The organism is Enterococcus sp. AAFC-DPL-6103, assembly GCF_058216595.1.
Map to the genome: position 1 here is coordinate 114,425 of NZ_CM177102.1, position 57,671 is coordinate 172,095.

The following is a 57,671-nucleotide window of genomic DNA, read 5'->3' on the forward strand; positions in this document are numbered from 1 at the left end:
GTAACAGAAATTTTGTCACTTGCAAAAAAATATTATCAAAAATCAGAAAGAGAGTATCAATATGTAGCAATCGAGCTGATTCAACTTCATGTGAAACGTCTGGCATTTTCTGACTTGGTAATGTTGTTATCACTTGTACAAGAAAAAGAGTGGTGGGACAGTATTGATTCTTGGCGTAAAGTATACACGACGTGGTGTATGGCACATCCAGATCAGTTGGAGCAAGTGTTTAACCTATTCATTCAGCAAGAAGATTTTTGGTTACGGAGGATCGCAATTACTTTACAGTTAGGATTAAAAGAAAAGGTAAACCAGTCACTATTGAAAAAAGCGATCCTACAAGATATAAAAACAAACGAATTTTTTATTCAAAAAGGGATTGGCTGGGCCTTGCGCGATTACAGCAAAACGAATCCCGGCTGGGTAAAAGATTTATTAGAACACGAAACATTCAGTAAGTTGGCAGTAAGAGAAGCAAGCAAATATCTATAAGAAAGCGAGACGATCAGACATGGAACGAAGCTTATTTGCCTTTGATATTGACGGAACGTTATTGGACACAAACAAACAAGCATTAGATAGCACAAGAGAAGCATTGCAACAATTGCGACGAGCAGGACATTTAGTGACAATCGCAACAGGGCGTAGTCGTTTTCATGCGCAAGAAATTATTCGTGAATTAGAATTTGAAAATTATATTTTGTGTAATGGCGCAGCTGGATTCTTGGATCATGAACAAGTTTACAAAAATTTGTTGGATCGTGACCAGCTAGACACGTTTGTTGAAGAAGCTCAGACAAAAGAAATTGATACAGCGTTTGTTAGTTTGGATAATATGAAGCGATCTTCTTCTAATGATGTTCAAATCATGGAAGAAGCGATGCATTCCTTTGGCGCGGTGTTGCCTGAATTGGATCAATTTTTTGTTGAAGATCAAGACATTTATCAAGCTTTAGCATTCTTCAATAAAAGTTATGACACACAGTTTCAAAAATACGACAAACTTCGTTTTGTTCGTTGGCATGAAAACAGTGTAGATGTTGTGCCTCATGATGGTTCAAAAGCTGCAACGATCCTTCATTTGGCAGACCAAGTCGGAATTCCACGCGAATCCATCATCAGTTTTGGCGATGGATTGAATGATCGAGAAATGTTACGTGAATCGGGTATTGGTGTGGCAATGGGAAATGCGTCAGCAGAAGTTCAAGCTACAGCCGATTTGGTGACTGATACGAATGATCAAGATGGTATTTGGAAAGCACTCAAAAAATTAGCTGTAATTTAAATACAATTAGTCAATGAGTAATCAAACATTGATGACTGGCCCTTGATAAGAAGTCCGAGACGAAAGAAAGTCTCGGGCTTTTTTGTTCCACAGTTTGTCTTATGACTCATGGTTACAACCTTCTCAGAGAGCTTTTCTTTCTTAAAAAAAACTACTATAATAATAGAATGATGTTAAAAGAGAAGAGGAATCAATGTGCGGGTATTGTTTATTGGTGATGTAGTGGGATCTATGGGAAGAGAAATGATTACGGAATATGTCCCTCGTTTGAAGAAAAAATATCGTCCACAAGTAACTATCGTGAATGGTGAAAATGCTGCTTCTGGAAGAGGTATCACGGAAAAAATTTATAAAAAACTTTTACAAGATGGTGTTGACGTTGTGACTATGGGAAATCATACATGGGACAATCGCGGTATTTTTGAATTTATTGATGACGCGAAAAAAATGGTTCGTCCAGCGAACTTTCCAGAAGGAACACCAGGTCAAGGAATGGTATTTGTCAAAGTCAATCAAGTGCAACTTGCCGTTATCAATATGCAAGCTCGTTCATTTATGACTGATTTGGATGACCCATTTCGTAAAATGCAAGCACTAGTTGCTGAAGCACGAAAAAGAACGCCAATCATTTTTGTTGATTTTCATGGAGAAACGACTAGTGAAAAACAAGCAATGGGCTGGTTTTTAGATGGTGAAGTGTCAGCCGTTGTGGGAACACATACACATGTTCAGACAAATGATGCACGTATTCTACCAAATGGAACAGCTTACTTAACGGATGTCGGTATGACAGGTCCATACGATGGTATTTTAGGAATGCGTCGTGACGTGGTTATCGAAAAATTTTTAACAGCAATGCCAAAGCGCTTTGAAGTTGTGGAAGAAGGTCGTGCTATTTTATGTGGTTGCTTGCTGGAGATTGACGATACAACTGGAAAAGCAAAAGACATTCAATTGATCCAAATCAATGACGACCGACCATTTATGGAGTGAGGTAGATCAATGGCTTTTTTAGAAAATGAACCAGAAATACAAGAAACAGTTGACCAACTGACGAAACTTCTAGGTAAAAACGAAATTATTGTTCGCTATAAGGAATTAGAAGAAAAAGTAAATCAAAATAACTATTTAAAAGAATTGACCGAGGAGATCAAAGTGGCGCAAAAAGAGGCAGTCCAATTTGGTCATTATGGTAAAGTGATTGCTGAGCAAGCAGCAATTGCTCGTGCGAATCAATTGACAAAAACATTTGAACAACATCCTTTAGTGATTGCATATCGTCGCCAATTACTAGAGGCAAATGATCTTTTGCACTATTTGACTGGGTTGATTCAAGATGAAATCAATGAATTATTAGAGGAGGAAAACAATGCCTCAAAAAACAAAGAACACACCAATGATGGAACAATATCTAAGCATTAAGGCACAATACCAAGATGCTTTTTTGTTTTATCGTCTTGGTGATTTTTACGAACTATTTTATGAAGATGCAATCCAAGTTTCACAGCTACTAGAGCTAACATTAACGAGCCGAAATCGCAATGCGGATGATCCAATCCCAATGTGCGGCGTGCCACATCACGCTGCACAAGGGTATATCGATAGTTTGGTTGAAAAAGGCTATAAAGTGGCCATTTGTGAACAAGTTGAAGATCCAAAAACAACGAAAGGCATGGTTAAACGTGAAGTTGTTCAGTTAGTGACACCAGGAACAGTTATGGACAGTAAAGGTCTTTCTGCAAAAGATAATAATTACTTGACTGCTGTTGTACAAGAAGGTGATGAGTTTGGTTTTGCCTATGTTGATTTGAGCACTGGCGAGTTAAAAACAGCACATCTTTTTGATGAAGAAGGCGTTTTAAATGAAACTTCTGCATTGCAGACAAAAGAATTAGTATTGGGCACAGAGATTTCTGTTAGCTTACGTGAACAATTAAGTATTCGTTTGGGTTTAGTTTTTTCTTCTCAAGAGACATTGGAGGAAAATGCCGAATTTAATTTTTTGACGCGTGAAATAACAGATGGACTTGAAAAAGAAGTGACAGGAAAGCTATTGACTTACTTAGCGGTGACGCAAAAGAGAAGTTTAGCCCATATTCAAAACGCAGTGGAATATCAACCAGATCACTATTTAAAAATGGACTATTATTCCAAATTCAATTTGGAATTAAGTCAGTCGATCCGAACAGGTAAAAAACATGGGACTTTATTGTGGTTATTAGATGAAACCAAAACAGCAATGGGTGGTCGCATGCTCAAACAATGGCTTGATCGACCATTGATTCAATCACATGCAATCAATACCCGCCAAGAGATGGTTGCTTCTTTAGTTGATAGTTATTTTGAACGAATTGATCTGCAAAGTGCGTTGACTAAAGTTTATGACTTAGAGCGCTTAGCCGGCCGAGTGGCATTTGGAAATGTGAATGGTCGCGATTTGATTCAATTGAAGACGTCACTTGAACAAGTGCCAATGATTCGTCAACTGATTGAAGGAATCGACCAAGGACAATGGCAAGCACTATTAGAAAAAATGCAACCAATGGAAGGTCTTGTTCAGCTAATCAACCAAGCAATCAATGAAGATCCTCCATTACAAATCACAGAAGGTAACGTGATTCGCGATGGATTCAATGAACAATTAGACGCCTATCGTTCAGCCATGAAAAACGGGAAACAATGGCTAGCTGAACTAGAAGCTCGGGAACGAAAAGAAACTGGGATCAAAAACTTAAAAGTTGGGTTTAATCGTGTGTTTGGGTATTATATCGAAATTACAAAATCAAACTTAGCGAGCTTAGAAGAAGGCAAGTATGAGCGGAAACAAACATTAGCAAATGCAGAACGCTTTATTACGCCGGAGTTAAAAGAACTAGAAACTCAAATCCTTGAAGCCGAAGAAAAGTCTGTCGATTTAGAATACCAACTGTTTTTAGCTGTTCGTGAAGAAGTGAAAAAAGCTATTCAACCTTTACAAACATTGGCAAAATCAATCAGTACAGTTGATGTTTTACAAAGCTTTGCGACAATCAGTGAACGTTACCAATATGTTCGTCCAGTCTTAACGAATAATAGTCAACAATTATGTATTCAAGAAGGTAGGCATCCAGTAGTTGAAAAAGTACTAGGCCACCAAGAATACATTCCAAATAGTGTCGAGATGGACGAACAAGAGATGATTCTGTTAATCACAGGGCCGAATATGTCAGGGAAAAGCACATATATGCGCCAACTTGCATTAACTGTCATCATGGCACAAATGGGGTGTTTTGTTCCGGCACAGAAAGCTGTTTTACCGATTTTTGATCAAATCTTTACTCGAATTGGAGCGAGCGATGACTTGATTGCTGGTCAAAGTACTTTCATGGTTGAAATGATGGAAGCCAATCAAGCACTGCGCAATGCTACACCAAATAGCTTGATTTTATTTGATGAGCTGGGTCGTGGAACGGCGACATACGATGGGATGGCACTAGCACAAGCGATCATTGAATATATTCATCAAAATGTTCAGGCAAAAACACTTTTCTCGACGCATTATCATGAACTAACAGTCTTAGACGAAGAACTTTCTCAATTGAAGAATGTTCATGTCGGAGCAGTTGAAAAAGACGGGGAAGTTGTCTTTCTTCATAAAATGATGGAAGGTCCAGCTGATAAAAGTTATGGAATCCATGTGGCGAAAATTGCAGGATTACCAACAGACTTGTTGAAACGAGCATCAACGATTTTAGCAACACTTGAATCTGGGGAAGAAAAGCATCACCAAATCCCTGTTGAACCAGTTAAATCTGTTGTGGAGATGCAGGAACGGCCTGCACAAATCTCGGAAGCACAAGTAAATGAGGAAACACAACAACTTTCTCTATTTGCTGAATTGTCAGATGGAGAACAAGAAGTTGTGACATCATTGAAGAAACTTAATTTATTAGAAATGACGCCAATGGATGCACTGAATAAATTATATGAATTACAAAAACAACTTTAGAAAGAAGGCGTAGACCCATGGCGAAAATCCAAGAACTATCAGAACGTTTAGCCAATCAAATCGCAGCCGGTGAGGTTGTCGAACGCCCAGCCTCTGTTGTGAAAGAATTGGTCGAAAATGCGATTGATGCAGGAAGCAGCCAAATCGATATCTTAGTGGAAGAAGCTGGTCTGCGAACAATTCAAGTGATAGACAATGGTGAGGGAATTTTGACTGATGATGTTGAAAGTGCATTTAAGCGTCATGCAACAAGTAAAATCCATAATCGAGATGACTTATTTCGGATTCGTACACTTGGTTTTCGTGGCGAAGCACTTCCAAGTATTGCTTCTGTTTCAGAATTAACGATTGAAACAGCTAATCAAGAAGAAAATCAAGGAACGTTCGTAGCACTAAAAGGCGGGGAGGTTACGGAACATCGCCCAGCACCATTACGTCAAGGAACGAAGATTACTGTAAGCAATCTTTTTTTCAACACACCTGCTCGCCTTAAATATGTCAAAACGTTGCATACAGAACTCGCAAATATTGGGGACATTGTGAATCGCTTGGCGTTAAGCCATCCAAATATTGCTTTTCGTCTCATTCATGATGGCAATAAGATGTTAGCTACTGCGGGAAATGGTGATCTCAAGCAGACTATTGCTGGTATTTATGGCTTAACTACTGCCAAAAAAATGTTGAAAATCGAAGCAAAAGATTTAGACTTCGAACTGGTGGGCTATGTCTCGCTTCCAGAGGTAACTCGTGCGAGCCGGAATTATTTATCAACGATCATTAACGGACGCTATATCAGAAACTTTGCTTTGAATAAAGCAATTGTAGCTGGTTATGGCTCAAAATTGATGGTTGGTCGATATCCAATTGCTGTTTTAGAAATCAAAATGGACCCACTATTAGTGGATGTAAATGTTCATCCAACAAAACAAGAAGTCCGCTTATCCAAAGAAAAAGAATTGACTGACTTGATAGCAAATGCAATCCAAGAAGCGCTTAGTCAAGAAAATCTGATTCCTAGTGCTGCAGACAATTTAAGATTTAAAAAGAAAGTCACAGACCAGCCAAAAGTCGAACAAACAGAAATTGATTTATCTTATGCATTTGAAGATGAAAAACCAAAGAAACCACAAAGTCTAAATTTTGATCGAGAAACAAGTAGTTTTTATGTGGAAGAAACAAAACAACCTAATTTTGGAAAAACTGTTGATAACTCTGTGGAAAATGTTGAAAACTTTGTTCCATTTTCTGAAGAAATGACGAATTATCCAGAAAACGGTGGGAAAATGGTGGATAAACAAGAAAATACTGTGGAAAACTTTGTAGAAAAGTCTGTGGATAAAATCACAGAAGAAACATTATCCACTGTGGATAATGTCGAATTTCAAGAAGAACAACCCCAAACAGTAGAAAGAAATGCCTCAGAACAAGTTTACGAAGACGAACTTGCCTTGCATCCGGAATTTGGCCAAGGAAATAGCCGGGCATTGGATCAAGCCATTCAAAAGTTGGAAACAGAAAAAGTAACTGAACGCTTTCCACAACTGGAATATTTTGGACAAATGCATGGCACTTATCTATTTGCACAAAGTAGTACGGGCTTATATATTATCGATCAACATGCGGCACAGGAACGTATCAAGTACGAATATTTCCGTGAAAAAATCGGCGAAGTGTCGAATGACTTACAGGAATTGTTGGTACCTTTTGTTTTGGACTATCCTAACAATTACGCATTGAAACTAAAAGAAAAGAAACATTTGCTTGAAGAATCCGGGATTTATTTGGAAGAATTTGGGCAGAATAGTTTCATTGTTCGCGCACATCCAACTTGGTATCCAAGTGGCGAAGAAGAGTCGATCATCAGAGAAATGATTGATATGCTGCTGACAACAGGTAGTGTTAGTGTGAAAAAATTTCGTGAAGCAACGGCAATCATGATGAGCTGTAAACGTTCAATCAAAGCAAATCATTATTTGAATGAAGCACAAGCCCGCGTATTACTAAAGGACTTAGCACAATGTGAAAATCCATTCAATTGCCCACATGGTCGACCGGTATTGATCCATTTTACTAACTCGGATATGGAGCGGATGTTTAAACGTATCCAAGATCCACATTAAAAAATAGGAAAGAGGCAGAAAATGAAAATAATCTTAGCTTCTCAATCTCCTCGAAGAAAGGAATTGTTGAGTCGTTTAGTTTCTGAGTTTGCAATTCAACCAGCTGACATTGATGAGACACCGATCGACGGTGAAGACCCTGTCGCGTACGTTCAACGAATGGCGTATGAAAAAGCACAAGCAGTCGTGGAGCAGCAAACGGAACAAACATTAGTGATTGCTAGTGACACTACGGTTATTCATCATCAAAAAATTTTAGGGAAACCAGTGGATTTAGCCGATGCAAAAGCAACGCTTCGCTCATTAAGTGGGGAAACACATCAAGTGTATACTGCTGTTGTCTTAAAATCGAAAGAACGAGAAGAAAGAATTTTAGCGCAAGCTGAAGTAACTTTTTATCCACTAACTGAAAAAGAAATCGATACGTATTTGGCAACAGGTGATTATCAGGATAAAGCTGGTTCTTATGGCATACAAAGTTTTGCTGGTGCATTTGTTAAAGAAATAAGTGGCGATTATTACAGCATTGTTGGCTTTCCAATTGGTGCAGTGAACCAAGCACTTAAAGAATTTTTACTTTAAAAAAAAACAAAAAATAAGAGTCACGACAATTGTCGTGACTCTTATTTTTTGTTTATGAATCAAAGAGCAAAAGACCTAGCGAACTTCAGCTTGACCAACTTGTTCTTCTGGGCGAACAAGTCCAGTTTCATCAAGTGAGAAGCTGTCAATTTTTTCGGTATTTGTTAAGACAACAAGAATGTCTGTTTTCTTCCCTGCTTGTTCTACTTGTTCAACAGCCATTTCTGCAATCAGTGAACTTGGGGTTACTAACTCACCTTCTTGAACGTGAACGGTGAATGGAGTTCCTTTTAGTTCAACTGTATCTAAGCCCATGTGTACTAAAACTTCAATGCCTTCTTTAGAAAGAATACCAATGGCGTGTTTGGTTTCAAAAATGTTAGTGATTGTTCCAGTAACTGGGGAGAAAACTTTGTTGTTCGTTGGTACGACAGCATAGCCGTCACCCATCATTTTTTGTGAGAAAACAGGATCATCTACTTGAGTGATTTCTTTTAGTTCACCTGCAGCTACTGCAAATAATTTTTCTGTTTTAAGTGTGGAAGTAGTAGCTTCGAATTGTTTTTGTTCTGGAACAGCTGTTGTACCGTTTGCTGTTTCAAATTGTGCACCGATAGCTTCAGCAGCTGGAGAAACAGGATCGATTTTATTTAAGATTCCTTGACGTCTGAAAATAACTGTTAAGCCGAACGGGATAAAGATGGCAATAATCATTGAGATGATGAAAGGTACCCAAGACTCTGCCTGAATCGCTAAAATCCCTGGTAAGCCACCAACACCAATTGCATTTGCGCGAACGCTCATCAATGTGGCGAACATGCCAGCTAAACCAGAACCAATCATTGCCGCAACAAATGGATAAACATATTTTAGATTGATCCCGAACATCGCAGGCTCAGTTACTCCTAAGTAACAAGAAATCATAGCCGGAATCGAAATTTGTTCTTCTTTTTCATTTCCACGATGTAAGAAAATAATTGCTAAGACGGCTGAACCTTGAGCAATGTTAGATAGTGCAATCATTGGCCAAAGGTTTGTAGAACCAAAGTCTGCAATTAACTGCATATCGATCGCGTTTGTCATGTGGTGGAGTCCTGTGATTACGAGTGGAGCATACAAGAAACCAAAGACAGCGCTGAATAACCAACTAATGGAAGAAGTCAACCCAGCATTAACGACAGTAGAGATCCAACTTCCGATTGTCCAACCAATTGGTCCTAAAATGACATGCGCGGCTAAAACAGTTGGAACTAATGAGAAAAGTGGAACGAAAATCATTGAAATGGATTGTGGAATAATTTTTCGGAAAAAGATTTCTAGATACGCAAGCATAAACCCAGCTAACATCGCAGGGATAACTTGTGCCTGGTAACCAATCATATCAACTTGAGCGAAGCCAAAATCCCAAAATGGAATATCCGCAGCGGCGGTAGATGCAACGCTATACGCATTTAATAATTGCGGAGAAACTAAGGTAATACCTAAAACAATTCCTAATATTTGCGTAGTACCCATCTTTTTCGCGATGCTCCAAGTAATACCAACTGGTAGGAAATGGAAAATTGCTTCACCAGGTAACCATAAGAACGCATTCACACCGCTCCAAAATTGTGAGTGTTCAACGATTGTGCCACCTAGACTATCAAATTGGATTCCTTCCAATACATTTCGAAATCCTAAAATCAGTCCACCAACAATAATTGCGGGAATCAATGGGGTAAAAATTTCAGCTAAAACAGCGACTGCTCGTTGAATAGGATTAAGATTTTGTTTTGCATACGCTTTACTTTGTTCTTTTGAGACACCTTCTACACCAGATACAGAAACAAAATCGTTGTAGAAAGTTGCTACATCGTTACCAATAATAACTTGGAACTGTCCAGCATTAGTGAACATTCCTTTTACACTTGGAATATCTTCTATTGCTTCCTCATTCGCTATTGCTGGATCATTTAAAACAAAACGCATCCGAGTGGCACAATGGCTGACTGCAGCAATATTTTCTTTTCCACCGATTTCTTTTAACAATTTCTCGGCATCTGCTTGGTACTTTGTCATAAGAAAAACTCCTTTCACTTAACTTGTCTATGCAAGTTTCTTTAGTTAACTATACTGGAATCAAAAACGAAATGCAAGCGTTTTATTTCAAGTGCTGTTATTTGTCCTCGTAATCGATTTATTCTCTGGTGATACGCGACTTTCCTCATCTTTTTTGAACATTGAAATGAAAACAATGCTATAGTATAGTGGAGCAATAATCGAAAAAATAATTGGGTGGAGGAATCAAAACAATGAATAAATTTAATGAAATTTTTTTGGATCTGGAGAAAAAAATTTTAGCAAAGCAATATCCTCCGCACACACTTTTACCAAGTGAAAATCAATTAATTAAAATATACGGCGTCTCTCGAGAAACGATCCGAAAAGCACTGCAGCTATTGACAACAGAAGGTTATATTCAGAAAAAACAAGGAAAAGGATCGATTGTCTTAGAAAGAAGTCGTTTTGATTTTCCAATTTCAGGACTGACGAGCTACAAAGAATTGCAAGAAACTCAAAATATTCCAAGCAAAACGATTGTTCAAGAGTTAGTTGAAACAAAAGTCGATAAAGAATTAAGCGAAATTACCGGATGGACAGTTGGGACGCCAGTTTGGCATTTAGTTCGACAGCGAAAAATCGCAGGTGAGGTTGTGATTTTAGATCGTGATTACTTATTGAAAGAAGTTGTACCGACTTTGTCAACTGAACAAGCAGAAGCATCTATCTATGATTATTTTGAAAATAACTTGGGATTGACGATTGCTTATGCGCAAAAAGAAATTACGGTAGAACCTGTGACACCAGAGATCTACGATGCAATGACCTTAAATGATGATCCCTACGTGGTGATTGTTCGAGGATTAGTTCACCTAGAAGATACGCGTTGCTTTGAGTATACAGAATCCATTCATCGATTAGATAAGTTTCGCTTTGTTGAATTTGCGCGTCGTCGTAAAGTTTGATTCTTAGCAAGAAGTGAGCAGATTAGTTGCCTCTTTTGGTTGTTGGTCAGTAAGATTAACAGAAAAGGAGATGACGTCAATGGCAAAAGAAAAAAATCCAGTAACTGATGAAGAATTGAAACAAAAATTATCGCCAATCGCATACGCAGTGACGCAAGAAAATGCAACTGAACGTCCATTTAGTGGAAAATATGATGACTTTTATGAAAAAGGAATTTATGTTGACATCGTGAGTGGAAAACCTTTATTTAGTTCAACGGAAAAATACGATGCAGGCTGTGGCTGGCCATCTTTCAGTAAGCCGATTAGTGACGATGAAATTGCTGAAAAAAACGATCGCTCACATGGCATGCACAGAGTAGAAGTTAGAAGTCAAAGTGCCGATTCACATCTTGGTCATGTTTTTAATGATGGTCCAGCAGATAAAGGTGGATTACGTTACTGTATCAATTCAGCTGCGTTAAAATTCATTCCATATGATGAAATGGCTGAGCAAGGTTATGAAAAATATAAATCACTTGTTGAATGATCCACCTAACGAAAGGAAGAGAAACCTCGAAATAGGCAAGCCGAAGCGAGGTTTCTTTTTTATTCGCTTTTTTTAGTTTTTTGTTTGAATTTGCTTAAAAGGAAGCTACTTTTTTCAGTCGTTGAAATGTGCTACAATAAAGCGAACGTATGTGTGTGAAAGAAAGAGGAAAATTGAATGTATGAATATCTAAAAGGGATGGTTACATTTATCAGCCCTTATTATATTGTGGTAGAAAATCAAGGAATTGGTTACCAAATCGCCTTAGGAAATCCTTATCGTTATAGTGGTAAGATGAACAAAGAAATAACTATCTATTTACACCAGGTCATTCGTGAAGACGGTCATCTACTTTATGGTTTTTCTAGCTTAGAAGAGAAGCAATTGTTCTTAAGACTCGTTAGTGTTTCAGGAATTGGCCCAAAAAGCGCGTTAGCAATCATGGCGAGTGATGATCACTCGGGTTTGATTCATGCAATCGAGTCTGGCGATGTTACTTATTTAACAAAATTCCCAGGTGTTGGTAAAAAGACCGCACAACAAATGATTTTGGATCTAAAAGGAAAATTAGGTGAAATCAGTATCGAAGCACCAATCAATTTATTTGATGAAGCCAATACACAAGATACGACGGCATTAGCTGAAGCAATGGAAGCTTTAACTGCGTTGGGATATAGTGCAAAAGAAGTGAAACGTGTAGAAAAACAATTACAAGCACAAGAAAATTTGACTACCGATGAATATCTACGCCAGGCGCTAAAATTGATGATGAAAAAGTAGGAGGGAAGCACGATGACAGACGAACATATTCTATCACCAGAAACTGGCGAGAATGAACTTAGTTTGGAAAAATCTCTCCGACCACATTTATTGTCACAATACATTGGACAAAATAAGGTGAAACAGGAACTTCAAATTTATATCGAAGCCGCTCGTAATCGTGAAGAACCACTTGATCATGTACTATTGTATGGTCCGCCAGGGTTAGGGAAAACGACGATGGCAATGGTAATCGCAAATGAGATGTCTGTAAATATCCGTACCACGAGCGGGCCAGCGATTGAACGACCTGGCGATCTTGTTGCAATTTTGAATGAATTGGAAGCAGGCGATGTATTGTTCATTGATGAAATCCATCGCTTACCACGAGTGGCGGAAGAAACATTGTATTCTGCAATGGAAGACTTTTACGTAGATATCATGGTAGGGCAAGGTCCCACAGCACACCCCGTTCATTTCCCTTTACCTCCATTTACATTGATTGGAGCGACGACGCGTGCTGGGATGCTTTCAGCACCATTGCGTGACCGCTTTGGGATCATTTCACACATGGAATACTACGATGAGGGAGATTTACGAGAAATCGTTCAGCGTTCTGCTTCTATTTTTCAAACAGATATCGTAGAAGACGGGGCAATTGAAATTGCACGTCGTTCTAGAGGAACCCCACGGATTGCGAACCGTTTGTTAAAAAGAGTGCGTGACTTTGCACAAGTTCAAGCAGATGGAAAAATCGACCGAAACATCGCGGACCAAGCGCTGACTCTTTTACAAGTCGATCATGCGGGACTAGACTACGTTGACCAAAAGCTATTGCGAACGATGATTGAATTATATGGTGGTGGACCAGTCGGTTTAAGCACGTTGTCTGTAAATATTGGTGAAGAACGTGAAACTGTTGAAGATATGTACGAACCATTCTTGATTCAAAAAGGTTTTTTAAAACGAACACCTCGTGGGAGAATTGCTACTGCATATGCTTATGAGCACTTTGGTTATCCCTATAATGAATAGTTATTGAAGTAGAAATTTACTGAGATGGGAGGAAAAAAAATGGGAGATTCCATTCATACGAAACAAATAATCAAACATTCACTGATTCGCTTGTGTCAACAAAAGACATTTCGCAAAATAACTGTTCAAGAAATTGCGTACGAGGCGAATATCAACCGTCAAACATTTTATTATCATTTTACAGACAAGTATGACTTGCTTCGTTGGGTGTACTTTGAGGATGCCTTTCACTTTTTAGATGCTCATAATTTATCATTAGATAATTGGGAAGAACAAGCCTTAAAAATGCTGAAGGCTATTGCTGATAACAAGGAATTTTATAGCAATACAGTTGCATCAGACCAAGAAGTCTTGCAACAAGAATTTTCGACAATCATCCAACAATCTTTTATTAGTATTTTTAATCAAATGGATCAAGAAAGGCAATTGTCGCAACAAGACAAACTTTTTTATGCTCGCTTTTTCTCTTATGGCTGTAGCGGTGTTTTGGTAAATTGGATAACGCATGACTATCAGGAAACACCAATGGAAATCGCGATGCAATTATTTCGATTGGCAAAAGATACGGAGCTTTATTCTTACCGATTATATGCTCAGGAAGAATCAGAGACAGATGAGTAAGGAAATGAAGAATGTTTTATAAAATGGAGGGAAAAAAATGACCAAAGTTTTATTTGTTTGTTTAGGCAATATTTGTCGCTCACCAATGGCAGAAGGATTGCTACAAAAAAGAGTTCAAGAAGCAAAGCGGGATGCTGACTTTTTGATTGACTCTGCTGCTACAAGTTCTTATGAAATCGGTTCTTCACCACATCCCGGAACGCAAAGAATTCTTGACCAAGAAGACATTGATACAGGCAACATGATTGCTCGCCAAATTACCTCAAAAGATTTCGAGACCTTTGATTGGATTATCGGCATGGATCAAGAAAATGTACGAGAATTACAGCGAGTCGCGCCTAAAAATACTCAAGCTAAAATCAAATTGTTTATGAGTGTTGTTCCTGGGAAAGAAACGACAGATGTTCCTGATCCCTATTTTACAAATAACTTTGAGGAAACATTTCAGTTAATCAATGAAGGATTGGATCATTGGAATTTTACGTAAAAAAGAGAATATAAAATAACATTTTTTATATTGGGGATAAAAGAGCGAGTTTTAGTTAGAAAGCTTATTTTCTTGTTTTTTTCATTAAATTTAGGTAAAATAAAATTACTTAATTCATTACTTTCTTAGCAAAAGGAGGAGTACATTCGATGGACGAGGAAACAGTATCACCAATGAAGAAACTTACCAAGTTAGTGACGCACACGTCGTATCAGTTTTTTGATTCTTTTGTCAATGACACAGAAGAAAAAGCCAAGAATGTACGCAAGCAAGGAGAGTTTGTTCTTGAGCTTCAAAAAGCTGCGGCAAAAGATAGTTTAGTTGTTTTGCAAGTGAGAGAAAATCGTTTAAGTAATAAGCATGAAACTGTATCTGGATGGGTAGCGACAAAAACCGTTGAAAAAGAGCGTGTCATGATTCGTTTACGAAATGATGAGCAACAAATTCGAATGATTCCCATTGAGCAAATTGAGAAAATCACGAGTCTATCGCCAAGTGGAGAACAAGAACGTTTATCACGTTAAGATGTGTGTTTTATTTTAAGAAAGCTAAAAGAGCTTTTCTATCTTTTGATAGAAAAGCTCTTTTTTGATTTGTTCTCTAAAAAAAGATCCTGCTAGCTGGGGGGCTAGCAGGAAAGGAGTTAAAAAATGAAAAAGTGTTGTTAGGGTTGTTTGTTGGTATGTGTATATAATAGAGCGAAGTTGTGAATATTTTGTGACGATTTTTTTCGAAAGTTGTTAAGTTTTAGCAATAAAAAAATGTCTTTTTTATTTCGTGTTAAAGAATTACTCAATTGCTGATGGCACAGTTTCTTTTTTTACGAAGCTCCAAACCAAGCCAATAACAAAGCCAATAATTGCGGGAACAATCCATCCCATGCCAAAAGAAAAGAACGGCAAATAGCTTGTAGCAAATCGTAAAATTGTTTGAACGAACGGTGTATCTTTGATTACAGCAGGTGCGGCATTTAACGCATCAAGAACAGAAGCAATCAAAGTAAAATACGTAGTCATTCGATAAACACATGCTCTTTTTTTAAACAACGGCTCACATAATACCAATAAAATCAATGTCATTGCTAAAGGATAAATAAACATCAAGACAGGTAAAGAAATCTGGATGATATTTGTTAAACCAACATTAGCAACAAGGCAAGCAAGGACACTTGCAAGTGTCACATAAAATAAATAGCTTCTCTTTGGGAAAAGCTCCGAAAAGGTTTCGGCAAATGCCGTGATCAAACCAATCCCAGTTTTTAAACAAGCCAGAATTACAATCAGTGCTAACAAGATGCTTCCATAAGTTCCTAAATAGTGATCTGCAATTTGTGCAAGAGCGATCCCACCATTTTCACTCAAAGGAAACGTACCTAAACTCATCGTTCCTAAGTAAGAAAGCAACGTATAAATGATTCCCATCAAAAGGACACTGATGGCGCCAGATTTGATTGTACCTTTTGCAATATCTGAGGATTTAGTAATTCCCATCCCACGAATCGTTGTCACGATGATGATTCCAAAAGCTAATGAAGCAAGAGCATCTAATGTATTGTAGCCTTGAGTGAAACCGGTGAAGAAGGCATGGGTTTGATAATTAGGCTGGATTGGAGTATCAGCGATAGATCCAAGTGGATTCAAAAATCCTAGTAAAAGTAAGATTCCTAGTAAGATTAAAAAGATCGGATTCAAAAATTTACCAACGTAATCTAAAATTTTAGTTGGTTTGCGCGATAGCCACCAAGCAGTAAAGAAGAACAAGATACTAAAAAGTGCTAGAAAAAGTGACTGTTGCTTTGGTGCAATGAAAGGTGCTAATCCGATTTCAAAGGAAGTGCTGGCTAACCGTGGTAAAGCAAAAAAAGGGCCAACGACTAAATAAAGTAAAATAGTAAAAATAATAGCATATTTTCGATTCACACGTTGTGCTAATTCATAGACCCCAGAGCTTTTTGATACGCCAATAGCGATAACACCCAAGAAGGGCAAGCCAATTCCAGTAACTAAGAACCCAAGATTTGCCCAAAAAACGGCAGAGCCAGCCTCTTGTCCCATGTGAACAGGGAAAATTAAGTTTCCTGCTCCAAAAAATAATCCAAAAAGCATTGAACCAATAAAAATACTTTCTTTAAATGACAGTTTTTTTGTCATAGACGAGTCTCCTTTAAAATTCATTTTTTTTAAGGTAACAGAAATTGTGTGTGCACGCAACAATTTTCTGAAAATTTATACAGTATTATCGGTAAGTATTTTTTTAGAACCAGTGCTAAAATGTAATCAGCATTGAAATAAGGGAGAAAAAAATGACTAAATCAAGGTTAGAAGCTTTTACAGATGGTGTGGTAGCTATTGTTTTAACAGTGCTAGTGCTAGATATTGAAATTCCTGCTCCTGCTAACTTTCAATCTTTGTGGGGAATCAGAAATACTTTACTTGCCTATTCAATCAGTTTTCTCTTTGTTGCAGTAATTTGGGTCAATCATCATCGCATCTTTCAAATGGCAGATAAAATTAACTATCGAGTGGTGTGGGCAAATATTTTTTGGTTGTTTTGGTTGACGCTTTGTCCATCAGTTACGAGCTGGGTCGGAAGAAATCCGACAGCATTTTGGCCTGAGATGTCTTATGTCATTGTTTACACAATGTGGAGTCTATCTTTTGGTATTTTGATCAAACAAGTGTTGAAAGCAAATAACAAAGATTCTCATGTCGTCAAAACAGTTTCAAAGGATCATCGCAGCATGATTTCGATGATTATCAATATTGGTTTGATTATTGGGGTATTTGTCCAGCCGTTGATTGGTTTGTTTGGGCGTTTTCTTGTATCAGGTTTGTGGATATTATCCTACAAAAAAGCAGATTATTACTATCAGAAAATCGTTTTACGCAAAAGAAGTGAAGTGAGCAAATAAAAAAACTCTTTTTCCAAATATAATTTCTTTTGGAAAAAGAGTTTTTTTATTTTTTTCGTTCATATCTCAAATGATAGATGGTTAATAAAGCAATAAACCAAATTGGAGTCAAGAAAAATGCTAGTCGAGTGTCTTCACCTAAGATCAATACACCACAGACGAATAACATATAGACAAAGACGAGGTAGTTACTAATCGGATAAAAAGGCATTTTGAATGAATGTGACTTTTTGCCTAAGATACTCCGACGATATTTTAAATGAGTGTATACAAGCATGCTCCAGATAAATAGAAAACAAGTGGTCGCAATACTACTAACTAAAGTAAAGACCTCACTAGGCATAATGTAGTTAAGAACAACTGAAATAAAAATAATGATTGTCGAAAAGACTAGTGCTTGTCCTGGCACATGATGCGTGGTTAATTTTTTAAATCGTTTAGGTGCGCTCCCTTCTTGGGAAAGAGAACGAAGCATTCGTCCAGTACTATAAATCGCACTGTTACAAGCAGAAGCCGCGGCACTTAGAACTACTAAATTGATAATGGATGCTGCCATCGTAATACCAATCTCAGAAAAAACTTCTACAAACGGACTTTCATTTGCATTGAGACTGTTCCAAGGATAGATGGACATGATAACAAATAGAGATCCTAAATAAAATAAAATGATCCGGATTGGAATATTGTTAATTGCTTCTGGCAAAACTTTTTCTGGATTTTTTGTTTCACCAGCAACCAAGCCAACCAGTTCAATCCCAGCAAAGGCAAAAGTGACCATTTGAAAAGAAAGAATAAATCCTTTAGCACCTTTTGGAAAAAATCCTCCATGTGACCATAAAGTTGAAATAGCAGCAGGACCAGCACTCGTTTGATAATGAGTGAGAATCATGTAGACACCAACAAGAATGAAGGCAATGATGGCGACCACTTTGATCAATGCAAACCAAAATTCCAGTTCACCAAACAATGAGACAGCAACCATATTCAAAGCAAGCAGTAAAATGAGTGCAACTAGTTCTGGAAGCCACTGAGGAACACCAGGTGCCCAATAACGAACGTACATCCCAATTGCGGTTAAATCCGCCATAGCAATTGCAATCCAGCAAAACCAATAAGTCCATCCTGTAACAAAAGCCGCTTTTTTCCCAAGATACTCAGCAATAAAATCTAAGAAAGAGTGATTGTTTGTATTGGATAAAAGCAACTCCCCTAGCGCACGCATAATGAAAAAACAAATACAACCTGTGATCAAGTAAGCGAGTAAAATGGAAGGCCCCGCTAATTGAATCGTCTTTCCGGAACCTAAGAAAAGACCAGTACCAATCGCTCCTCCAATTGAGATCAGTTGGACATGTCGATTCTTAAGTCCCCGCTGTAATTCTTGTTCATTTTCGTCCATAAAATAATCATCCTAACTAAAAAGTAATTACCTTAAGTTTAAGAGAATTTTCAGAAAATTACAACTTTGTTTTCTAATTAATAGAAAAAAGCGCATGGGATAAACAAAGGCCCTCACAAAAATAGGGAATAGCTATTCAAAAAAATTTTTATGGATTGTGAGAAGGGAAAACATAGGGCAATCAATTATTTTTGAATTTGGATAGAAGGACGACAATAAAAAAAGCTAGGATCTTGTCTGATCCCAGCTTTTTTTGTACATTCATTTATTTATTTAAAATACGTGATAAGAATTCTTTTGTTCGTTCTTCTTTTGGATGAACGAAGATATCTTCAGGTGATCCTTCTTCAGCGATGATTCCTTTATCCATGAAAATGACACGATCCGAAACATCTTTTGCAAATTCCATTTCGTGTGTCACGATAATCATAGTTAAACCAGTGTGAGCCAAGTCTTTCATAGTGTTTAGAACTTCGCCAACCATTTCTGGATCTAGTGCCGAAGTTGGTTCATCGAATAATAAAACATCGGGGTCCATTGACAATGCACGAGCGATAGCAACACGTTGTTTTTGACCGCCAGATAATTGGGAAGGTTTTGCTTCGATATAGCGATCCATACCAACTTTTTCTAAATTTTCAATGGCAATTTTTCGTGCAGATGTTTTGTCACGTTTTAAAACTGTCAATTGGCCTGACATACAATTTTCTAAAACATTCATATTATTGAATAAATTAAATGACTGGAACACCATACCCAAGTGTGTGCGGTACTTAGGTAAGTTATATTTAGGAGTTAAGACATTTTCGCCTTCATAAATAATTTCCCCACCTGTTGGTTTTTCTAGAAGATTGATACAGCGTAATAAAGTGGATTTACCTGAACCAGAAGATCCGATAATTGTTACAACTTCACCTTTATTAACCGTCACATTGATATCTTTTAATACTTCGTTGTCACCGAAGCTTTTTCTTAAATGGTTGATTTCAATAATTGTTTCGTTCATGTTTCTTCCTCCTTATTCTTGCAAGTTTGAATTTTCGACTTCCTCAATTTTTGTGTAAGCTGAAGGGCCATCGATTTTCTTTTCAACAAAACGCAAGATTCTCGTAATTGTAAAGGTCATAACTAAATAAATAATCCCTACAATCGTAAAGGTTTGGAAGAATTGGAAGTTTGCCCCAGAAGCAGAATTACCTTGGAAGAACAAGTCTGCTACACCAATTACACTCAATACAGCTGTGTCTTTAATGTTGATTACAAATTCATTACCTGTTGCCGGTAAGATATTTCGTAGGACTTGAGGAATCACAACTTTACGCATCGTTTGACCATGTGTCATCCCAATGGCTTGTGCGGCTTCAAATTGTCCTTCATCAACTGCAAAAATACCACCACGAACGATTTCTGTCATATAAGCACCTGTGTTGATCGAAACAATAAATAATGCAGCAATCGTCCGGTTCAATGAAATACCAAATGCCAAGGCCAATCCATAAAAGATAACCATTGCTTGTACCATCATTGGTGTGCCACGGAAAATTTCAATATAAATCGAAAGTAAGCCGTTAGCGATTTTTTGGAAGAAGCGGGTCACTTTATTGTCTGATTCTGGAATGGTACGGAAAACGCCAATGAGTAAGCCAAGAGTTGTACCTACTATTGTACCGATCAATGCGATGAATAACGTAAGGCCTGCCCCACGGAGAAACATTTCTCCATATTGATTCCAAATGTTTTTAAAGTCTGTGAAGATGCCAGATTGTTCTTCATCATCACTCGAAGCAGGTTGGTCTTTGATTGCTTGGTCCATCAGTGCTGTACGATCATCTTGTGAGATACCTGAAAGAATCTCATTGACTTTTTGAATATCCCCATCATTTTTGCGCATCCCGATAGCAATTTGAACATCTTCAGCATTTGTTTCAAAACCATTGTCACCTGTGAATTCTAACATTTTTAAGTCTTTATTCACGCTAGTAGCTGTAACTCCTTCAGGACGTTCACTGACGTAACCATCGATCATTCCAGAAGCTAAGGCAGTTCTCATAGCAGAGAAATTATCCATTGCTTGTTGTTTTTGAACGTTTGGAATTTGATCGATGACGCTATAATGGAACGTATTTAGTTGTGCAGTGATTTTTGCATTTTCTAAGTCAGCTAATTTTTTTGCATTCGCAAAGTTACTGTCTTTTTTTACTACGACAACTAATTGAGATTCATAGTAAGGATCTGTAAAATCAATTTCTTTTTTTCTTTCCGCAGTTGGGCTCATCCCTGCGACGATTGCATCAATTTTTCCTGATTGTAGGGCAGGTGCTAGACCGTCCCATTTTGTTTGGACGATAACCAAGTTTTTGCCTAAGCCGTCAGCAACTTTTTTAGCAATTTGAACATCATAACCACCGGCAAAACTTTTTTGTCCATCAATTGGCAGTGCACCGTTCTTATCTGTTTGCTGAGACCAGTTGAATGGTGCATAACCAGCCTCCATTCCCACGCGAAATTCGTTGTCGGGTGTTTTTTCGTCTGCAAAACCAGATGTGCTTAAGCTAAATAATGAAAAGATAAATGCAAATAATACGGTAACTGAAACAAAATTTTTATTCATGTTCTTTCTCCTCTTCTTTCTGATACATCTTGAACGAGCGGTCCGATTGAACAATGAGTTGCAGCTGCTTATCTAAAAAAAAAAAAACGACCATCAAACTTGTAAATACAAAATGGTCGTTAAAATTATCGGTCGATAAACCCCTCACAAACCATAGCGCAACTTAGCATCACTGCTAAGACAGTCCGCAAGCTATTAACTTGCGTCCCAACGTAAACTTTAAGCAAAAAAGAGTACATTTCGGCGATCCTCCCTAGTCCTGTTTCAACATGTTTGCTTCACTCCACAGGGGTAATGATTCTCGCGACCTCTACCTCATTGATTGAGGTAATCCCGTATTCAGTTATTTATACAAAAAGAAGTTTACGTTATTCTGAAGGCTTTGTCAATCAATTCCCATTATTTTTCTGAAAATTGTTGATAAACATAGAAAACATTGGATAAATTTAAAGAGTTTATGAAAAGAAGGGGAAAGATATGTAGCGGAAAAAGAGAATAATTATGCAATTGGTGAATGTGAAAAAGCAAAAAAGAAACTACGGCAATCATCAAAAAAACGAAAATTGCTGTAGTTAGTCAAACTAGATTGATCGTTTATTAACTGTTAGGCTGCGGCTTTTGGTTCGCGACCTAAGATTGCTTGTAAAATAACTGTTACACCATAAATTGCTAAGACTAGATAAATTAGGCTAGAATACTGTGTGATTCCCCAACCCCATGTGCGATAAACGGCTAATGTGATAGCTAAAACAATTGCAGCAATAACGTTAAATAACGCGAATGCCCATAGATTGCCGTTTTCTTTACGTACGAAATAGAAGATAGAGAAAAAGACACTTAAGGCTAGCCAAGCGATGCATGCTAAAATAACGCCCCAGTAAATGAAAAATGGTACCATATTGATTCACCTCTCTTTTATACAGCCTGTATTGTAGCACGTTTTCATTTCTTTGTCAGTCGTCATTGTGATAAAATTCGCAATGACTGGAATCGTTTTACTTTTTAAGCATCTTTTTCTGCTAAATTTTGATTGTTTACTAAGTGCAAATGACAGATAAAGTATCATAAATCGTAAATGAAAGACGCACACATTTTGGTAAATTAAGTGTCTGGCTAACAAAACGAAAAATTTAGCTCGGTTGTACAGATAGGCAATAAATTTTTTAATAAATTGTTTCTCTCACTTTCTTTTTTGTTGAAATCGGTATAATAGAGAAGAGGTGAGGAAGATGAGTAATCAAAAAATTAGAAAAGTAGCGCAAGAAATTTTAACCCATCATTCGGTAACTTTTTTAACAGGAGCAGGGGTTTCGACACCTTCGGGAGTTCCAGACTATCGTTCGTTAAAAGGTGTCTACGCAGGATTGGAACAGCCAGAATATTTATTAAGTACTCAAGCAATGGAACACGAACCAGAAAAATTTTATTCTTTTGTAAAAAAACTATATCATCCTCAGGCAGAACCTAATATCATTCACTTAGAAATAGCACAATTAGCAACAAGTAAGCAAGTTGTTGTTGTATCACAAAATATTGATGGGTTACACGAGCGAGCAGGAAGCAAGCAATTAGTCAATTTTCATGGGAGTCTGTATCATTGTCATTGTCGAAAGTGTGGCGAGGCTGTATCGTGGCAAACGTATTTAGAAAGTGACAGACACCAAGGATGCGGTGGGCAAGTTCGACCAAATATCGTTTTATATGGTGAAGGATTTCAACAATCGACGATTGAAGCAGCAGTTTCTGCAGTAGAACAAGCTGATGTCGTTGTTATTGTAGGAACAAGTTTTCAAGTACATCCTTTTTGTGATCTGATAGAGTACAGGAAAAAAAATTCTAAGATAATCGTTATCAATCAAACGCCAATTTTACTTTCAATGGAACATTCATTTATTCAAGAAGATGGTGCAAAAGTATTTCAAAAAATTCATGAAATGAGGATCAATAATGACAGAGTTTAAAACAGAAAAAGAAAAAATGATTGCAGGTGAACTTTATTTTGCAGGTGATCCTGAATTAGTGGCAGATCGAAATTTTGCACGAGAACAAGCAAAATTGATTAACCAATCAGAGGATTCAGCGATTCGCTCACAATTAGTCAAAGAGACTTTTGGTAAAACGGGCGAAAACATCTATGTTGAACCAGCAATCAATTTTGATTATGGATACAATATTTGTGTTGGCGAAAACTTTTATGCCAATTTTAATAATACTTTTTTGGATGTAAGTACTATTGAAATTGGTGATAATTGTATGTTCGCACCGAATGTTCAATTGTATACGGCAACCCACCCACTGCATCCAGTGAAAAGAAATAGTGGTTTAGAGTATGCAAAACCAATCAAAATTGGAAACAACGTATGGTTGGGCGGAGGAGTCATTGTTACACCTGGTGTTACTTTGGGAAACAATGTTGTTGTTGGTGCTGGTTCAGTTGTAACAAAATCTTTTCCAGATGATGTTGTCATTGCGGGGAATCCTGCACGAGTAATCAAAACGCTTAGTGTGGAAAAAGCAGCACCATCATTAGCAAATTTACGTGAGCAAGTGGATGTTATCGACCGAAAATTAATTGAGTTGTTAGAAAAACGATTGGATGTAGTTACCGAAATCAGTCAGTTGAAACAAGAAACTCATCAAGCGATTTTAGATGAGAAACGTGAACGAGAAGTTTTAGAAAAAGTAAAAAAATGGGTGAAAAATCCAGATTATGAAGAAACAACGTTAGCTATGTATAACGACTTAATGAAGCAATCACGCGATTATCAATTAAAATTACGTGAGGAGGAGTAAGGATGGTAGAAGGGGAACTACGTCGGCAACAAATCATGCAGACATTGGCAAGTGCAGAAAAACCAATTAGTGCAAGCAAGTTTGCTAAAAAATTTGGTGTTAGCCGCCAAATCGTCGTAGGGGACATTGCCTTGCTCCGCGCAGCAGGAGAAGAAGTGGTTGCAACAGCACGTGGATATATTTTGGAATCAAATGAAACAAATACAGGTTTTGTTAGCAAGATTGCTGTACAACATGAACGTCAACAAACGGAAGAGGAGTTGCGAATTATTGTTGAACACGGGGGGGAAGTAATTGATGTTATTGTAGAACATCCACTGTATGGTGAACTTGTGGGCATGTTACACTTAAAAACGAAACAAGACATAGCTTCCTTTATGAAACGTTATGAAAAAAGCCAAGCAACGTTACTATCAGAATTGACCTCAGGCATTCATTTACACACCATTCGCTACCCTGATGAAGCTACTTTAAAAAAAATCAAACGTGTATTGTCAGCTGCACATATCCTTTATGAAGACTAAAAAATGAAAAAAGTTCGCTTGAAAAATCAACTATTCGGTCGATTTTTCAAGCGAACTTTTAGCATTATTTAACTTAAATAATTAGGTGAAGCTAATTGTTGTTGGATGATTTTGGTTGGAATCACGAATTCAGGCGTTCCCATATAATAAGGTGCTACTTCTCCTTGAGCAAAAGTAATAGTCAATTGATGTTTGGCATTGATATAGAACGTTTGATTTGGCTTGATTTGATTGAATGGTTGGACATCAGTTGGTTGGTCAGTTGCTTCAGACCAATAAATTTGATTCGGGTCAGCTTGCATCTGTTCATTCATTTGTTGTTTGATCTCTTCACTGATGATAGACAGATAATCTTCATTTTTAAAAATTAATGGTAAAGATACCACGACATTCAACTTTTTATCAATCGTATCGTATTGGGTCGTTGTGGCAGAACTTCCTTGAATCTGAGTCAATGTTCGTTTGACTACTAAAAACCGAGAATCATCCACAACTTTTTCAAAATCTCCAGTAACAGAAACACGCGAGCCATCATAAAATTGTTTTTTGACTTGTTGAAATTCAGCTTGAGCTTCTTTTAGGTATTTTTGATTTAAAGCATTGGCAACTTCTGTTGGTGTAGCTGTTTCGATTTTTGGTACATCAATCGCTATCTGGCTATTTTCTTTTTTGGCTGTTAAAGTTTGCAACGTAACCAATTGTACTAACTTATCGAAACCGGGAAGGACACTAGCAGCTTCACCAACGCCCGGAAATAAATTGACAGCTAGTATAAATGTTAATGCGAGTGCCAAAGCACTTTGAGCGGTATGATTTCGAAAACGTCTCCAAGAATATTTTCTCTTTTCTTTATGAAAGAGATCAGTCACTTGTGTGTGTAAGTCTTCTGGCAATGTTTGCTGACGATATTGCTTTGAAAAATTTCTGATTACTGTTTTTACAAAGTCTTTCATGGAAATCTTCTCCTTTGATTATTTTAGTTTGCTTCTTAATTCATTCAAGCTTCGATATAGTTTTGTTTTGATCGTGTTCTCATTTAGCGATAAAATGACAGAAATCTCTTTGAGGGTAAAGCCTTCAAAAAATTTTAATAAGATGATTTCACGATTAGGACTGCTGATCTGATTGATGATTTCTTCTATTTCAATATAACTGTGTTGCGAGTCATTCAAGAAAGACCATGACTGTTCACTTTGATCAAGATGTTCGGCTTCGCGTTTGTTTTTTCGCCAAAAATCAATGGAAACAGAAATGAGGATTCGAAAAAACCAACCATTAAATTCTTCGATTTCCTGAAAATTTTTCTTTTGAATAGCTTTCAATGCTTTTTCAAAACTTTCTTGGATGATATCTAGTGCATCTTCCTTTGAATGGGAATAGTTAAAGGCCAGCCGATACATTTTTTCATACTGTGTGTCCGCCAGTTCTTCTAACGCTTTTATATATTTTCTTCTTTTCCAACCATCGAAAACCATTTGTCTGGGGTACCCTCCTTTCTCATCTACTTATATAGACGAATTAGGTTGTTAAAAAGTTTCATATTTTTCATTTTATTTATGCAGAATGGATGATATGTAAGAAAACAAGCGAAATTGGGGTAGGAAAGCTTGTTCTTTCTGAGAATAAAAAACAAAAAAATAAACTCGTCAACCAATGAGAAGGGGGCGAGTTTATTTTTCGACGATATTTTTTTCTGTTGAACCAAGAAGTGCTAACCTAAATCATCTACCTTAATCGATGACAAGCACGCCTTCTTTAAGCGAAAATGGATTAGCTTCATTGATGTGGTCATAGAACATAACCCCATTGATGTGATCGATTTCGTGTTGAACAACAATCGCTTCGTAGTTTTTTAAACGAATTTTTTGTTTTTGTCCGTTTGCATCATAATAAGAAATCGTTACTTTTGCATGACGAACGACATAGCCTGGAACTTCACGATCGACAGATAAGCATCCTTCGCCTTCACCAAGACAAGCGTCTTGAACAGAGTGGCTTAAAATTTTTGGATTATACATTACTGTACTTAAAGTGGGTTCTGTTACTTCGGGATCTGCACTAGGTACATGAACGGCAATGATCCGTTTTGAAATGTCTAATTGAGGTGCAGCTAGACCGACGCCTCCACGTAAGTTTAGTTCTTCTGCTTTAACAGGATCTTGACTGTTTTTTAGAAATTCAATCATTTCTTTTCCTAATGCGATATCTTCCTCACTAAGTGGAAGAGAAACTTCGCTTGCTACTTCACGTAAAGTTGGATTGCCTTCACGAATAATATCATCCATTGTAATCATGGAAAATGACTCCTTTCATCTAAGACTTGAATAAGACAAGTCACTTTTCGCACTATAGTGTAACATAAAATAAAAAAAGTAGTAGTTAGATTGTTTGAAAACTATTCTTCTTAATGATTCTTTACTTGATTTATAGCATCATTTCAGGTAAAGTATAGCTGTGTGTTTAAGCACACGTCCTGTCACTTGGTTAAGCGAATCACCAACGTTTTACTCAGTCACAGGGAAATATTCGAAAGAGGTGGAAACAATGGCAATTTCAAAAGAACGTAAAAACGAAATCATTAAAGACTATGCACGCCATGAAGGAGATACTGGTTCTCCAGAAGTACAAATCGCTGTATTAACTGAAGAAATCAATCACTTGAATGAACATGCACGTGTTCACAAAAAAGATCACCATTCATACCGTGGCTTGATGAAAAAAGTTGGTCACCGTCGTAACTTGTTAGCTTACTTACGTAAAACTGACGTTCAACGTTACCGCGAATTGATCCAACGTCTAGGTCTACGTCGTTAATTTAATTTAAAGAGAGTGAGGTTCACATGAATCTCACTTTTTTTACTGTGAAACTAAAAGAAACTGTGATCAAGCATGATGGACTCCTACTAACCAAATGAAAGTTGCTAACTGGCTAAAAAGGATTGGCGGTTTTCATTTGTTTAGTAGCGTCTTGCTTTCACGAAAAGGAAAAGGAGAAGTTATGTCAGAAAAACAAGTATTTAAAATGATGTGGGGAGGCCGTCCCTTAGAAGTAGAAGTCGGCCAATTAGCAAAACAAGCAAATGGAGCTGTTTTAGTTCGTTATGGAGATACTGTGGTATTAAGTGCGGCAGTTGCCTCTAAAGAAGCAAAAGATACAGACTTCTTTCCATTAACAATCAACTATGAGGAAAAAATGTATGCGGCTGGTAAAATCCCAGGTGGGTTCATCAAACGCGAAGGTCGTCCAAGTACAGAAGCAACGTTGACAGCACGTTTGATTGACCGCCCAATCCGCCCAATGTTTGCGGAAGGCTTCCGTAATGAAGTTCAAGTGACAAATATCGTAATGAGTGTTGAGACAGATTGTTCACCAGCGATGGCTGCTATGCTAGGTTCATCTTTAGCATTATCTATTTCTGATATTCCTTTTGATGGCCCAATTGCAGGGGTTGAAGTCGGTCGTGTAAATGGCGAGTATGTCTTGAATCCAACTGTTGAGCAAGCAGAACAAACGGATATCGAGCTTTCTGTGGCAGGAACAAAACAAGCCATTAACATGGTTGAAAGTGGCGCTAAAGAAGTTTCTGAAGAAGATATGCTTGGTGCATTGCTTTTTGGTTTTGATGCAATCAAAGAATTAGTCGCTTTCCAAGAAGAAATTGTTCAAGCTGTCGGCAAAGAAAAAATGGAAGTTACTTTATTGCAAGTAGATGCAGATCTTAAAAAAGAAATTTTTGCTGCTTCATACGAAACAATGAAAACTGCCGTGATGACGGAAGAAAAACTTGCGCGTGAAGACAATATCGAACAAGTAAAAATCGATATTCGTGAAGCATATGCTGAAAAATTTGTGGATCATGAAGATGAAGCACATTTAGCTAAAGAAGTGAAACAAATTACAGAAGACCTAGAAAAAGATGTTGTTCGTGAATTGATCACGATTGACAAAATTCGTCCAGATGGTCGTAAATTAGATGAAATTCGTCCACTTGCTTCAGAAGTTGGCTTATTACCACGTGTTCATGGTTCTGGTTTATTTACTCGTGGACAAACACAAGCATTATCTGCTTGTACACTGGCACCATTAGGAGAACATCAAATTATTGATGGCCTAGGGGTTGAAGTAAGCAAACGATTCATTCATCACTATAATTTCCCACAATTTTCTGTTGGTTCAACTGGTCGTGCAGGTTCACCTGGCCGTCGCGAAATTGGACATGGTGCTTTAGGTGAACGTGCATTGGCACAAGTTATTCCGGCTGAAGAAGATTTCCCTTACACGATTCGTTTAGTAGCAGAAGTTTTAGAATCAAATGGTTCTTCTTCTCAAGCAAGTATTTGTGCAGGTACATTGGCATTGATGGATGCAGGTGTTCCAATTAAGGCACCAGTTGCTGGTATTGCAATGGGACTTGTTTCTGATGGCGAAAACTACACAATCTTAACAGATATCCAAGGGCTAGAAGATCACCTTGGCGACATGGACTTTAAAGTTGCTGGAACAAAAGAGGGAATCACTGCTTTACAAATGGATATCAAGATTCAAGGGATCACTGAACAAATTCTAAAAGAAGCATTGGCTCAAGCAAAACAAGCACGTATGGAAATCTTAGAAGAATTGACTTCAACGATTGCTGCACCACGTGAAGAATTAAGCCAATACGCACCGAAAATTGAAATGATCCAAATCGAACCTTCTAAAATTAAAGATGTGATTGGTAAAGGTGGCGACACGATTAACGGAATCATTGAAGAAACTGGTGTTAAAATTGATATTGATCAAGATGGTAAAGTAAGTATTGCCTCTGCTGATTCAGAAATGATCAAAAAAGCAATCAAGATCATCGAAGATCTTACAAAAGAAGTGAAAGTTGGCGAAGTTTACTTAGGTAAAGTTGTCCGAATCGAAAAATTTGGTGCATTCGTTAACCTAATTAAAGGAAAAGATGGCTTAGTTCATATTTCTCAATTAGCAAACGAACGTGTCAACAATGTTGAAGATGTCGTTAAACTTGGTGACGAAGTTCTTGTAAAAGTAACAGAAATCGACAAACAAGGTCGTGTAAACTTATCTAGAAAAGTTTTATTGAACGATGATGAAGCTTCAAAAGAAACAAAATAAAAATTGATTTGTTAAAAGCTGAAAGCGAGACATTCTAAATGTTTCTGCTTTCAGCTTTTTTTGTGAGAAAAAATAGCTCGTGAAATTTCCACTAGAAAAAGGTTATCCATTGGTAAGACGGACTGAATAAGCGTAAAATCATTTATAGAAAGACTGGAGGAGGACGTGACATGTTAAGCTTTTTGGGTGTGCTCATTATTGGTGGTATATTAGGAATGATAGCCGGAGCCATTTTGGGAAAAGATGTTCCTGGTGGCTGTACAGGAAATATTGTCATAGGTGCTCTGGGTAGTTGGTTGGGTGAATGGATTTTAGGTGAATTTGGCCCAGTAGTTGTAGACGTTTATTTGATTCCAGCTTTGCTTGGTGCAATCTTGTGCTTAATCATTTATTACTTTATTATTGAGCGCTTATTTCGTAGCTAAAAGACTTACTAAAAGTGGTTGACACATAGAAGGTTTCCTAAGATAATGAGAGGAAGTTTAGGAAATAAACGGTAAAAATAATGATTTTAGGTTGCTAGCGGAGCAAAAATATCGCTGGTTTGATGCTTTTTATCAGATTCAAGTGATAGTTGTTTTGGCTGTTGCTTGAATCTTTTTTATTTTGTTTTCTAAATGCTAATTGGGGACAGAAATGAGGGAGAAAAGTTGACAACAAAAAAGAATGTCAAAAAATTGTCAGCTGCAGGTCTTTTGGTAGCAATGGGTGTAGTTTACGGTGATATCGGAACTAGCCCATTATATGTAATGAAGGCAATTGTAGGTGATAACGGAGGGCTGCAGGGAATTAATCCTGACTTTGTCATTGGGGCAGTTTCGCTAATTTTTTGGACATTGACTTTATTAACAACAATTAAATACGTTGTGATTGCATTAAATGCGGATAATCATGGAGAAGGTGGTATCTTTTCCTTGTATACCTTAGTGAGAAAAGGCGGTAAATATTTAATTATTCCGGCAATGATAGGTGGCGCGGCATTACTTGCTGATGGTGTATTGACACCAGCAGTGACAGTCACAACCGCAATCGAAGGATTGAGAGGAATCCCACAGTTCTTTGAACGATTTGGAAATGATCAAACAATTATTGTAATCATTACTTTAGTGATCATCTTGTCCTTATTTATGGTCCAACGTTTTGGTTCCGAATTGGTTGGGAAAGCATTTGGTCCAATCATGTTCTTATGGTTCACTTTTTTGGGCGTGATGGGGGTCATGAATTTTAGTCAAGACTGGACAGTGTTACGTGCACTCAATCCTTATTACGCAATTCAGTTATTACTTAGTCCAGATAATCGGCTAGGTTTATTTATTTTAGGAAATGTTTTTTTAGCAACAACCGGGGCAGAAGCATTGTATTCAGATTTAGGTCATGTTGGGAAGATGAATATTCGTTTGAGCTGGCCATATGTTAAGCTTTGCCTGATGTTAAATTACTTTGGACAAGCAGCTTGGTTAATCAATGTTTATCAAAATCCAGATATTCAAGAAATTGAAAATCTGAATCCATTTTTCCAAATGATGCCAAATAGTTTAACTGGTTTTGGAGTTGGATTTGCCACAGTCGCTGCGGTAATTGCTTCACAAGCATTGATTTCAGGTTCGTTTACGTTAGTCTCTGAAGCAATCAAATTGAAACTATTGCCAAGATTGAAAATTATGTATCCCGGAAGTAGCATTGGCCAGATGTACATTCCAGCAGTAAACTTTATGCTATGGCTAGCTTGTTCGATTATCGTGATTACCTTTAGAACGTCACATCGTATGGAAGCAGCATATGGATTATCAATTACAGTTACGATGTTGATGACGACGGCACTGCTCTATTTTTATTTGATTCAAAGTGGACATAGTCATTGGCTGGCGCATCTTGTGACCTTTTTCTTTGGGGCAATTGAAATAGTTTTCTTTTTATCAAGTATTGTGAAGTTTTTCCATGGTGGTTTTGTGGCGGTCTTGATCGCTTTACTTATTTTGACTGTCATGTTTATCTGGGAAAGAGGAAATATTATTCGAGAGTCTGTGGCAGAAGATGTGCCACTTCGTGAGTATATCCCTCAATTAGCAAAATTGAGAAAAGATACTTCATTACCTGTTTATCAAACAAATGTAGTCTTTTTGGTTCCTAATATGGAAGACGACCAGATTGGAAAACAATTTGTTTATTCGATTTTAGATAAGCGACCAAAACGTGCAGCTGTTTATTGGTTTGTGCATGTAGAAGTTACGGATGAACCTTACACGAAAGAATATCAAATTGAAATGATGGATACAGATTTCATTGTTCAAGTAAAACTGTTCCTTGGTTTTCGTGTAGAGCAGGAAATCAATGTCTATATCCGTCAGATCATTCACGATTTGATGAAGGAAGGCCGATTGCCAAAACAACCACAACGTTATTCACTCACGCCTGGAAGAGAAGTGGGCGATTTCCAATTTATTCTGATTGATGAAGTGTTGTCGAATGTCACGTCCTTAAACAAATGGGATCGACAAATCATGCAAGCAAAACTCGCTATCAAAAAATATGCAACATCGCCAGAAACATGGTTTGGTTTAGAGTACAGTGAAGTCAAACATGAAACAGTTCCATTATTTATTGGGCGTACACGTAAAACTTGGTTGAAAGAACGAAAAGAAAATGAGTAAAAAAAGGTTGGGACAAAATTTTGTCCCAACCTTTTTTATGCTTCCATAGTACGCTCTAACTGTTGTTGCTCATCCAATTTGCGTAGCTTTTTCATTGCTTTGAAATAAGAATAAAGTAATACGGCAACGGAACCAATCCATGCTAAAGGTGAGGCGGCAGCAGCACCAGGATAGCCCCATAAAGCGGTTAGGAAAATGGCCGCGAATGAACGCATGATAAGTTCCATAATCCCAGCAATTGTCGGAATCTTACTTTGACCAAGACCTTGCAACGTATAGCGTAAAATAAATAAAATTGCTAGTATCCAGTAAAGCGAACCATTGATAGTAAAATAAATTTGTGCTAACTCAAATACACGCGTTTCACTGGCATCTACGAATAGGTGGACAAAAGAGTGACCAAAGATGATCACAACAGCCCCTGCAACGAGACTAAAGCCACCACTCATCAAGAGGCACTGCTTCACCCCTTTTAATATACGGCCATATTCTTTGGCACCATAATTTTGAGCGGTAAATGTCGCCATCGTGATGCCAAACGACATCATTGGTTGCGTGGCGAATTGATCGATTCGACCTGCTGCTGCTTGGGCGGCCACAACGTCTGTCCCTAGACTATTAAGAGCTGATTGTAAGATGATTGCTCCAATAGCGATAATTGATGCTTGAAAGGCCATTGGTAACGAAATATTTAAGTGGGTACGAATCTCTTTTTTATCGAAAACAAAATCTTTTTTTCGTAATTGAAGTAGCGGAATTTTTCTTTTGATATAGACCAAACAAAGTAGACTCGATGCGACTTGCGCAATCACTGTTGCAATCCCAGCACCTTCTACTCCCATGCCAAAATGAATAATAAAAACTAAATCTAAAACCACATTGATAATAACAGCGATAATCAGGAAAAAAAGAGGTGTACGACTGTCCCCTAAAGCACGAATGACATTTGATAATAAATTGAAACTCATTGATGCGAAAATCCCCATCAAAATGATTGAAATAAATGATTGGGCTTGATCAATAATTTCTGAAGGAGTTTGCATGAGCTGTAGCATCGGACGGATGAATAAGAGACTGAGAACGGTTAAAACGATTGTAACGACGAGACTAATGATGATGCTAGTAGCAAAACTTTTCTTTAGACCACGATAATCTTGGGCACCAAAACGTTGAGCTGTGATAATTGCTAAACCTGCTGTGAGCCCTTGGGCAAAACCGATAATCAAAAAAGTTAAGCTTCCAGTTGAACCAACAGCGGCTAAAGCATTCTTCCCTAAAGTTTGACCTACAATGATCATGTCGACCATATTGTAAAATTGTTGGAAAATATTCCCAATCAAGAGGGGAATCGTAAAAATAAAAATTAGTTTTGCTGGATTCCCTTTGGTTAATTCACGCATCTGTACAACTCCTATTCGTAACATATTTAGTTAGTAGTATAGAGTTTTTATTGTGGAAATACTATAGAAAATTCGTGAAAATCAAAAAAGCTAAGGCTTGGAATTTTCTCCAAGTTCTCAGCTTTCTTTTTTCATTAAAACCTAAACTATTTTTAGACTAGTATTGTTTAATTTCGCTAGGTAAAAGAATCGTTTCTCTTGTCCCATCATCATAAGCATAAACTTGTGTAGGAAACTGACTAGAATATGCAAATGGCAAATCAATATCCATCTCAACAGAACTTCCTGGTTGAGAAAAGTGTATAGTTACTTTTCCATGATTGTTAACAATATCAAAGGCAAGGATATTGTCTAATGGAATAACTCCCTTGAGGTCTAAGTCAATAATAAACCAGATACTGTCGATCAATTCACCGGGCATACTCGATACAACACCGACAGAGGCATAACGATTGCGTTCGCTATCAAAACTTTCAAACATCTGTTTAACCTCCTTAGTTTCTTCAATCCTTCTACAAATAGTATAAGACAAATTGAAAAAACTTGCTTTTGTGAGGGTTTATTCTAATAAAGATTAGTTAAAAATGCAACAATAAGTAGTCAATTTGTCTTAAAGGATTCTTTTTTTAATGATTTTTAAAAAAGTAGAGGAGGTCGGACGTGTGACGTCGACCCCCTCTAAAATTTGTGCGTTACTTGAAGTGGTGTTAAAAACAAGCCTAAATTTCACAAAAATATGAAAAATAAATTCTGGGAATGTATTTTTCTTTATTGGAGCTGACTGATTGGCACCACAACCTTTATGCACGGTGTTCCCCAAGCAACTCCTCGAGATAGCTTGAGTCATTCCAAAATATGAAAAGCTATTTTGAGTGACTACTCACCATCTATTCGGAGCTGACCGCTTGGCATCACGACCTTTATTCTTCAGTTGAACCAATTACTTCTGGTTCACTTGCTTCGGCTGTCTCAGTTTCTTCTACTTGTGCTTCGACAACTGCTGCAATTTGTTCTTCACCATCAGTAATCACGGTGTAATCTTTGTTTGCAGGAAGATCAGCAACTGTAATTGAGTCGCCAATGTTCAAATCAGTTACATCGACTTCGATACGTTCTGGTAATTTATCTGGTGTAGCTGAAACAATTACTGTATACAAGTTTTGAGCTAATACACCACCAGATTTAACGCCAGCAGATTCTCCCACAAGAAGAACTTCTGTTTCAACTTCGGTATCTTCTGTCATGTTGACAGATAAAAATTCAACGTGTTCGAAATGATTGTTGAATGTATTGGTTTGAACTTTATGAACTAAAGTGTTCACTTTTTTGCCATCAACGTCCATGGTAATAACTGTATTAGCACCATTTTCACGCAACATTTTGCTGAATGTTTGTCCATCAAATGAAATAGGTGTACTTTCCATTTGGTAGCCATAAACCACTGCAGGGACCTTTCCTTCGTGACGCAATTGATTTCTTAATGAACGGGGACGTACTGCTCTTTTACTTACTTCTAATGATACTGACATAACCTAAATTCCTCCTTAAAATGTGATTGTCTTAGGTCATAAGACAAGTTTTATTTAAGTGAATTTGCATGGCTAATCTCTTGCACATTATTGGGTTGTGCGTTTAAAAAAACGCAAAAAGACAGATGCGTACATCTGTCTAAGGAAAGTTATGATTCAACTTTTCTCCACCAGGTCATTACGCTGTGTATGAGAAATCCGATTCACTTTACCTATTAACCGTAGCGCGAATCAAAAGTTAAGTCAAGGAATAAGGTGTTTGTTCGTTTGCAAGCGACTGATTTCAAGTTATAATGCTCTTTAGTAAGAGAGGAACTGGTATGCGATTAGACAAATTGATTGAGAAAGAATTACAAACAACGAGAAAAGAAATGAAACGCTTGTTTACGATGAAAAAAGTCAAGATAGACGGTGTAATCGAATTTCAAGAAAATCGGAATGTCGATAGTTTATTACATGAAATTGAAGTAGCGGGCGAGAGATTGCAAACAAATGAGGTATATTATCTTTTGAATAAACCAAGTGGTGTGGTGACGGCTGTGAACGATTCAAATAGGGTAACAGTCATCGACTTGATTGCATCTGCAGATCAACAACCAGCACTTTATCCTGTTGGTAGGTTAGATCGAGATACGACAGGGTTATTATTGCTAACAACCAATGGACAGTTGGGGTACGAATTACTTTTGCCTGATAAAAAAGTAGAAAAAACATATCAGGTTACTGTAAATGCTCAATTAGGGGAAGAAGATATTCAAGCTTTTGCTTCAGGAATTATTTTTGCAGATGGGACGAAATGTCAGCCAGCGAGATTAACAATTAGTTATGCTAATTCAAAAGAAAGTCAGGCATTGCTGACGATTCAGGAAGGAAAATTTCATCAAGTGAAGAAAATGTTTTTGGCGCAAGGAAAAAAAGTGAATGCTTTGACCCGAACCTCAATGGGACCTTTAACGTTAAATCAACAATTGGCACCAGGTGCTTACCGCGCACTGACATTGACTGAGCTGCGACAACTGAGTGATTATTTTAAATGAGAGAGGACGAAAATTAAATGAAATATACTACTTTATTATTTGATGTGGATGATACTTTATTGGACTTTCAAAAAACAGAAGAACGTGCACTTAATGAATTATTCGCTGAGCAAGGAATCGCACTGACTCCGGAAGTAAAAACGAGTTATAAAGCATTGAATCATCATTTATGGCAAGAATTTGAAAAGGGAAACATGACAAGAGAAGAAGTAACAGGAAATCGTTTTGGTTTGTTGTTCCAACAATTTGGTCAAACGGTAGATGGCCCTCAAATGGAAGCAAGATATCGTCATTACTTGAATCAAGGTCATGACTTAGTAGAAGGCAGTCGTGAATTGATCCATTCTTTAGCGCAAAAAGCGAATCTTTATATTGTAACGAATGGTGTTTCACAAACACAGTATCAACGTCTAACAGATGCGGAATTATTACCTTACTTCAAAAAAATATTTGTTTCTGAAGATATAGGTGCGCAAAAACCAATGAAAGAATTTTTTGATTACGTGTTTGATCGAATCCCAGAGTTGGATCGAGAAAAAACTGTCATCATTGGTGATTCACTAACTTCAGATATCCAAGGAGGGAATCAAGCGGGCATTGATACGATTTGGTTCAATAAAAATCAATTGCCAGAAAGCGATATTACACCTACTTACCGAATTGATTCATTAGCTGAAATCCATACTATTTTAGAGAATGGAAATGAATAATTTTCAGAAAAATCGTAGCATTTTCATATTTTTCCGCTATAATAGATAGGAATGAAAAATAGGATATGAAAGAGGTTTTAGTTAATGACAAAAAGCAAGCCAATTATCATTGGTGTGACGGGCGGATCAGGAAGCGGAAAAACGAGCGTCAGTCGTGCGATTTTTAGTAATTTCCCGGATCACTCGATCATGATGCTTGAACAAGATTCGTATTATAAAGATCAAAGTCATCTTAGTTTTGAAGAGCGGTTGAACACAAACTATGACCACCCATTTGCTTTTGATAACGACTTACTAATTGAGCATGTCGAAAAATTATTGAACTATGAAGCCATTGAAAAACCCGTTTATGACTATGTAGAGCATACTAGAAGTCAAGTGACGATTGTTGAAGAGCCAAAAGAAGTCATTATTCTTGAAGGAATTTTGATTTTGGAAGATGAACGTTTACGTGAGTTGATGGATATAAAATTATATGTTGATACGGATGACGATATTCGCATCATTCGTCGTATCAAACGAGACATGGAAGAACGAGGCCGTACGTTGGATTCTGTTATTGAACAATATTTAACGGTAGTGAAACCAATGTACCATCAATTTATTGAGCCAACGAAACGATATGCAGATATTATCGTTCCAGAAGGTGGCGAAAATCACGTAGCAATCGATTTGATCAATACAAAAGTGGCTAGCTTCTTAAATCAAAATTAGGTACGACTTTTTACTAATAGCAGTTGGCTGAATCAATATTTCCGGTTGAGTTTTGACTAGAAGATTCAGCAGCTGCTTTTTTCTGTGGAACTTTTTCTAAAAACGTAGGTATGAGAAAATTTAAGAGAGATGGAGACTTGCTATGGAAAATTATCGATCAGCAATTCGGCGAATCATTCAGTTTTTACCTATAGTTGGTTTTAGCTTGTTTTTCATACTTGCCATCTATGCGTATCGCCATGGAATTTTTCAATCAACGGATTCGTTACAAGTATTTATTCAACAATTTGGTCAATATGCTGTATTGATTTTTATTTTGTTACAAATTATCCAAGTAATCATTCCTATTCTGCCCGGTGGTATTTCATCTGTTGTCGGCATGTTGATGTTTGGAACGGGATGGGGACTGGTTTATAGCTACATTGGTTTAGTGATTGGTGAAGCACTTGGCTTTTTACTTGTGCGTTACTATGGCGTAAACTTTGTTCAATTGATCCTATCACCAAAAAAATATCAAAAATTTGATCAATTATTGACCACACATACTCAAAACATCCGCCGATTTTTGATTTGGACATTGATTTTACCTTTTGCACCAGATGATCTCGTTTGCTTAGTGGCTGGTCTAACAAAAATGTCTTTTCGTGAATACATACGAATTATTTTGATTCTAAAGCCCTGGTCAGTCGGAGTGTATGGACTTCTGATGCTTTATTTATTTAGAAAAGCACAAGGTTTGTAGCATTTGTTTTTTCATGGAATAATAGCAACAACTTGTACAGAAAGGAAGTCAGTCAATGTTAGAAAAAAAGCGTGTAACAACAGAAGAAGAACTAGACCAGCTTTTACCAATCATTCATGATGTTTGGCAAGAAGCATTTGTTCCGATTATTGGTCAAGCGCAAGTGGACTACATGTTAGCTACTTATCAATCAAAAGAACAAATCCAAAAAGAATTAGGCAATGATGTGTATTATTTTTTATTGATAAAAGATGATCAACCTGTTGGGTACACAGCATATGAAAAATTCGAGTCTAGCATTTACTTAAGCAAATTATATTTATTAGCAAGTGTGCGTGGTCAAGGACTAACTTCAGCAGTTTTCGATTGGTACGAAAAACTTGCAAAAAAAGAAAAAGTATCCGAAATTTTCTTGCGTGTGAATCAAGATAACCTTCATGCAATCGACGTTTATAAACATCAAGGGTTTCAGTTGGAAGAAGAATTAATCTCAGATATTGGCGAAGGATTCCAAATGGTTGACTATAAAATGAAAAAAGAACTCGCATACCGGTGAAACTTGTGATAAAATAGTCACATGCGACGGGTCGAGAAGGTCTCTGGTTTACAGAGTGCCTAATTGATTTTGGAGGCACGCGATGTTTTTCATCACCTACCGGATGTAGGCAGTGTCGGGTAAGACTTTTGTGGAGAAGGGCTTATCTACTTGTTTATTCAAGTACCAGTTGAGGCACGACAAAATGTCGTGCCTCTTTTTTTATCAAGATGTTTGGAGTGCGACAACAGGCTGATAAAATTGGTTTGTCCACTCTTTAATGTTAAACTTGAACTAACTAAAGGTCATGAGAGTTTGTCATTGACCGTCTGAGGAGTTTTGATTATGTTAGACAGACTGAAACAAATTGGTCGTAATTTTACTGAAACCGCCCCTTTTGTTTTGAGTAATACGGTGATTTTTATTCCGTATCTTTTATTTTTGAGCTTAAATAATGGTTATGGTTGGGCAACCGTTTTACCATTTACTTTGTTTTATACCTTTCGGATGACAGGGCTATTTTTGATTCGCGGAATACATGCTGGCTTAGACAGCTATACTTTGCTGATGATCTCGCTTTTAGTTGGTGGTGCAGGCTCCCTGTTTGGCTTGTTCGGGTTATTGTCATTTCCTTTGTTCTATCTCTCGGCGATTTGCCTAGGACTTAGTGCTGCTTGGCTAGTCCCTGCAAATGTTACAGTTAACTTCCACGAAAAACAACAGGGATTTATCAATATCAAGGGCAAAAAATATGTTTATGCGTTAATTATGCTAGTACTTCTATATGAGGTTGTTCGCTTGCCGATGCCTTTGCAATTAGCGGCGACATTAGCTTTTTATACGTTACTTTATGTGATGGCCTATCATACAGTCAAACATTATCCACGGTATGAGTTAGATTTCAAAGATGTACAAAGAAATTTGGTTGAAAAGAAAGAATTGCTTTTATTTTTTGGCTTTTTCATTTCTCTTTTCTTATTGCGAACTGCGCGATTGTTGATGGACACAGCATTATTTGATGTTGCTATTTTCAGTAGTTTATTGTTGTATATTTTGATCACATTTTATTTAAGTCGCAAGAAACAGTCATGGGTGTTACCCAATTGGTTGAATTTATTAACTTTTTTAGATGGTATGATTGGTAATTTTCTGTTTTTATTTGGCACTTTTTATCTAGGGATCACTGCTGGTTTTGACCAATTAGCCACATCACTTTATTTTCCATATATTACTGGGCTGATTTTGGCAAAGCTAGTTGGACCAGCTTTAATGAAGAAATTACCTGAAAGTCATTCGATTGCTAGTCACTGCTTAGGATTACTTATTTCATTTGGGGTATTCTTTATCCCAAATGCTTTCTCAATTGGAATATTTCTATTAAGCTTTGTTCACACATTGCTTGGTAGCAATTTAAATAAAATGTACGAACAGTTAGATGAAATTTCACCAAATCAACGTTTAATCGTGAAGTATACAACGCAAAATAAAGGGAGTTTGACCCATCAATTTTTCTTGATGGGTGTCCTACTGTTCTCAACGAAGCAGTTGGGGCAACCTATACGGTTTTTATTACGAATGATAGGTACTAGGAAACAGTCCGCTGGAAGCATTCAATTATTAGAACAGGCAAAGTGGCTCAACTTAAGTATGCTGATTCTTCTGACAGTTATTGTTTATTATTTATGGAAGGAAGCGAAAAAGAATGCGACTATTCATTGATGGAGATGGCTCCCCAGTTAAAGATGATGTGATTCAAGTGGCACGATCTTTTGATTTGGAAGTCGTAATTGTAACGAGTGTCGATCACTATACGACGAAGGAGTATCCCGAAAATGTACGCTTTATTTATGTTGATCGTGGTGCAGACAGTGCAGATTATAAAATTGTTGGTTTGATCCATGCGGGTGACTTTTTAGTTACACAAGATTATGGCTTGGCTTCTCTAGTATTAGCGAAAGGTGTTCGTGTATTTCATCAAACAGGTAAAGAATTTGATGAAACAAATATTGATACCTTATTAGAACAACGTTATCATAGTAGCAAGTTAAGGAAAGCGGGTTTGCGGACAAAAGGTCCCAAACCGTTTACGCAAAAAGAGCATGAGGCTTTTGTATCTGCGTTAACTAATGCAGTGAAAGAAATTTGTAAATGAAAACATCTTTTTGTACGAAATTTTTAATACTAATTGAATAAAATAAAAAAGATCAGGTTGGAAAATTACTTGGTCTTTTTCTTTTGGTTAGCGTAATGAGGAAAAGTAAAAAATATTTTCAAAGGTGTTTATCGTGAAAAAAATTTGAGAATGATTTTTGTCGCACTTTTTTGCAAATAAGTTGGTCGATTATTTTCATTTTGTGCTAAAATATGGAGGTAAATCACTGAATGATTTGAAAATACAGGAGGACAATCTTTTGAAGATTACTTTACTATATGGTGGACGTAGTGCAGAACACGACGTATCTATTCTTTCGGCGTTTTCTGTTTTAAATGCCATTTATTATGCATATTACCAAGTTCAACTCGTTTTTATTAGCAAAGATGGACAGTGGGTCAAGGGTCCTTTATTAACAGAAAAACCTGATAGCAAAGAATTGCTGCACTTGACATGGGATCCAAGTGGCAAAGTAACAGAAGGATTCACGGGAGAAGTCATTAATCCAGGTGAAATCAAAGAAGAAGGAACAATCGTTTTTCCAGTTCTTCATGGGCCAAATGGAGAAGATGGGACGATTCAAGGATTTTTGGAAACATTGAATCTACCTTACGTTGGTGCAGGTGTACTGACAAGTGCTTGTGCAATGGATAAGATTATGACGAAGTACATTTTACAAGCCGCTGGTGTACCACAAGTCCCTTATGTACCCGTGTTAAAAAATCAATGGAAAGAAAATCCGAAAAAGATTTTTGATCAATGTGAAGGTTCCCTATTGTATCCAATGTTCGTCAAACCAGCAAATATGGGTTCCAGTGTTGGAATTACTAAAGCTGAAAACCGCGAAGAGCTTCAAAATGCGTTGGAGACTGCTTATCAATTTGATTCTCGTGCAATCGTAGAACAAGGAATTGAAGCGCGTGAAATCGAAGTAGCTGTTTTGGGTAACGAAGACGTGCGAACAACGCTACCAGGAGAAATTGTGAAAGATGTTGCTTTTTATGACTATGATGCAAAATACATTGACAATAAAATAGAAATGAAAATTCCTGCTGAAGTACCTGAAGAAGTACATCAAAAAGCGCAAGAATATGCAAAATTGGCTTATACAATGCTTGGTGGCAGTGGGTTAAGCCGTTGTGACTTCTTCTTGACAAGTAAAAATGAGTTGTTCTTAAATGAGTTAAACTCAATGCCAGGATTCACTGAATTCAGTATGTATCCTTTATTATGGGAAAACATGGGATTAAAATACGGAGATTTGATTGAGGAATTGATTCAACTGGGAATGAACCGTTTTGAACAGCGACAAGGATTTTTTGAGGCACACGAATAAAAAAGAAGGGGTGTGACAGTTACTGTCGCAACCCCTTTTTATGAATAGACAGGCGTTTTAGAAAAGAGAACTTTTTTATGAAACGACCTTTTTGAGGGGAGAAAATACATGAAGGTAACGAGTCAAGAAATCGCAGAAGCTCTTTCTAGTCAGTGCGAGAAGATCGTTGAAGTCACAAATGTTGAATTTGATAGTCGTAAAGTCACAGAAGGTAGTTTGTTCGTGCCACTTGCGGGTGCACGTGATGGCCATGAATTTATTCAACAAGCCATTGAAAATGGAGCAGTAGCTACTTTTTGGAGTTGGGATATGGCTCAAGCACCTACAGAAATTGCAGTGATTCCAGTCAAAGACACATTGAAGGCAATGCAAGAACTTTCAACATACTATTTAGCAAAAGTTGGTGCAGAAGTTATTGCAGTTACAGGGAGCAACGGAAAAACAACAACGAAAGACTTGACTGCTTCTGTTTTAGCTCAACGATACCGGACGTATAAAACACAAGGGAACTATAACAATAACATTGGCTTACCCTATACTATTTTGCATATGCCTGAAGAAACAGAAAAATTAGTTTTAGAAATGGGTATGGATCATGCGAATGAAATCACGGAGTTATCTCAAATGGCACAGCCAAAAGTTGCTGCAATCACTATGATTGGGGAAGCCCATATTGAAAATCTTGGTTCGCGTGAAGGAATTGCAAAAGCAAAAATGGAAATCGTTGATGGCTTGGCAAAAAATGGTTTGTTCATTATTCCAGCGAATGAGCCATTATTGCAACCACTAATTAAGAATCTACCACAGAAAGTAACAACATTTGGGCTTTCGGAAGGCGACATACAAGGAGAGGTAACAAAGGAAGAAAAAACAGCTACGACATTTAAAGTAGCGGACGAATCATTCACGATACCACTACCAGGGAGTTATAATGTAACGAATGCGTTGATTGCTTACACGATCGGTCGTTTCTTTGATCTATCAATTGAAGAAATTCGCCAAGGTTTGGCGACAGTTGCAATCACGCAAAATCGAACGGAATGGTTAACAGCTGGAAATGGTGCAGCGATTTTGAGCGATGTTTATAATGCAAATCCAACAGCGATGGGATTAGTTTTAGAAACTTTCCAAAACTTACCAACTAATGGACACCGTTTCGCAGTTCTTGCTGATATGCTAGAACTTGGTCCTGACTCGCCAACAATGCACGCCCAAATGAATGAACATATTGACCCTGATAAATTTGCAGGAATCTTTTTATATGGTAGTCAAATGAAACATTTACGTGATGCACTGCAAGCAAGTAGTGAACTACCTGTTTTTTATTTTGAAAAAGATAAGCAAGCTTTGATTCAAGAAATTGAAACGCAATTGGAAGCAGAAGACAGTATTGTTTTAAAAGGAAGTAATGGAATGGGCTTATACGAAGTGGTCGAAAGATTACAAAAGTTCAATTAAATTTATGGTTACAGCATGGGTACGAGAAATCGTACTCTTTTTTGTTTAAATTTTTATTGCTTTTCGATGTATCTATATTGCTTAACGATATATAGAAGACGATACTATTTTTATCTTAAAAATAGAGAGGTTTGTATTTATGAAGGCAAAAACAACTTTTTTAAAATTTATTTTAGCTGGCTTAGTAGCATTTATTTTGTTTCTCAGCTTTTTACTAACGATGGGACTGCTGTTTTCAATCAATGAGCGCTCAGTTTTTCCACAGCAAATACTTGCTAGCATTTCACTTTATTTGTCAGCGATTGCTTCACTTTTAATCATTTATTATATGTATCGCATGCTAGGTTTGGTCGATAGCAACACTGCATTTTCAGCGATGAGTCTGGTATATGTCCATACAATTTTTCGTTTAGCACTTATAGAATTCATTGTGCTCACGGGAACATTGCCTTTTGCTTATTTTATTGCAGATAATGATGATGCTCCAGGTGTAATGATCATTGGTTTGGGCATGTTGATCATTCCTTTGGCAGTAGCTACTTTCGTTTCGATTATCGAAAAGCTTCTTAAAAATGCAATTGAGTTGAAGTTAGATAGTGAGTTAACTATCTAGTAGGTAGAGAGAATGCTAAATTTCTTAACTAAACTGAAGAGGTGTGAATAAAGATGATAAAAGTGAATCTTGATATCATGTTAGTCAAACGAAATATGAGTGTTACAGAATTGGCTGAGCAAGTAGGAATCACCCAAGCAAACATGTCCATTTTAAAAACAGGTAAAGCCAAAGCAATTCGTTTTTCAACACTTGAAAAAATTTGTCAGGTATTATCGTGCCAACCCGCTGATTTATTGGAATATGTTGATGAAACGTCATAGAAAGATTGCTTTCCAATAAAAAAGCTTCTAGAAAAGTCTAGAAGCCTGAAAGATAACCAAATTGATTCAATAAAAAAATAATTAACGCAGCTAAATTACCTAGAAAAGATAAAATAATCAGTGCAAAAGGAATCGTCCAGATCGTATACCAGCCACCATCGTAACTTGGGCGAGAACGCTTGCCTTTGTAACTAAGCAAAGAAATCAAAGTTAATCCGAAAAGAAACAATTGAATAAAAATTGCTAATGGTAAGGGATAAGTTTGATTGACAATAGCAAAGTAATTGAAAAACGTACCAATACCTGTCAGCAGTGCAAGAAGTAGCATAAATGAGATCTCCTTTCAGTTTTCATGAATTATAGCAAAGAAAAAAGGAAAGAAGTTCATTTATTTTATGTTAGCTAAATTCGTTTTGTAAAAAAGAATTTTCTAGATTGAAATAAAAACTGGAAACTTGCAGAAAACAAGATATTATGGTAGAATAACCTATTGCCGAAAGATGAAGATAAATTGGACTGACTTTGAATGTCGTTGCATCCAGAGATCAGATGTCATAACAATGATAAAGCTGAACGTGACCCGTTTGGCTTTTCTAATGCCTAACTAAACTTCGCAAAGTGATTTTTCGGTGGTGTCACAGCGGCTCTGCGCGTAAATAGTTATAGTGGCCACTGTCAAAAAGAGAACGACTTCACTTTGACCGAACAAATCGACGGGGTAGCAAAAAAGAAGCTACATCCTCAGTTAACAACCATATTAGGAGGATTCATTTGAAATTTAAAGAATTAGAATTATCACCAGAATTATTGAAATCAGTTGAACGTGCTGGTTTTGAAGAAGCAACACCGATCCAATCGGAAACAATTCCTTTAGCATTAGCTGGGAAAGACGTTATTGGTCAAGCACAAACAGGTACTGGTAAAACAGCTGCCTTTGGACTACCAATGCTAGAAAAAATCGACCCTCAACGCCATGAATTACAAGGTTTAGTTATTTCACCAACACGTGAGTTAGCTATCCAAACACAAGAAGAACTTTATCGTTTAGGTCGCGATAAAAAAATTCGTGTACAAGCTGTTTACGGCGGAGCAGATATCGGCCGTCAAATCCGTGGCTTAAAAGATCGCCCACATATCGTTGTTGGAACACCAGGACGTATGTTAGATCATATCAACCGTCACACATTGAAATTAGGAACTGTTCAAACATTAGTTTTAGATGAAGCAGATGAAATGTTAAATATGGGCTTCTTGGAAGATATTGAAAAAATCATTTCAACTGTTCCAGAAGAACGCCAAACATTATTATTCTCTGCAACAATGCCACCAGCAATCAAAAACATTGGTGTCAAATTCATGAAAAATCCAACACACGTAAAAATCAAAGCAAAAGAAATGACAGCTGATTTGATTGATCAATATTATGTACGTGCCAAAGAATATGAAAAATTTGATATCATGACTCGTTTATTTGATGTTCAAAAACCTGAATTAACAATTGTGTTTGGTCGTACAAAACGCCGTGTAGATGAATTAGCTCGTGGATTAGAAGCACGTGGCTATCGCGCAGAAGGAATTCACGGTGATTTATCACAACAAAAACGTATGAGCGTGTTACGTTCATTCAAGAGTGGTCATTTAGATATTTTAGTGGCAACTGACGTAGCTGCCCGTGGATTAGATATCTCTGGTGTTACACATGTGTACAACTACGATATCCCTCAAGATCCAGAAAGTTATGTTCACCGTATTGGACGTACAGGACGCGCAGGTAAAGGCGGAATGTCAGTTACTTTCGTTACCCCAAACGAAATGGGTTACTTACATGTAATTGAAAACTTAACGAAAAAACGTATGACTGCTTTGCGTCCACCAACTGAAAAAGAAGCATTTAAAGGCCAATTAGGCGCAGCTTTTGATGAAGTTGAAGCAAAACTTGAAGAAAATGGCTTGGATAAATACTTACAACCAGCAGATAAGTTGTTAGAAAAATATTCAGCACAAGACTTAGCAGCATTATTATTAAAAACTGTTGCAAAAGATCCTTCAGATGCTATTCCAGTAAAAATCACACCAGAACGACCATTACCATCTCAGAAAAAAGGATTCAACAAAAATGGTAAACGTGGTGGCGGCAATAATCGTAATCGTCGAGGCGAAGGCGGAAATTACCGTGGAAATAAATCTAAAGGCGGATATAACAAAAATAACGGAAATCACAAAGACGGTGGCCGTCGTCAAAATGATAAAAAACGTGGATTTGTCATCCGTTCAAACAACGATTAAAAAAACAAATGAAAGCTTCTCTTATCTTAAGAGAAGCTTTCATTTTTGTTATATATATACTTAATTGTGGCAAAATGACAGGAATTTGGTAGAATGAGATTGTTCTAAATTTGATGAAGAGAGAAGATAGATGATAAAAGGGATTGGAATCGACGCAGTTGAACTACCCAGGATTGCTAAAATTATTCAAGAAAAAACAAATTTTATTGATCGTGTACTGACAGTCAATGAGATTGAATTGTTTCGTGCATTACCTTTTCATCGCCAAGTAGAATTTTTAGGTGGGCGTTATGCATGTAAAGAAGCTTTTTCAAAAGCTTGGGGTACAGGAATCGGTAAAGTAACGTTTCAAGAAATTGAAATTTTAAAAGATGTGCTAGGCCAGCCAATCGTCACACAGTCACCACATCAAGGAACTGTTTGGGTAAGTATTACACACACAGATGAATTGGCATTTGCACAAATTATTTTGGAAGAATAGAAAGAAGGAAAGAAAATGGTTGTCGCTTGGAATCGTCCGACAAAAGCAATTATACATACACAAGCTATTACAGAAAACGTGGCAAATGAATTGGCTAGACTTCCAAAGGGGAAAGAATTATTTGCAGTTGTAAAAGCAAATGGTTATGGACATGGTGCGATTGAAACGGCACATGCAGCGATTGCAGGAGGTGCTACGGGTTTTTGCGTAGCTAACTTAGATGAAGGGATAGAATTAAGAGGAGCTGGATTCACCCAACCAATTCTAGTCTTGAATATGATTCCTTTTTCAGCAATCGAATTAGCTATTAATAATGATTTAGCAGTAACAGTGGGTACAAAAGAATGGCTGGACGATGCAAAAGAGTATTTTTCAGAACATGCAATCGAAGGACAGTTGAAACTTCATTTAAAAGCAGATACGGGAATGGGGCGTATTGGCTTTTTAACACCGAAGGAAGTCAGAGAAGCAGTTGAATTTGTTCAGAAGACACCCTATTTCGAGTGGGAAGGACTATTTACCCATTTCTCTACTGCTGACCAAGAAGATGCTACTTATTGGAATTTACAAAAAAATCGTTTTTTAGCTGTCCTTGAAGAATTACCAGAGCTACCTCGCTATGTGCATGTCAGTAACAGTGCGACAGCTTTGTGGCACGATGAATCGATTGGAAACATGATTCGCTACGGAATTGCGATGTATGGATTGAATCCATCTGGGCATGCGTTACCAGAAGTTTATCCATTACAACCAGCACTTGAGCTTGTTTCTGAATTGATTCAAGTGAAAGAATTAGCTGCTAATGAAGGAATTGGTTATGGTGAAACCTACATCACACCAAAACCTGAATGGATTGGAACAGTACCCATTGGTTACGCAGATGGTTGGTTAAGAAAGATGCAAGGATTTTCTTTATTAGTTGATGGGAAATTTTGTGAAACAGTTGGGCGAGTTTGTATGGATCAATTGATGGTTCGCTTACCTTATAAATTACCTGTAGGAACAACTGTGACTCTGATTGGAAAAAATCAAGATCAGGTGATTGCTATGCAAGATGTAGCGGATCAATTAGAAACAATCCATTATGAAGTAGCTTGTACACTAGGAACACGGATACCAAGAGAATATCAAAAATAAGGAGGGTCCTATGGTAAAAAGAGGAGATATTTACTTTGCTGATCTTTCTCCAGTCGTGGGATCAGAACAAGGCGGAACGCGTCCTGTGCTGATTATTCAAAATAATTTAGGAAACCATTTTAGTCCAACGGTAATCGTAGCAGCAATTACTGCAAAAATGGCGAAACCTAAATTGCCCACACATATAGGGATCAAAGCAACGGGAACGGGTATAGACCGAGACTCCGTCATTTTATTAGAACAAATTCGAACTATTGATAAATCAAGATTGAAAGAAAAAGTGTGTCACTTAGATCGGGAAATTATGCAAGATGTCGATCGTGCACTAAAAATCAGTGTTGGTGTGGAGGCAATTGCTCCAGTATCAAATTAACGATGATGTGACTTGCCTGAATGAAATTTAGTCGATATGTAGCAGCTCTGACTAACTTGATAAATTATATTTACATAGAGAAAAGCAGTGTTCGCAAACAATTGTGATATGAAGGCAAAAAAAAGGAAGACTCAAACGAAATTTCGTTTGAGTCTTCCTTTTTTATCTCTGAGCGACTTTAGTCATTTTTCTTTGTAAAGGATGCAAAACAATCCGTTAATTGTTTGAGTAAAAAATGCCTTTTCTTTTTTATGTGACAGCAACCTTCAATTAATTCAACGGTGAATTCTAGAAATTACCAGCTGGCTTTTTTGACGCCGGGAATTAATCCTTTATGAGCTAATTCACGGAATTTCACGCGAGACATTCCGAATTTACGCATGTACCCGCGTGGGCGACCATCAATTAAGTCACGGTTTTTCAAACGTTCTGGGCGCGCATCTAAAGGTAGCTTACGCAATCCTTCATAATCATGGCTTGCTTTTAATTCTTGTCGTACTGCTGCATAACGTTCAATCGTTGCTTGCTGTTTCTTTGCTTTTGCGATTTTTGATTTTTTTGCCATTGTGTTTCCTCCAATTGTTTAAAATTTATTTTTATTTTGATATAAATCGTAATTGTTACGATTATGAGATGTCCGTTCATAATTTAGCACGTCTGACTAAAAAAAACAACTAATTTTACTCATACACTTTTTTTGTAAAAAATAGCACTTCCTCGTAAACTAATAAAGAGGAGTGTGACAACTATGAAAAGATTTGCGATAAAAGAGTATGGTTTAGCACAAGATGTATTTGAAGAAATTGATGCGAGTCCGCGAGAAGTAAAAGAGGGCCACCTTCGAGCAGCGTTAAAAGCATTTAGCATCAACCCATATGATGTATCTCTTCGACTTGGAAACATGAAAGAGGTTCGTGCGTTAAAGTTTCCTTATGTTTTAGGAAATGATGGTGCTGGAGTGATAACTGAAGTTGCCTCAGACGTGACTGATTTTGCTGTTGGTGATCGAGTAGTTGTCCACGCAGTTGGTGGAACTTATGGGGAAGAGATTGTTGTTCCCGCCAAAAAAGTGGCAAAGCTTCCTGATCAAATGGACTGGGCGCAAGCATCAGGTATGGTGACAACAGGATTGACTGCGTATAATTTATTGACACATTTACTTGATGTTCAACCAACGGATGTTGTGATGATTAAAGGGGCTTCTGGCGGTGTTGGTTCAAGTTTGGTCCAATTATTGCATGCTAAGGGAATCAAAGTATTAGCGAGTGCTTCCAAAAGAAATGAAGAAAAAGTGCGTGCACTTGGGGTATCAGAATTTGCTGCTTACGATCAAGAAGATGCAGGAGAACGTTTTGCTAACCAAGCAGATGTTGTCGTTGATGCAACGAAAGGTAGCAGACGTGGGATTTCAGGTATCAAGATTATGAAACCAGGAGGTCGCTATGTCGCGTTGACGCAACTACCAGATTTAGAGCTACGGGAGAAAAAAAGTGGCTTTTATGAATCATTTGTTCCCAGAAAAGAATATCAAGACCAAGAAGCATTTTCTTATTTATTACGAGAATATGAAAAAGGAACATTCAGTGTACCTATCAGCCAACTATTGCCAGCAACATTAGAGAATGTCATCCAAGCACATCAGTTAATGGAAGGACATCCTCCTGCTGGAAAAATTGTGTTAACACTTGCTTAATTATGCTATACTTTCGCATGAGGTGAGAGGATGAATGAAAATTGGCAAGAAATCAAGCAACAGTTAACTGAAAAAGAATGGCTAACGGATGGTTATTATCGTTTACGTAAGCAAGGTGAATATTATGAATTTGCTTTTTTACAACCAGGCGCCTGTGGTGATTTCATGTATCATCCGCAAATCACTGTTCAAGAAATAGCAAATGAGCCAGTACCAATCAAATATTTTGACAATGGTAGCTCTCCTGTCCAAGCTTTCGTAAGTGACGAAAGGAATCAGCAACAGCTAAATGGATTATTTGAGCAATTGATGCAAACTTATCTTGAAGAAAAAAGAGGTAATTGATTTTTACTTCTGTCAGAAATTTTTAAGTGAGGACAAAACAGGAAAAAAGTTTTGTCCTCACTTTTTTATGTTTGTCAAAAAGATTTCGTTTACTAAGGCTAAAGTTTTATCATAAAATTATCATTCCACGTTATTTCATGATAAAGTGAAGTAAATAAAATTTAATAGTTTTTTAAGTTGTAAGAGATTACAGTTCGACAGTTGTCCTTATATGTCAAAATTCTCGCTTTTTTTGGTTAATGTTCATTGAAATCATAGAGAATTGCATGGTAAAGTAGTTCAGCTAGAAAAAAAGAAGGGGAAAATTATGGGATCAATCAAAAATACATTCAAACTTTACTTACTTGATTGGAAACGAATCTTTAAAAACCCGATTGCGACACTTCTGATTATCGCTATTATGATTATCCCTTCACTGTACGCATGGTTTAATATCAAAGCTTTGTGGGATCCATATGGAAATACTGGGGAATTACCAATTGCCGTATACAGTGCGGATAAGCCAGTTGAATTTCAAGGAAAAGAAGTAGCTATTGGGAAAGAAGTAATAAAGTCACTACACAAAAATGACCAGCTGGGTTGGCAATTTGTTGACTCAAAAGCTGAATTAGAATCTGGCGTTCGTTCAGGAAAATATTATGCAGGTATTTATTTGCCAACTGATTTTTCTGAAGACTTGTTAAGTTTTACTAGTGGGGACATCAGGAAACCAAAAATCGAATACACTGTTAATGAAAAAATCAACGCGATTGCGCCGAAAATCACTGATAAAGGTGCAAGTTCGATTCAGTCACAAATTACAGAAGAATTTATTAACACAGCAAGTTCGACCTTGCTCAAAGTTTTTAACGAAATTGGTTACGATATTGATTCCAACTTAGTGAGTATCAATAAAGTAAAAGATATGATTCTTTCGACGGATGAAAACTTAGATGATATTGAAGGATACACCAAGAAAGTGCTAGAACTGCAAAGTCAGCTTCCTGAAATCAAAGAAAAACTCAACAAAGCGAATGAATTTGTTGACTATCTACCAAAAGTAGACGAAATGGGTGAAAAAGTCGTTGCATTGAATGACAAGATGCCTGAACTTCAAGAACAAGCGAAGATCATTTTGGATTTACAAGAAAAAATTCCTGAAATCCAAAACGCTGGGAAGCAACTAGCGATGATCGATGAAGATTTTGCTTCAATCCAAGACACAATGAATCAAGGAATTGATGAAGCCAAACAAGGATTAGTAATCATTGGTCAAGTACAAGATGCTTTGCCTGATATCAAAAGATTAGAATCTCAGGCAAGTAATCTTGCAGCAACAACCGAAAATGGCGCGACACAATTAAAAGAGGCTGTTCCAAGTATTGTCAGCAGTGTACAAGTTACTTTGAAATCAATTGGAGAAGTTGCCACTACGACAAATTCGATTGTTGAAACAATCAAAGGAGCGATTGCAGACAACGAACTAACAGATAATGAAAAAGCAACAATTCAACAAATTTTAACCGATTTTTCTAGTAGTCTGGCTCGACAACAAGACGCAATCGACAAAGTTATCAAATTTATGCAAGATCTGCAAACAAATGCGGGAAATAATAAACTAGACGATGTGATTGCAAAACTAGGAGATATCAAAGCCTTGTTAAACAATTTGGATAAACGAGTAAATGAGTTAAGTACAGCAGTGAGAGATAATAATTTTGATCAAATCAAAGACTTATTAACCCAGATTGGAAGTATTGCTTCAAAAATCGGGGAAGCAGCAACTAATTTGAATGTTAGTGCAGTTGGCTCAACTGTTGAATCTATCTTAGATCAGTTGATTCACACGATTCAAACAGCAAATGGGGTCTTAGACAAAGCAGACCAAATTGATTTTGATTCGTTATTAAGTTCGACAAAAACAACTGTTTCAAATGCAGTTGGTATTCTAGAAAAATATCAAAAAGAAATGCCCGCCATTGGTCAAGAAGTCCATGACGCGAACACAATGTTGAATGGAAATATGAACACGATCGTTGATGGTATCAATAAAGGGGCTGACTTGTATAACAACGACTTACCAGCCGTGGCTCAAAAATTAAACACAGCTGCTGATTTTATTAAAAATGATTGGCCAACTTTGAAAGGTGAACTAACGGGTACACTGACAACGGTCAATGAAAAAATGCCAGAAGTCGAGACAGCTGTCAATGCGGCAGCAGACTTGATTACAAATGATTGGCCAAGTATCAAAGCAGGAATTGAAAAAGCTGCTGATGCTATCCGCAAAGGAGAGGAAGAAGTCGATCTTGGTGAAGTTATCAAGTTATTGAAATTAGATGCAACAAAAGAAAGTGATTTCTTTACCAAACCAGTTGAGTTAGTAACAAATCAATTGTATCCAATTGCCAATAATGGTTCAGCAAGTACACCTTTCTATACAGCACTATGTATCTGGGTTGGTGCAGTCTTGCTTTCAAGCGTAGCAACCACGGATTATTACCTTGAGAAAAAAGACAAGACAAAATTCACGAAGCGAGAACAATATGTTGCTCGAATGTTGACCTTCTTAACGATTGGTTTAGCCCAAGGATTGATTGTTGCTCTTGGGAATATCTTCTTATTGGGTGTAGACGTTCATGATCCAGTGTATAGCGTGTTATTCGCGTTATTAGTATCTTTGTCCTTCATGATGATTGTTTACGTGCTAGCGTCCTTATTTGGCAACGTAGGGAAGGGTCTGGCAATCATTATCCTCGTATTGTCAATCTCTGGTGGTGGAGGAAATTATCCAATTCAAGTTTCTGGAAAATTCTTCCAAATGATCAATCCATTTTTACCATTCACTCACGCAGTGAACTTATTGCGTGAATCAGCTGGTGGAATTTATTGGCCAACAGCAACAAATGCCATTTGGATCATGATTGGATTATTCATCGTTTTTGGCATTGTCGGAACGGCTGTTTATCCGTTTATTGAATCTAAAATGAAAAAATTACAAGAATACTCACACGAGAGCCATATCTTCCACTGAGTATTTTAGAATGAATTAGAAATTAAACTGGGATCTCTTTACTAAATGAGGTCCCAGTTTTTTAGAATGAAAAATCTTTTTGCTTTTTGGAAGATTTTTTAGGTAGCTTGTTGACTTTTATATTTGATGAGCGTACTATATCATTTTGTTTACTGTAAATTTTCGAAAATGACATTTAAAAAGGAAAAAAATGTAAAGGGGTTTAAGAGTTGGATTACTTAAAAAGGTTATTAGTAGGTAAACCGTTAAAGTCTGCCGAAAATGATGACCAAAAATTGAGTCGTTTTGCTGCATTAGCATTATTGTCTTCTGATGCACTGTCTTCGATTGCGTATGGGACAGAACAAATCGTTGTCGTGTTGGTGGCTTTATCTACTGCAGCAATTTGGTATTCATTACCTATTGCAGCATTTGTTATTATTTTACTCATTTCATTAACTTTATCTTATCGACAAATTATTCATGCTTACCCTCATGGTGGTGGAGCCTATGTGGTTAGTAGTGAAAACCTGGGGAAAAACGCCGGTCTGATTTCTGGTGGCTCATTGCTCATTGATTATATGCTGACTGTTGCGGTATCTGTTTCTGCTGGAGCAGAGGCGATAACCTCAGCGATACCTGCTTTATATGGGCATCAGGTAGGTATTTCTGTCGCAATCGTTTTACTATTGATGATGCTTAATTTGAGAGGATTACGTGAGTCAGCCTCGTTCTTGTTAGTTCCCGTCTACACTTTTATTATCGTGATTACCTTGCTGATCGTTGTTGGTTTATTCAATATTGTAACGGGGACTGTACCATTGAATGCGACTGCTTTACCAGGTGCGGCAATTCCGGGTGTCTCAATTGCTTTGATTTTACGTGCATTTTCATCTGGTTCTTCTTCACTAACTGGGGTCGAAGCAATCAGTAATGCGGTTCCCTTCTTTAAAAAACCACGGGCGAAAAACGCTGCTGGTACGTTAACGATGATGGCTGTCATCTTAGGCTTTTTCTTCGTTGGAATTACCTTCATTAACTACTGGTATGGAATTGTGCCTGAAAAAGAAGTGACGGTTTTATCTCAGATCGGTAAAGCTGTTTTTGGACAGGGTGTCTTGTATTATGTTTTACAATTTGCAACTGCTTTGATTTTAGCAGTGGCTGCGAATACTGGTTTTTCTGCGTTTCCAGTTTTAGCATTTAATTTGGCAAAAGATAAATTCATGCCACATATGTATCAAGATCGTGGTGATCGTTTAGGTTATTCAAATGGGATCATGACTTTAGCATTTGGCTCGATCATTTTGTTGTTTATTTTCCAAGGATCAACGGAACGATTGATTCCACTTTACTCGATTGGTGTATTTATTCCATTTGCTCTTTCTCAAACAGGAATGGTGGTTAAATGGCGAAAAGAAGGTAAGAAGTGGTTACAAAAATCAATTGCAAACATTGTCGGAGCGTTTATTTCTTACTCAATTATTATTATTTTGTTCATCTATCGTTTAGGGGATATTTGGCCATTCTTTATCATCATGCCAATTGTTTTGTTTGTTTTTTACAAGATTCATGGACACTACAAAAACGTGGCAGAACAGCTTCGCTTAGAAGAGGATGCTAAATTACATGATTTTAATGGAAATACAGTTTTAGTTTTAGTGGGAAATGTTACTCGTGTAAACATTGGGGCGTTGAATTACGCGCGTTCGATTGGAGACTATGTAGTGGCAATGCACGTTTCTTTAGATGAAGATGTAGCAAAGGAAAAAGAAATCGAAGCCGAATTCAAAAAACATTTTCCTGATGTACGTTTTTCTGTTGTTCATTCTTCGTATCGTTCAATTGAAAATCCAATTATTCGCTATGTGGATCTAGTAAGCAAAAACGCTGCAAAACAAAACTATACGACAACGGTATTGATTCCTCAATTTGTGCCAAACCGTCGTTGGCAAAATATTTTACACAACCAAACAAGCTTACGTTTGCGTTTGCGACTTTCTTGGCGAGAAAATATTGTCATTAGTACCTATAGTTACCATCTGAAAAAATAAGTAACTGGGTGTAAAATTACTTTATCAATAAATAAAAGATGGGACAAAACGAATTTTCGTTTTGTCCCATCTTTTTTCCCATCATTTAACTAGTACGTTAAGCTTTTTTTGCCGCCGGATCTAAGCGTCGTTCTACGATACCAAGTACCCAGTCAGTAATGATTGCCATCAAAGCTGTTGGTAACGCACCTGCAAGAATGATTGAAGCTCCATCCGTTGCATTGGTTCCACGGATAATGATGTCACCGAGACCACCTGCACCAACGAATGCACCGATTGCAGTAATTCCGATTGCAACAACCAAAGCGTTACGAATTCCAGCCATAATGACCGAAACAGATAAAGGGAGTTCCACCATCATTAAACGTTGACGAGCAGTCATGCCCATTCCTTTACCGACATCCAAAATGTTTTTATCTACTTGGATCATGCCAGTATAAGTGTTCTTGATAATTGGTAATAAGGAGTATAAAAAGACAGTAACAATAACTACGTTAACGCCTAGCCCTAATCCAATCATCAAAATGGAGAGCATTGCTAAAGAGGGTACAGTTTGAATGATATTTGCTAAGCGAATAACCCAATTGGCAAGTTTACGTTTACGAGAAATCAATATCCCGATTGGAATCGCTACAACAGCGGCGAAAAAGACACCGTAAATTGAAATCAAGAAGTGACGGATAAATTGGCTAAAGACATAGGCGCCATTTTCTTGAAAATAATAGACGAATTGTTGAAATATATTCATTTTATCCATTTAATCACTTCCCTTCCTCAAAATAATGATGTTCTTTCAAAAACCGTTCAGCAACGACAGAAGGTTCTACCAAATTGTTGTCTGCCTCATAATTTAGTTTTTGCATTTCCTCTGTAGTGATCGTACCACCTAATTTCTGTAAAGCTTCTTCCAGATGAGGCGTGTCTTTTAAGACCTGGTTCGCAACGACCGGTGCAGCGTCATAAGGTGGGAAGAAACTTAAATCATCTTCTAGCATCACTAAATCATAACTTGCAATTCGCCCATCAGTAGAATAACCCAATACGATGTCCATTTTTCCCGCTTCAACAGCGTCATAGACTAAGCCAATCTGCATCGGCAAAATCGATTCAAATGAAAAACCATAAGTTTCTTGGAAACCATCATAGCCATCGCCTTTACGGTTGATCCAAGAAGTATCGACACCAGCAACGAGTTCATTCGCTACATTTTTCAAATCACTGATTTTCTTCAGGTTGTATTTTTCAGCTGTGTCTTTGCGAACGAGAAAGACGTACGTGTTTTCAAAGCCATAAGAAGGGAACCATGTTTGATTGTAACGTTTTTCAAATTCCTCTTTTACTATGGCAAATGCTTTTTTAGGATCTTTTTCAGGTGGTAATCCTAAGGTAGTCGTTAAGT

57 protein-coding genes and 1 riboswitch (2 of these 58 running past the window's edge) are annotated in these 57,671 nt (G+C 37.2%); of the genes, 41 read left to right on the forward strand and 16 right to left on the reverse strand.

Annotated elements, in window-relative coordinates; translation table 11 throughout:
• The 7 genes from AC4BC3_RS00610 to AC4BC3_RS00640 all read left to right on the forward strand — a co-directional run.
• Nucleotides 1-492, forward strand: the 3' portion of a protein-coding gene (locus AC4BC3_RS00610) for a DNA alkylation repair protein (RefSeq protein WP_206907678.1). 147 nt of this gene lie to the left of the window's left edge; only the last 492 of its 639 coding nucleotides appear in the window; its start codon lies off the left edge, out of view; its stop codon occupies nucleotides 490-492.
• A 19-nt stretch (nucleotides 493-511) separates the two neighbouring features.
• On the forward strand, nucleotides 512-1,285 hold the full coding sequence (locus tag AC4BC3_RS00615; RefSeq protein ID WP_490466694.1) for an HAD family hydrolase: 774 nt from the start codon (nucleotides 512-514) through the stop codon (nucleotides 1,283-1,285).
• A 195-nt stretch (nucleotides 1,286-1,480) separates the two neighbouring features.
• Complete coding sequence (locus AC4BC3_RS00620; RefSeq protein ID WP_490466695.1) at nucleotides 1,481-2,278, forward strand: TIGR00282 family metallophosphoesterase; 798 nt, start codon at nucleotides 1,481-1,483, stop codon at nucleotides 2,276-2,278.
• A gap of 9 nt (nucleotides 2,279-2,287) precedes the next feature.
• On the forward strand, nucleotides 2,288-2,707 hold the full coding sequence (locus AC4BC3_RS00625; protein ID WP_206907667.1) for a YlbF family regulator: 420 nt from the start codon (nucleotides 2,288-2,290) through the stop codon (nucleotides 2,705-2,707).
• Nucleotides 2,655-5,273, forward strand: a complete 2,619-nt coding sequence (gene mutS, locus AC4BC3_RS00630) for a DNA mismatch repair protein MutS (RefSeq protein ID WP_206907664.1) — start codon at nucleotides 2,655-2,657, stop codon at nucleotides 5,271-5,273. Before AC4BC3_RS00625 ends, mutS begins: the two co-directional genes overlap by 53 nt.
• Nucleotides 5,274-5,290: 17 nt before the next feature.
• Nucleotides 5,291-7,393, forward strand: coding sequence for a DNA mismatch repair endonuclease MutL (mutL, locus tag AC4BC3_RS00635; RefSeq protein WP_490466696.1), 2,103 nt, complete (start codon nucleotides 5,291-5,293; stop codon nucleotides 7,391-7,393).
• Between the two features lie 21 nt (nucleotides 7,394-7,414).
• Nucleotides 7,415-7,975, forward strand: a complete 561-nt coding sequence (locus AC4BC3_RS00640) for a Maf family protein (RefSeq protein WP_490466697.1) — start codon at nucleotides 7,415-7,417, stop codon at nucleotides 7,973-7,975.
• Nucleotides 7,976-8,050: 75 nt separating this feature from the next.
• Here AC4BC3_RS00640 and treP read toward each other — a convergent pair whose 3' ends face one another.
• Nucleotides 8,051-10,033 (reverse strand): PTS system trehalose-specific EIIBC component, encoded by a 1,983-nt coding sequence (treP, locus tag AC4BC3_RS00645; protein ID WP_490466698.1) that lies wholly within the window; start codon nucleotides 10,031-10,033, stop codon nucleotides 8,051-8,053.
• A 233-nt stretch (nucleotides 10,034-10,266) separates the two neighbouring features.
• Here treP and treR point away from each other — a divergent pair, with 233 nt between their 5' ends.
• The 7 genes from treR (at nucleotide 10,267) to AC4BC3_RS00680 (ending at nucleotide 14,935) form a co-directional block, all read left to right on the forward strand.
• Nucleotides 10,267-10,980 carry a trehalose operon repressor gene (gene treR, locus AC4BC3_RS00650; RefSeq protein WP_206908636.1) on the forward strand — a complete coding sequence of 238 codons (714 nt, stop codon included), beginning with the start codon at nucleotides 10,267-10,269 and terminating at the stop codon, nucleotides 10,978-10,980.
• 79 nt (nucleotides 10,981-11,059) lie between these two features.
• On the forward strand, nucleotides 11,060-11,509 hold the full coding sequence (gene msrB / locus AC4BC3_RS00655) for a peptide-methionine (R)-S-oxide reductase MsrB (RefSeq protein WP_206908634.1): 450 nt from the start codon (nucleotides 11,060-11,062) through the stop codon (nucleotides 11,507-11,509).
• Nucleotides 11,510-11,686: 177 nt separating this feature from the next.
• On the forward strand, nucleotides 11,687-12,289 hold the full coding sequence (gene ruvA / locus AC4BC3_RS00660) for a Holliday junction branch migration protein RuvA (protein ID WP_206908624.1): 603 nt from the start codon (nucleotides 11,687-11,689) through the stop codon (nucleotides 12,287-12,289).
• Between the two features lie 12 nt (nucleotides 12,290-12,301).
• A complete protein-coding gene (gene ruvB / locus AC4BC3_RS00665; protein ID WP_206899512.1) occupies nucleotides 12,302-13,303 on the forward strand; it encodes a Holliday junction branch migration DNA helicase RuvB in 1,002 nt (333 codons plus the stop codon).
• A gap of 39 nt (nucleotides 13,304-13,342) precedes the next feature.
• Nucleotides 13,343-13,924, forward strand: a complete 582-nt coding sequence (locus AC4BC3_RS00670) for a TetR/AcrR family transcriptional regulator (RefSeq protein WP_206908622.1) — start codon at nucleotides 13,343-13,345, stop codon at nucleotides 13,922-13,924.
• A 37-nt stretch (nucleotides 13,925-13,961) separates the two neighbouring features.
• Complete coding sequence (locus tag AC4BC3_RS00675) at nucleotides 13,962-14,411, forward strand: low molecular weight protein-tyrosine-phosphatase (RefSeq protein WP_490466699.1); 450 nt, start codon at nucleotides 13,962-13,964, stop codon at nucleotides 14,409-14,411.
• Between the two features lie 149 nt (nucleotides 14,412-14,560).
• Nucleotides 14,561-14,935, forward strand: a complete 375-nt coding sequence (locus AC4BC3_RS00680) for a hypothetical protein (protein WP_206908618.1) — start codon at nucleotides 14,561-14,563, stop codon at nucleotides 14,933-14,935.
• Between the two features lie 264 nt (nucleotides 14,936-15,199).
• On the opposite strand, the gene brnQ is transcribed toward AC4BC3_RS00680, so the two are convergent.
• A complete protein-coding gene (brnQ, locus tag AC4BC3_RS00685; RefSeq protein ID WP_490466700.1) occupies nucleotides 15,200-16,561 on the reverse strand; it encodes a branched-chain amino acid transport system II carrier protein in 1,362 nt (453 codons plus the stop codon).
• Between the two features lie 152 nt (nucleotides 16,562-16,713).
• On the opposite strand from brnQ, the gene AC4BC3_RS00690 reads away from it, so the two are divergent.
• On the forward strand, nucleotides 16,714-17,322 hold the full coding sequence (locus AC4BC3_RS00690) for a TMEM175 family protein (protein ID WP_490466701.1): 609 nt from the start codon (nucleotides 16,714-16,716) through the stop codon (nucleotides 17,320-17,322).
• A 46-nt stretch (nucleotides 17,323-17,368) separates the two neighbouring features.
• On the opposite strand, the gene AC4BC3_RS00695 is transcribed toward AC4BC3_RS00690, so the two are convergent.
• The 4 genes from AC4BC3_RS00695 to AC4BC3_RS00710 form a co-directional block, all read right to left on the reverse strand.
• On the reverse strand, nucleotides 17,369-18,721 hold the full coding sequence (locus AC4BC3_RS00695; protein ID WP_206911100.1) for an amino acid permease: 1,353 nt from the start codon (nucleotides 18,719-18,721) through the stop codon (nucleotides 17,369-17,371).
• A gap of 265 nt (nucleotides 18,722-18,986) precedes the next feature.
• Complete coding sequence (locus AC4BC3_RS00700; protein ID WP_206911102.1) at nucleotides 18,987-19,727, reverse strand: amino acid ABC transporter ATP-binding protein; 741 nt, start codon at nucleotides 19,725-19,727, stop codon at nucleotides 18,987-18,989.
• Between the two features lie 12 nt (nucleotides 19,728-19,739).
• The gene (locus AC4BC3_RS00705; protein ID WP_206911105.1) at nucleotides 19,740-21,332 is read right to left on the reverse strand and encodes an ABC transporter permease subunit; all 1,593 of its coding nucleotides are present in this window, start codon (nucleotides 21,330-21,332) and stop codon (nucleotides 19,740-19,742) included.
• 146 nt (nucleotides 21,333-21,478) lie between these two features.
• Nucleotides 21,479-21,653: riboswitch (Lysine riboswitch) on the reverse strand.
• Between the two features lie 283 nt (nucleotides 21,654-21,936).
• The gene (locus tag AC4BC3_RS00710; RefSeq protein WP_067483415.1) at nucleotides 21,937-22,230 is read right to left on the reverse strand and encodes a hypothetical protein; all 294 of its coding nucleotides are present in this window, start codon (nucleotides 22,228-22,230) and stop codon (nucleotides 21,937-21,939) included.
• Nucleotides 22,231-22,561: 331 nt separating this feature from the next.
• On the opposite strand from AC4BC3_RS00710, the gene AC4BC3_RS00715 reads away from it, so the two are divergent.
• The 3 genes from AC4BC3_RS00715 to AC4BC3_RS00725 are packed head-to-tail and all read left to right on the forward strand — an operon-like array spanning nucleotide 22,562 to nucleotide 24,649.
• Nucleotides 22,562-23,293 (forward strand): NAD-dependent protein deacylase, encoded by a 732-nt coding sequence (locus AC4BC3_RS00715; protein WP_490466702.1) that lies wholly within the window; start codon nucleotides 22,562-22,564, stop codon nucleotides 23,291-23,293.
• Entirely contained in the window at nucleotides 23,280-24,125 is an 846-nt protein-coding gene (locus AC4BC3_RS00720) for a chorismate mutase (RefSeq protein WP_206911111.1), read from the forward strand. Before AC4BC3_RS00715 ends, AC4BC3_RS00720 begins: the two co-directional genes overlap by 14 nt.
• Nucleotides 24,126-24,127: 2 nt before the next feature.
• A complete protein-coding gene (locus AC4BC3_RS00725; RefSeq protein ID WP_490466703.1) occupies nucleotides 24,128-24,649 on the forward strand; it encodes a transcription repressor NadR in 522 nt (173 codons plus the stop codon).
• A gap of 68 nt (nucleotides 24,650-24,717) precedes the next feature.
• On the opposite strand, the gene rsiV is transcribed toward AC4BC3_RS00725, so the two are convergent.
• From rsiV to def, 3 genes are all read right to left on the reverse strand, one after another.
• Nucleotides 24,718-25,602: an anti-sigma-V factor RsiV gene (gene rsiV, locus AC4BC3_RS00730; RefSeq protein WP_490466704.1), complete on the reverse strand. Its 885-nt coding sequence runs from the start codon at nucleotides 25,600-25,602 to the stop codon at nucleotides 24,718-24,720.
• An 18-nt stretch (nucleotides 25,603-25,620) separates the two neighbouring features.
• Nucleotides 25,621-26,124, reverse strand: a complete 504-nt coding sequence (locus tag AC4BC3_RS00735; RefSeq protein ID WP_206911117.1) for an RNA polymerase sigma factor — start codon at nucleotides 26,122-26,124, stop codon at nucleotides 25,621-25,623.
• 255 nt (nucleotides 26,125-26,379) lie between these two features.
• A complete protein-coding gene (gene def, locus AC4BC3_RS00740) occupies nucleotides 26,380-26,943 on the reverse strand; it encodes a peptide deformylase (protein ID WP_206911119.1) in 564 nt (187 codons plus the stop codon).
• A gap of 250 nt (nucleotides 26,944-27,193) precedes the next feature.
• Between def and rpsO the strand changes: the two genes are divergently transcribed.
• The 4 genes from rpsO to AC4BC3_RS00760 all read left to right on the forward strand — a co-directional run bounded on the left by rpsO (nucleotide 27,194) and on the right by AC4BC3_RS00760 (nucleotide 32,422).
• Complete coding sequence (gene rpsO / locus AC4BC3_RS00745; protein WP_010734375.1) at nucleotides 27,194-27,463, forward strand: 30S ribosomal protein S15; 270 nt, start codon at nucleotides 27,194-27,196, stop codon at nucleotides 27,461-27,463.
• A gap of 184 nt (nucleotides 27,464-27,647) precedes the next feature.
• Complete coding sequence (pnp, locus tag AC4BC3_RS00750; RefSeq protein ID WP_206911121.1) at nucleotides 27,648-29,771, forward strand: polyribonucleotide nucleotidyltransferase; 2,124 nt, start codon at nucleotides 27,648-27,650, stop codon at nucleotides 29,769-29,771.
• 170 nt (nucleotides 29,772-29,941) lie between these two features.
• The gene (locus AC4BC3_RS00755; protein ID WP_206911122.1) at nucleotides 29,942-30,196 is read left to right on the forward strand and encodes a GlsB/YeaQ/YmgE family stress response membrane protein; all 255 of its coding nucleotides are present in this window, start codon (nucleotides 29,942-29,944) and stop codon (nucleotides 30,194-30,196) included.
• 225 nt (nucleotides 30,197-30,421) lie between these two features.
• On the forward strand, nucleotides 30,422-32,422 hold the full coding sequence (locus tag AC4BC3_RS00760) for a KUP/HAK/KT family potassium transporter (protein ID WP_490466705.1): 2,001 nt from the start codon (nucleotides 30,422-30,424) through the stop codon (nucleotides 32,420-32,422).
• Between the two features lie 35 nt (nucleotides 32,423-32,457).
• On the opposite strand, the gene AC4BC3_RS00765 is transcribed toward AC4BC3_RS00760, so the two are convergent.
• The 3 genes from AC4BC3_RS00765 to AC4BC3_RS00775 form a co-directional block, all read right to left on the reverse strand.
• Nucleotides 32,458-33,822, reverse strand: coding sequence for an MATE family efflux transporter (locus tag AC4BC3_RS00765; protein WP_490466706.1), 1,365 nt, complete (start codon nucleotides 33,820-33,822; stop codon nucleotides 32,458-32,460).
• 157 nt (nucleotides 33,823-33,979) lie between these two features.
• Complete coding sequence (locus AC4BC3_RS00770; protein ID WP_490466707.1) at nucleotides 33,980-34,303, reverse strand: DUF960 domain-containing protein; 324 nt, start codon at nucleotides 34,301-34,303, stop codon at nucleotides 33,980-33,982.
• Between the two features lie 439 nt (nucleotides 34,304-34,742).
• A complete protein-coding gene (locus tag AC4BC3_RS00775) occupies nucleotides 34,743-35,351 on the reverse strand; it encodes a 50S ribosomal protein L25/general stress protein Ctc (protein WP_206907377.1) in 609 nt (202 codons plus the stop codon).
• Nucleotides 35,352-35,671: 320 nt separating this feature from the next.
• On the opposite strand from AC4BC3_RS00775, the gene AC4BC3_RS00780 reads away from it, so the two are divergent.
• The 11 genes from AC4BC3_RS00780 (at nucleotide 35,672) to AC4BC3_RS00830 (ending at nucleotide 44,911) form a co-directional block, all read left to right on the forward strand.
• Nucleotides 35,672-36,388, forward strand: coding sequence for a 16S rRNA pseudouridine(516) synthase (locus tag AC4BC3_RS00780; RefSeq protein WP_490466708.1), 717 nt, complete (start codon nucleotides 35,672-35,674; stop codon nucleotides 36,386-36,388).
• A gap of 17 nt (nucleotides 36,389-36,405) precedes the next feature.
• Complete coding sequence (locus AC4BC3_RS00785) at nucleotides 36,406-37,098, forward strand: YjjG family noncanonical pyrimidine nucleotidase (RefSeq protein WP_490466709.1); 693 nt, start codon at nucleotides 36,406-36,408, stop codon at nucleotides 37,096-37,098.
• An 84-nt stretch (nucleotides 37,099-37,182) separates the two neighbouring features.
• Nucleotides 37,183-37,812 carry a uridine kinase gene (udk, locus tag AC4BC3_RS00790; protein ID WP_490466710.1) on the forward strand — a complete coding sequence of 210 codons (630 nt, stop codon included), beginning with the start codon at nucleotides 37,183-37,185 and terminating at the stop codon, nucleotides 37,810-37,812.
• Nucleotides 37,813-37,954: 142 nt separating this feature from the next.
• Nucleotides 37,955-38,554: a TVP38/TMEM64 family protein gene (locus tag AC4BC3_RS00795; protein ID WP_206907383.1), complete on the forward strand. Its 600-nt coding sequence runs from the start codon at nucleotides 37,955-37,957 to the stop codon at nucleotides 38,552-38,554.
• A gap of 55 nt (nucleotides 38,555-38,609) precedes the next feature.
• Nucleotides 38,610-39,110, forward strand: coding sequence for a GNAT family N-acetyltransferase (locus tag AC4BC3_RS00800; protein ID WP_206907384.1), 501 nt, complete (start codon nucleotides 38,610-38,612; stop codon nucleotides 39,108-39,110).
• 324 nt (nucleotides 39,111-39,434) lie between these two features.
• Nucleotides 39,435-40,808: a hypothetical protein gene (locus tag AC4BC3_RS00805; RefSeq protein WP_490466711.1), complete on the forward strand. Its 1,374-nt coding sequence runs from the start codon at nucleotides 39,435-39,437 to the stop codon at nucleotides 40,806-40,808.
• Nucleotides 40,792-41,241 (forward strand): YaiI/YqxD family protein, encoded by a 450-nt coding sequence (locus tag AC4BC3_RS00810; protein ID WP_490466712.1) that lies wholly within the window; start codon nucleotides 40,792-40,794, stop codon nucleotides 41,239-41,241. The genes AC4BC3_RS00805 and AC4BC3_RS00810 overlap by 17 nt, the downstream gene beginning before the upstream one ends.
• Nucleotides 41,242-41,500: 259 nt before the next feature.
• Nucleotides 41,501-42,577 (forward strand): D-alanine--D-alanine ligase, encoded by a 1,077-nt coding sequence (locus tag AC4BC3_RS00815; RefSeq protein WP_206907389.1) that lies wholly within the window; start codon nucleotides 41,501-41,503, stop codon nucleotides 42,575-42,577.
• A gap of 108 nt (nucleotides 42,578-42,685) precedes the next feature.
• On the forward strand, nucleotides 42,686-44,035 hold the full coding sequence (locus tag AC4BC3_RS00820; protein WP_490466713.1) for a UDP-N-acetylmuramoyl-tripeptide--D-alanyl-D-alanine ligase: 1,350 nt from the start codon (nucleotides 42,686-42,688) through the stop codon (nucleotides 44,033-44,035).
• 139 nt (nucleotides 44,036-44,174) lie between these two features.
• Nucleotides 44,175-44,648: a DUF2975 domain-containing protein gene (locus AC4BC3_RS00825; RefSeq protein WP_490466714.1), complete on the forward strand. Its 474-nt coding sequence runs from the start codon at nucleotides 44,175-44,177 to the stop codon at nucleotides 44,646-44,648.
• Between the two features lie 53 nt (nucleotides 44,649-44,701).
• On the forward strand, nucleotides 44,702-44,911 hold the full coding sequence (locus tag AC4BC3_RS00830; RefSeq protein ID WP_206907395.1) for a helix-turn-helix domain-containing protein: 210 nt from the start codon (nucleotides 44,702-44,704) through the stop codon (nucleotides 44,909-44,911).
• 37 nt (nucleotides 44,912-44,948) lie between these two features.
• On the opposite strand, the gene AC4BC3_RS00835 is transcribed toward AC4BC3_RS00830, so the two are convergent.
• The gene (locus tag AC4BC3_RS00835; protein WP_490466715.1) at nucleotides 44,949-45,239 is read right to left on the reverse strand and encodes a hypothetical protein; all 291 of its coding nucleotides are present in this window, start codon (nucleotides 45,237-45,239) and stop codon (nucleotides 44,949-44,951) included.
• Between the two features lie 443 nt (nucleotides 45,240-45,682).
• On the opposite strand from AC4BC3_RS00835, the gene cshA reads away from it, so the two are divergent.
• The 4 genes from cshA to AC4BC3_RS00855 all read left to right on the forward strand — a co-directional run bounded on the left by cshA (nucleotide 45,683) and on the right by AC4BC3_RS00855 (nucleotide 49,188).
• A complete protein-coding gene (gene cshA / locus AC4BC3_RS00840; RefSeq protein ID WP_206907399.1) occupies nucleotides 45,683-47,197 on the forward strand; it encodes a degradosome RNA helicase CshA in 1,515 nt (504 codons plus the stop codon).
• 130 nt (nucleotides 47,198-47,327) lie between these two features.
• Complete coding sequence (gene acpS, locus AC4BC3_RS00845; protein ID WP_206907401.1) at nucleotides 47,328-47,678, forward strand: holo-ACP synthase; 351 nt, start codon at nucleotides 47,328-47,330, stop codon at nucleotides 47,676-47,678.
• Nucleotides 47,679-47,693: 15 nt separating this feature from the next.
• Nucleotides 47,694-48,815, forward strand: coding sequence for an alanine racemase (alr, locus tag AC4BC3_RS00850; RefSeq protein WP_206907403.1), 1,122 nt, complete (start codon nucleotides 47,694-47,696; stop codon nucleotides 48,813-48,815).
• A 10-nt stretch (nucleotides 48,816-48,825) separates the two neighbouring features.
• The gene (locus AC4BC3_RS00855) at nucleotides 48,826-49,188 is read left to right on the forward strand and encodes a type II toxin-antitoxin system PemK/MazF family toxin (RefSeq protein WP_206907405.1); all 363 of its coding nucleotides are present in this window, start codon (nucleotides 48,826-48,828) and stop codon (nucleotides 49,186-49,188) included.
• Nucleotides 49,189-49,483: 295 nt separating this feature from the next.
• Here the strand turns inward: AC4BC3_RS00855 and rpsN are convergent, their stop codons facing one another.
• Nucleotides 49,484-49,753: a 30S ribosomal protein S14 gene (gene rpsN, locus AC4BC3_RS00860; protein WP_206907413.1), complete on the reverse strand. Its 270-nt coding sequence runs from the start codon at nucleotides 49,751-49,753 to the stop codon at nucleotides 49,484-49,486.
• 183 nt (nucleotides 49,754-49,936) lie between these two features.
• Here rpsN and AC4BC3_RS00865 point away from each other — a divergent pair, with 183 nt between their 5' ends.
• The 4 genes from AC4BC3_RS00865 (at nucleotide 49,937) to AC4BC3_RS00880 (ending at nucleotide 56,272) form a co-directional block, all read left to right on the forward strand.
• Nucleotides 49,937-50,881: a quinone oxidoreductase family protein gene (locus tag AC4BC3_RS00865; protein WP_490466716.1), complete on the forward strand. Its 945-nt coding sequence runs from the start codon at nucleotides 49,937-49,939 to the stop codon at nucleotides 50,879-50,881.
• 30 nt (nucleotides 50,882-50,911) lie between these two features.
• Nucleotides 50,912-51,226 (forward strand): hypothetical protein, encoded by a 315-nt coding sequence (locus tag AC4BC3_RS00870; protein ID WP_206907417.1) that lies wholly within the window; start codon nucleotides 50,912-50,914, stop codon nucleotides 51,224-51,226.
• 307 nt (nucleotides 51,227-51,533) lie between these two features.
• Nucleotides 51,534-54,239, forward strand: a complete 2,706-nt coding sequence (locus AC4BC3_RS00875; RefSeq protein WP_490466717.1) for a YhgE/Pip domain-containing protein — start codon at nucleotides 51,534-51,536, stop codon at nucleotides 54,237-54,239.
• Between the two features lie 209 nt (nucleotides 54,240-54,448).
• Nucleotides 54,449-56,272: an amino acid permease gene (locus AC4BC3_RS00880; RefSeq protein WP_206907420.1), complete on the forward strand. Its 1,824-nt coding sequence runs from the start codon at nucleotides 54,449-54,451 to the stop codon at nucleotides 56,270-56,272.
• 97 nt (nucleotides 56,273-56,369) lie between these two features.
• On the opposite strand, the gene AC4BC3_RS00885 is transcribed toward AC4BC3_RS00880, so the two are convergent.
• Together AC4BC3_RS00885 and AC4BC3_RS00890 are read right to left on the reverse strand one after the other, a co-directional pair.
• Nucleotides 56,370-57,029 carry an ABC transporter permease gene (locus tag AC4BC3_RS00885; RefSeq protein ID WP_277988505.1) on the reverse strand — a complete coding sequence of 220 codons (660 nt, stop codon included), beginning with the start codon at nucleotides 57,027-57,029 and terminating at the stop codon, nucleotides 56,370-56,372.
• Nucleotides 57,030-57,033: 4 nt separating this feature from the next.
• A protein-coding gene (locus tag AC4BC3_RS00890; protein ID WP_490466718.1) for an osmoprotectant ABC transporter substrate-binding protein crosses the window boundary here: on the reverse strand, nucleotides 57,034-57,671 show its 3' portion. It continues 283 nt past the right edge of the window; the window shows 638 of its 921 coding nt (coding positions 284-921); the start codon falls outside the window, past its right edge — the gene reads right to left on this strand; the stop codon is at nucleotides 57,034-57,036.

Bases quoted from the DNA above. Each gene is read 5' to 3' on its own strand.
- AC4BC3_RS00780 (WP_490466708.1), top strand. From the start codon at position 35,672: ATGCGATTAGACAAATTGATTGAGAAAGAATTACAAACAACGAGAAAA.
- pnp (WP_206911121.1), top strand. From the start codon at position 27,648: ATGTCAGAAAAACAAGTATTTAAAATGATGTGGGGAGGCCGTCCCTTA.
- AC4BC3_RS00830 (WP_206907395.1), top strand. From the start codon at position 44,702: ATGATAAAAGTGAATCTTGATATCATGTTAGTCAAACGAAATATGAGT.
- AC4BC3_RS00795 (WP_206907383.1), top strand. From the start codon at position 37,955: ATGGAAAATTATCGATCAGCAATTCGGCGAATCATTCAGTTTTTACCT.
- msrB (WP_206908634.1), top strand. From the start codon at position 11,060: ATGGCAAAAGAAAAAAATCCAGTAACTGATGAAGAATTGAAACAAAAA.
- AC4BC3_RS00825 (WP_490466714.1), top strand. From the start codon at position 44,175: ATGAAGGCAAAAACAACTTTTTTAAAATTTATTTTAGCTGGCTTAGTA.
- mutS (WP_206907664.1), top strand. From the start codon at position 2,655: ATGCCTCAAAAAACAAAGAACACACCAATGATGGAACAATATCTAAGC.
- ruvA (WP_206908624.1), top strand. From the start codon at position 11,687: ATGTATGAATATCTAAAAGGGATGGTTACATTTATCAGCCCTTATTAT.
- AC4BC3_RS00800 (WP_206907384.1), top strand. From the start codon at position 38,610: ATGTTAGAAAAAAAGCGTGTAACAACAGAAGAAGAACTAGACCAGCTT.
- AC4BC3_RS00695 (WP_206911100.1), bottom strand. From the start codon at position 18,721: ATGGACGAAAATGAACAAGAATTACAGCGGGGACTTAAGAATCGACAT.
- AC4BC3_RS00615 (WP_490466694.1), top strand. From the start codon at position 512: ATGGAACGAAGCTTATTTGCCTTTGATATTGACGGAACGTTATTGGAC.
- rpsO (WP_010734375.1), top strand. From the start codon at position 27,194: ATGGCAATTTCAAAAGAACGTAAAAACGAAATCATTAAAGACTATGCA.
- AC4BC3_RS00785 (WP_490466709.1), top strand. From the start codon at position 36,406: ATGAAATATACTACTTTATTATTTGATGTGGATGATACTTTATTGGAC.
- AC4BC3_RS00755 (WP_206911122.1), top strand. From the start codon at position 29,942: ATGTTAAGCTTTTTGGGTGTGCTCATTATTGGTGGTATATTAGGAATG.
- mutL (WP_490466696.1), top strand. From the start codon at position 5,291: ATGGCGAAAATCCAAGAACTATCAGAACGTTTAGCCAATCAAATCGCA.
- udk (WP_490466710.1), top strand. From the start codon at position 37,183: ATGACAAAAAGCAAGCCAATTATCATTGGTGTGACGGGCGGATCAGGA.
- treR (WP_206908636.1), top strand. From the start codon at position 10,267: ATGAATAAATTTAATGAAATTTTTTTGGATCTGGAGAAAAAAATTTTA.
- AC4BC3_RS00725 (WP_490466703.1), top strand. From the start codon at position 24,128: ATGGTAGAAGGGGAACTACGTCGGCAACAAATCATGCAGACATTGGCA.
- AC4BC3_RS00805 (WP_490466711.1), top strand. From the start codon at position 39,435: ATGTTAGACAGACTGAAACAAATTGGTCGTAATTTTACTGAAACCGCC.
- alr (WP_206907403.1), top strand. From the start codon at position 47,694: ATGGTTGTCGCTTGGAATCGTCCGACAAAAGCAATTATACATACACAA.
- AC4BC3_RS00715 (WP_490466702.1), top strand. From the start codon at position 22,562: ATGAGTAATCAAAAAATTAGAAAAGTAGCGCAAGAAATTTTAACCCAT.
- AC4BC3_RS00870 (WP_206907417.1), top strand. From the start codon at position 50,912: ATGAATGAAAATTGGCAAGAAATCAAGCAACAGTTAACTGAAAAAGAA.
- AC4BC3_RS00775 (WP_206907377.1), bottom strand. From the start codon at position 35,351: ATGTCAGTATCATTAGAAGTAAGTAAAAGAGCAGTACGTCCCCGTTCA.
- rpsN (WP_206907413.1), bottom strand. From the start codon at position 49,753: ATGGCAAAAAAATCAAAAATCGCAAAAGCAAAGAAACAGCAAGCAACG.
- AC4BC3_RS00720 (WP_206911111.1), top strand. From the start codon at position 23,280: ATGACAGAGTTTAAAACAGAAAAAGAAAAAATGATTGCAGGTGAACTT.
- AC4BC3_RS00700 (WP_206911102.1), bottom strand. From the start codon at position 19,727: ATGAACGAAACAATTATTGAAATCAACCATTTAAGAAAAAGCTTCGGT.
- AC4BC3_RS00835 (WP_490466715.1), bottom strand. From the start codon at position 45,239: ATGCTACTTCTTGCACTGCTGACAGGTATTGGTACGTTTTTCAATTAC.
- AC4BC3_RS00735 (WP_206911117.1), bottom strand. From the start codon at position 26,124: ATGGTTTTCGATGGTTGGAAAAGAAGAAAATATATAAAAGCGTTAGAA.
- AC4BC3_RS00640 (WP_490466697.1), top strand. From the start codon at position 7,415: ATGAAAATAATCTTAGCTTCTCAATCTCCTCGAAGAAAGGAATTGTTG.
- AC4BC3_RS00670 (WP_206908622.1), top strand. From the start codon at position 13,343: ATGGGAGATTCCATTCATACGAAACAAATAATCAAACATTCACTGATT.
- rsiV (WP_490466704.1), bottom strand. From the start codon at position 25,602: ATGAAAGACTTTGTAAAAACAGTAATCAGAAATTTTTCAAAGCAATAT.
- brnQ (WP_490466700.1), bottom strand. From the start codon at position 16,561: ATGACAAAAAAACTGTCATTTAAAGAAAGTATTTTTATTGGTTCAATG.
- AC4BC3_RS00810 (WP_490466712.1), top strand. From the start codon at position 40,792: ATGCGACTATTCATTGATGGAGATGGCTCCCCAGTTAAAGATGATGTG.
- AC4BC3_RS00770 (WP_490466707.1), bottom strand. From the start codon at position 34,303: ATGTTTGAAAGTTTTGATAGCGAACGCAATCGTTATGCCTCTGTCGGT.
- AC4BC3_RS00875 (WP_490466717.1), top strand. From the start codon at position 51,534: ATGGGATCAATCAAAAATACATTCAAACTTTACTTACTTGATTGGAAA.
- AC4BC3_RS00680 (WP_206908618.1), top strand. From the start codon at position 14,561: ATGGACGAGGAAACAGTATCACCAATGAAGAAACTTACCAAGTTAGTG.
- AC4BC3_RS00885 (WP_277988505.1), bottom strand. From the start codon at position 57,029: ATGGATAAAATGAATATATTTCAACAATTCGTCTATTATTTTCAAGAA.
- AC4BC3_RS00625 (WP_206907667.1), top strand. From the start codon at position 2,288: ATGGCTTTTTTAGAAAATGAACCAGAAATACAAGAAACAGTTGACCAA.
- treP (WP_490466698.1), bottom strand. From the start codon at position 10,033: ATGACAAAGTACCAAGCAGATGCCGAGAAATTGTTAAAAGAAATCGGT.
- acpS (WP_206907401.1), top strand. From the start codon at position 47,328: ATGATAAAAGGGATTGGAATCGACGCAGTTGAACTACCCAGGATTGCT.
- AC4BC3_RS00710 (WP_067483415.1), bottom strand. From the start codon at position 22,230: ATGGTACCATTTTTCATTTACTGGGGCGTTATTTTAGCATGCATCGCT.
- AC4BC3_RS00855 (WP_206907405.1), top strand. From the start codon at position 48,826: ATGGTAAAAAGAGGAGATATTTACTTTGCTGATCTTTCTCCAGTCGTG.
- AC4BC3_RS00765 (WP_490466706.1), bottom strand. From the start codon at position 33,822: ATGCGTGAATTAACCAAAGGGAATCCAGCAAAACTAATTTTTATTTTT.
- AC4BC3_RS00690 (WP_490466701.1), top strand. From the start codon at position 16,714: ATGACTAAATCAAGGTTAGAAGCTTTTACAGATGGTGTGGTAGCTATT.
- AC4BC3_RS00675 (WP_490466699.1), top strand. From the start codon at position 13,962: ATGACCAAAGTTTTATTTGTTTGTTTAGGCAATATTTGTCGCTCACCA.
- AC4BC3_RS00820 (WP_490466713.1), top strand. From the start codon at position 42,686: ATGAAGGTAACGAGTCAAGAAATCGCAGAAGCTCTTTCTAGTCAGTGC.
- AC4BC3_RS00705 (WP_206911105.1), bottom strand. From the start codon at position 21,332: ATGAATAAAAATTTTGTTTCAGTTACCGTATTATTTGCATTTATCTTT.
- def (WP_206911119.1), bottom strand. From the start codon at position 26,943: ATGATTACAATGGATGATATTATTCGTGAAGGCAATCCAACTTTACGT.
- AC4BC3_RS00865 (WP_490466716.1), top strand. From the start codon at position 49,937: ATGAAAAGATTTGCGATAAAAGAGTATGGTTTAGCACAAGATGTATTT.
- ruvB (WP_206899512.1), top strand. From the start codon at position 12,302: ATGACAGACGAACATATTCTATCACCAGAAACTGGCGAGAATGAACTT.